Below are 53,837 nucleotides of genomic sequence, written 5' to 3' on the forward strand. Positions count from 1 at the left end.
CGCCGATTTTGGCAGCGGCAGCAACGGTGTTCAGCGTGGCCGGGGCCAGCACTTTGTTGTCCTGCTGGTCGGTTGAATAGTCAGCAATAACCAGGATCGTCATTCAGATCACCTTCGCTTCATTCTTGAGTTTTTCCACCAGTTCAGCCACCGACTTGACCTTGATACCCGCGCTGCGTGCAGCAGGCGCTTCGACTTTCAGGGTCTTGTTGGTGGAGGCGGTGGAAACGCCCAAAGCGTCCGGAGTCAGCGTCTCGAGAGGCTTCTTCTTGGCTTTCATGATGTTTGGCAGGGACGCGTAGCGCGGCTCGTTCAAACGCAGGTCGGTGGTGACGATCGCTGGCAGTTTCAGGGAAACAGTCTGCGCGCCGCCGTCGATTTCGCGAGTCACGGCAACTGTGTCGCCGCTGATTTCGACTTTCGAAGCGAACGTGCCCTGACCGTAGCCGCTCAATGCAGCGAGCATCTGGCCAGTCTGGTTGTTGTCGCTGTCGATCGCTTGCTTGCCAAGGATCACCAGCTGAGGCTGTTCCTTGTCGACAACCGCTTTCAACAGTTTGGCAACAGCCAGGGAAGTCAGATCTTCGGCGGATTCGACGAGGATGGCACGGTCGGCACCCAGAGCCAGCGCGGTGCGCAGTTGCTCCTGAGCGGTGGACGGGCCGACGGAGACGACGACGATTTCAGTCGCAACACCCTTCTCTTTCAGGCGTACGGCTTCTTCCACGGCGATCTCGCAGAATGGGTTCATCGACATCTTGACGTTGGCAAGATCGACGCCGGAATTGTCCGCCTTGACGCGAACTTTCACGTTGTAGTCGACTACTCGCTTCACAGCTACCAGGGTCTTCATTGGACGGTGTTCTCTCAAAAACTTTGATCGTTGCAAGCAGGCCTTTTGTTTTCAGACAAAGGCTAAATCGCCCCGGCTGCACGCATTTGTTCAATACGGTCCGGACCCAGCCCCAGTTCCCTGAGCACCTGCTCGGTGTGCTGGCCGAGACCCGGAACGGCATCCATGCGAGGCTCGAACGCGCTGTTGCTGCCCGGAGGTATCAAGCTCGGGACGATACCGGCGCTGGTTTCGACTTGCCGCCAGCGATCACGGGCCTGAAGTTGCGGATGGTCCCAGACGCCTTGCATATCGTTGACCCGGGCGTTGGCAATTTGCGCATGCTCCAACCGATCCAGTACCGCATCAAAATTGAGTCTGGAGAACGATTCAACAATGATTTCCCGCAGCGTCTGACGGTTCTCGACGCGCTTGAAGTTGGCGCAGAAGCGTTCGTCTTTCGCCAGTTCAGGTGCAATCAGGACTTTGTCGCAGAACAGCTGCCACTCTCGTTCGTTCTGCAACCCCAGCATGACTGTGGTGCCATCACCGATGGGGAAGGGGCCATACGGGTAGATTGTGGCGTGCGCGGCGCCGGCGCGCGGGGGCGGTGCAGCACCGTCGTAGGCGTAATACATCGGGTAGTTCATCCACTCGACCAGGCTTTCCAGCATGGACACATCGAGGTGGCTACCTTCACCAGTGCGTCCACGCAACAGCAAGGCAGACAGAATTCCGGTGTAGGCGTACATGCCGGCCGCGATGTCAGCAATCGAGCAACCAGCCTTGGCCATGTCTTCCTCAGCCGGTCCGCCGGTGACCGACAGGAATCCGCCTTCGCTCTGGATCAACAGGTCATAGGCTTTTTTCTTTTCATAGGGGCCGCCTGCGCCGTAGCCTGAAATATCACAGACAATCAGGCGTGGAAATCGCTGATGCAAAGCCTCAAATGAAAGTCCCATTCGTGCTGCCGCACCCGGCGCCAGGTTCTGCACCAGGACATCAGCAGTGGCCAGCAAACTGTCTAGCACCTCGGTGGCTGAATCTTGTTTGAGATCGAGGGTCAGGCTTTCTTTCGAGCGATTGGTCCAGACGAAGTGCGAGGCGAGGCCGTTGACGCGTTGGTCGTAGCCTCTGGCGAAGTCACCCGTGCCTGGGCGTTCGACTTTGATTACACGTGCGCCGAGATCGGCCAGTTGTCGGGTGCAGAAGGGCGCTGCAATCGCATGCTCAAGGCTGATGACGGTAATGCCATCGAGCGGACGGATGCCTTTGGGTTGGCTCATGATTATTATCTCTCTTGTCATGGCTCCCCAGTCGCGCCTGCTTTAGCTGGCGCACTGGGCTTTACGCTGTTCCTTTAGAAGGAGCGCGGCAGTTCAAGCAAATGCTCGGCGACGTACGAAAGAATCAGGTTGGTAGAGATCGGCGCAACTTGATAAAGACGGGTTTCGCGGAACTTGCGCTCGACGTCGTACTCGCAGGCAAAACCAAAACCGCCGTGGGTCTGCAAGCACGCATTGGCGGCTTCCCAGGAGGCTTTCGCCGCCAGGTACTTGGCCATGTTGGCGCTGGCCCCGGCATTGATGCCGCTGTCGTATTCCTCGCAAGCACGCCAACGCATCAAATCAGCCGCTTCGATTTCAATGTGTGCTTCAGCGATGGGGAACTGAACGCCTTGGTTCTGCCCGATAGGGCGTCCGAACACGACGCGATCACGGGCGTAGGCGCTGGCCTTTTCGATAAACCAACGACCGTCGCCAATGCATTCGGCGGCGATCAGTGTGCGTTCAGCATTCAGGCCATCCAGGATGTACCTGAATCCTTTGCCTTCCTCGCCGATGAGGCTATCGGCAGGAATTTCCAGGTTGTCGAAGAACAGTTCGTTGGTTTCGTGGTTGACCATGTTGGCAATCGGTTGCACGGTCAGGCCGTTACCAATGGCCTCACGTAGGTCGACGAGGAAGATCGACATCCCTTCGGACTTTTTCTTCACGTCGGCCAAAGGAGTAGTACGCGCTAACAGGATCATAAGATCGGAATGCTGGACGCGGGAGATCCAGACCTTCTGCCCGTTAATGACGTACTTGTCACCGCGTTTGATCGCTGTGGTCTTGATCTTTGTGGTGTCGGTACCGGTAGTCGGCTCGGTCACGGCCATCGATTGCAGGCGCAATTCGCCGCTGGCCAGTTTCGGCAGGTAATAGCTCTTCTGCGCCTCGCTACCGTTACGCAGCAGGGTGAACATGTTGTACATCTGCCCGTGAACGGTGCCGGAATTGCCGCCGCAGCGATTCACCTCTTCGAGGATGACCGAGGCCTCGGCCAATCCCAGGCCGGAGCCGCCATACTCGACGGGAATCATCGCTGCCAGCCAACCTGCATCGGTCAGAGCCTTGACGAAGGTTTCCGGGAAGCCTTTTTCTTCGTCGACTTTACGCCAGTAAGCCGCATCGAATTCAGCGCATAGAGCACGTACGCCCTCGCGGATGGCATTGAGTTCGTCAGAGTTGCGGTCAGTCATTATTGTTCTCCTCAACGCGTCACGCACGGCAGCCGCCCTGCGTGACCGGGTACGGGCAAAGATTGGTCAGATCGGATTGAAACCCAGTGCAGCACGAAAGCGATTCTTGATGTAGTGACCGTCTCGCGGTGGCAGCACGCGTGGCGGGTTTTCCGCTTTGATCTTGATCGTTGCGAGCTTGACACCATCGCGCGTTGTGAAACGCTCGCGCAGGTTGTGTACGCCTTCCATGTCACGGATTTCATCGGTCCAACTGAAGCCGCAAGTTTTCGCGACCTGGTCCAGGGAAATACCAAATCCCGCATGGCTGACCTGCATGCCGGTCTCGCCGAAGTGGCCGTTATCCAGTACCGCAATGGTCAGGTTGGCAGGCTTTTGCAGGGCAACCGTAGCCAGGGCGCCGAAGCCCATCAGCAATTCACCATCCCCGGTGACGACGACCACTGATTTGTCAGGTTGCGCATTGGCCAGGCCAAGGCCAACCGTGATGGCACTGCCCATGGCGGCCCACAGGTAATAGTTCAGGTCGTTGTCGCCTGCGGCCATGACGTCGTAGGACGCCGAGCCCAGACCGGTCACGACCAACACGTCTTTGCGGTCGGCCAGGAGGGCTTTAACCACTTCGCGGCGGCACAGAGTGTGGTTTGCGCTTACTTGACCCATTTCTTTTCTCCAATCAGGCGTTGACCGAGCAGCAGGGCGGTGGAGGAATCTCCGTTGAATGCCATCGTCGCGGCACCGTGCAGCAGCGGAGCGACGTCTTCCGGGACGTCCGCGCGCCAGGTCATGACCTTCATCAGGTTCAGAGAGGCTTCGGTTGCCTGACCCATAGGGTTCTGCCACGCGTTGAATTCGGCCCAGTCGCCTCGCATGGTGACGACCATCAGCAGCGGGAAGCCGGCGCAGACTTGAAGAGCGAGGGTGTTGATGCAGTTCCCGACTCCGCTGGACTGCATAAGCAGAGCGCCGCGTTCCCCGCCAAGCCACGCCCCTGCCAGGTAGCCGATGCCTTCTTCTTCGGTGGTGAGGACGACGGCTTTGATGTCCGGGTCCGCATACGACATGCGTATCGCTGCCGAGTGGCCGGCATCCGGTACAAAGACCACGTGTTTGACGTTGTGGGCCTTGAGCACGCGGAACACGTCCTCCTGCCAATCCTGTCCCACGGTTTGTTCAGCTTCTGTTGACATACCCATCTCCCAAGCAGTGCTGCTTTTGTGTTTTCACTCATTCTGGGATGGCTGGAACCGAACTGCGACTACCGTTTTTGTCTTTGAGATATGCCCGATTTTTATAGCTGGTTAGGGGCGCGTGGCGTGTCGGGCAAATGCGATAGCCACGCTTTATAGGACGGGACAATGATTAACGCAGGGAGGTGCAGAATGTACGGATGGCCTCGCAGGCTCGGCGCAATGAAGCATCATCCAGCGCATAGGCAATACGAATGTAAGGACCAAGTCCAAACGCGCTGCCATGCACCACGGCCACATCTGCCTCATCGAGTAGCGCATGTGCAACATCTTCGTCGGTGTGCAGTACCCGGCCACCCGGTGAGGTAAGGCCGATCAACCCGGCGCAGGAAGCGAACGCGTAAAAAGCTCCTGCCGGACTGACACATTCAAGACCTTGCGTGTTATTCAGCAGCGCCACCATCAAGTCGCGACGACCCTGGAAAGCAGCGCGGCTTTCACGGATAAAGTCCTTGGGACCCTCCAGAGCAGCAAGTGCGGCTTGTTGCGAAATCGAGCTGGCGCCAGAGGTTTGCTGACCTTGCAGTTTTTCCATAGCCTCCAGCAGCCAGCGTGGTCCGGTAGCAAAACCGATACGCCAACCGGTCATGGCATAGGCTTTAGATACACCGTTCATGGTCAGTGTTCGCGGTGCCAGCCGCGGTTCGACTTGGGCCAGGGTATGGAAAGTTTGATCGTCGAAGATCAAATGCTCGTAGATGTCATCAGCCAGAATCAGCACGTGAGGATTAGCCAACAACACTTCAGCCAACGCTTGCAGTTCGCCCCGGCTGTACACCGCGCCGGTCGGGTTGGACGGCGAATTGAGGATTAACCAGCGGGTCTGCGGTGTGATCGCCGCGGCCAACGCAGGTGGTGTTAGCTTGAAGCCGGTACCCGCATCGCACGTCACTATCCGGGCTTCACCTCCACACAATTGAACCATCTCCGGGTAACTGACCCAGTACGGCGCCGGCACGATGACCTGATCGCCCTCATTAAGGGTTGCTGCCAAGGCGTTGTAGATCACCTGTTTGCCACCGTTACAGACGAGGGTGTCTTGCCAGGTGACATCCAGGCCATTCTCGCGGCGGAACTTGGCGGCCACTGCTTCTCGCAGTGAACGTTCACCGGCAACTTGTGTGTAGCGGGTATGGCCGTGCTCGATGGCGACAATAGCCGCTTCGCGAACATGCTTGGGCGTATCGAAATCTGGCTCGCCGGCGCATAGCGAAATGATCTTCGCACCTTGTGCCCGGCGTTCCGCTACACGGTCCATGATCCGATAAGTCGCTGATGGTTGTGCGCTGGCCAGGCGTTGATTCAGTCGTTGGATAACGGCGCTCATGCGCGGGTTCTCCACTCAGTCAGGTTCATCAGCTCCAGTGTCGAGCGGCCTTCGGTCAATGCCTGCATCATCTGCACTTCCTTGTGCGCACGCGCCTCGCCTTCGGCCAGCGTGCGTGCCGCATCAGCCTTGGGAATGATAATCACGCCGTCATCGTCGGCCACAACCAGATCGCCCTGAGCCACGAAAGCACCGTTGAAATTAAAGGGTTGTCCAATCGAAGGCGCGCTTACCTTGACGGTGCCTTTCACCGAGATTCCGCGGGCAAAGACCGGAAACTGGCGTTTCTTCATGGCTGCTATATCTCGTACGCCGCCATCGATTACCAGACCGACCACGCCAGCCGCTTCAGCCGCCACTGTGAGCACTTCGCCCCAGTAACCGGCGATGAAGCTACCTGTGCCTACCACCAATACGCTGCCACGAGGCACTCGTTCCATGGCCAAGTGCAGGGCGAGGTTATCGCCCGGCGAACATTCCAGCGGGTAGGCGGGGGCGGCGATGAAGGCGCCGTCCCAAACGGGACGGATCGCACTGTCAACCGCGCAAGGCAAATGGGACGCTTCATACAGCGTCGAGCTGCCTAACACTTTTGCCCGTTCGTGGAAATTCAAGGGGAGGGGGAGCGTGGTCATCAGACTTTCCTCTGCAAGCTGTGGTAACCCAATGCAGCGCGGGCTTCTTCAAGGGTTTTGCCTTTAGCGATCAGGGCGCGAATGTCGGCTTCGACCGATTCGATCTGACGAGCACACGCCGCCACTTCAGCCGCGCGAGCACGGGGGACGATGACCACGCCATTGGCGTCGGCGACCACGATGTCGCGGGAGCAGACTCGGGCTGTGCCGACAGACACTGGCTGGTTCACCGATTGAACTTGTACGCGGTCTTTGCCGGTGCGCATAAAGCGGCCTTTGCTGAAGATCGGATAGCCGTCGCCCAGCGCTTTGTTCACGTCACGGCAAACTCCGTCGATGACCGTTGCAGCGATCTGCCGGTGGCCGGCGTACTGGGTCATGATGTCGCCCCAGACAGTGCAGTCGGTACGGCCGCCATTGTCGATGACCACCACATCACCGGGTGCCACGTCTTCGATGAAATCGCCCACGGTGCCAGGAGGTACGCTGGCCGTGACGTACTGCACGGTGAAGGCCGGTCCGACGATAACCTTGCTGTAGTTGTCCAGCGGTGCCACGCCGAGGCATTGACCGGGCAGGCCTAGCTTGTCCAGGGCATCGGAGACGCCCGGGGTGTCAAGGCCTTCAAATAAGGCGACCAGGGTTTGATCTTCAAGATTCATCAGGCGTGCTCCACGTGGATCGCTTCGAATTGGGTGTCATGCATGACCTCGGCCACCGAACGGCCGCTGCGCACTGCCTCGACCATTGCGTCCTGGCGGCGGGCGATGCGCTCGCCAAGGTCGACCACCTTGTCGATATAGGCTTGTGGGACGAACACAGTTCCGCAGGTATCGGCAATGACATAGTCGTCTTCATTAACGTCGACGCCGGCCACTTTTATGGTCACGGCCGCGTCGATCTGAATGACTCGATTGCGGGCACTGATCATGGTGACCCCGCGTCCGTAAACCGGGTAGCCAATCGATTCGCTGCCATCGATGTCTCGACTGAAACCATCGATCACAGTGCCGCGTACTTTCTTGCGGGCCGACGCGTTGGCCAGGATGTCGCCCCAGCACGAGATGCCCTCGATACCGCCGGCGATCACGAGTACTCGGTCGTCGCTGTCGATCTTTTCAACCACTGGGGTAATCAGATGCACTGTAGGTGCACTGTCAGATTTCGGGGCCAGTTGTACCGTACTGGCGCGGCCTACGATCTTTGGGCAGTTCCACAGGGGACGCAGCCCAATGGTGGCACCCGGCAGGCCAAGGAAGTCGAGCGCATCGGACACCGTGTTGGTGTCCAGCGCTGCCAAGCGATTTAGCAAGCTCTCATGGATCATGGGGTAGCCCCTCTAGTGACGAGGCGCCCAGTGTCGGTGAGGCTATTTGATAGGTATATTACTAATCACAGAACTATTAGATACGTTAAACCTATGGGTTAATCATGATCAACTTTCGTCTGATTCGTCATCTCTGGTTGTTCCTGGCGGTTGCCGAAGAACAGAATTTTGGCCGCGCGGCCAAGCGTTTGGGTATGTCCCAGCCTCCGTTGAGCGAGCAGATTCAGGTGCTGGAGCAGGCGCTCAAGGTCAAGTTGTTTGATCGCTCGCGACGTGGTGCAAAGTTGACGCCGGTGGGGGCGGCGATCCTGCCGGCCGTGCGTAAGTTCGCCGACCAGCTTGAGCGCCTGGAACTTGCCGTGGAGGAGGCAGTGGCGGGGCAGTCGGGGATGTTGACCATTGGAGCGATTTCCACGGCAATGTTCGATGTCTTGCCGAGGTTGATCGAGCAATTGAAGAACGACTATCCGCACCTCACCGTGTCCGTGCGGGAAATCGACAGCGTTGAAGCCGTTCCGGCGCTGGAAGCCGGCGATATCGACTTGGCGTTCGCCCGCCTGGATGGTGATTTGGGGGCCTCGATCAAGTCACTGCCGCTGTTGGAAGATCGACTGGTGGTGGCTTTGCCCAGTGATCATCCCTTGGCTTCACGCACTCGAATCAGTTTGTCCAGTCTGTCCAACGAGCCCTTGGTGATGTTTTCCCGAAAGGTCAGCCCGGTATATTTCGACAATCTGATCGCGACCTGCCGGGCCAGTGGTTTTTCCCCTCGCGTGTTGCATGAAGTGCGCTCTGTTGCCTCGCAAATCGCCTTTGTCAGCTACGGTCAAGGCATTGCGCTGGTACCGGCTTCGCTGAAGAAAATGGCGCCGGCCAATGTGGTATTTCGACCGCTTAGCCAGAAGCTCAATGTCGTGACCACTGCCATGGCCTGGAATGCTGATCGGCCTAATCCGCTGGTGGAGGAAGTGGTTGACCGTTTCCGTACCAAGACCTGAGTCGGCCAATATGCTCGCTCATCGGTTGATAGGTTTGGCGTATGAAAGCGTTCCCCAATTAGGAATTTACAGAACATACGATTCCCTTGAAATTGTATGCCTGATTGCCGGCAAACCTGGCCCGGCGCTACCTTTTCGCTCAAGGAGTCAATAACGTGCCTTCACCAGAAAGCTTCAGTCACGTGCAACTTCCTCTGACGGTGGAGGGTGTTCAGTTGAACGTGGCGGCCATCCATCGCGAGGGCGTCCTGGCGCCAATTGTGTTCCTGCATGGTTTTGGTTCGACCAAAGAAGACTATGCCGACATCGTGCAGCAGTCAGCATTTGCTGGTCACCCCTTCGTCGCTTACGACGCACCGGGTTGCGGTGAAAGCCAGTGCAATGACCTTTCCAAAGTTTCCATACCCTTCCTGATGCAGACGGCATTGCAGGTGTTGGGACATTTTGGCATCGAGCGCTTCCATCTGGTCGGCCACTCCATGGGTGGGCTGACCGCACTGATGTTGGCCCATGAGTTCCCGGAGCGGGTACTCAGCTTCGTCGATATCGAGGGCAACATCGCCCCGGAAGATTGCTTCCTCAGCCGGCAGATTGTCGACTATCCGAGTAACGATCCCGAGTCGTTTTTCGCGGCATTTATCGAACGCGCCCGGCACGCCACGGCCTATGCCAGTGCACTTTATTCCGCGAGCTTGCGGCACAAAGTTCGTGCCGGTGCAGTACGGGGAATTTTCGAGTCGATGGTTGACCTCTCTGATAACGCTGACCTGATGGGTAAGTTCCTTGGGTTGGAATGCCCTCGAATGTTTATGTACGGCGAGCAGAACGCGTCACTGTCCTATCTGCCGTATATCCAGGCTGAAGGTGTACGGCTGGCAGCAATTCCTGAGTGCGGGCATTTCCCGATGTATTCCAACCCTATCGCGATGTGGCAGCAGATCGCCGATTTCCAGGCAAGCAGCCTTACCGGGTAAGCCCTGCCGTTCTGAGGGCTTTCGGATTTTTCGCGGGAGCCCCTCAGGCCACGCAATTGAAATTCACAAAGCTGGTTCAGTCACTTCTGCTGCTCTCGGGCGGCGATGTGTGCAGGCGCATGCGTGCCTGAAATTCGTGTACCTATAACAACAAGAGGTTCGACCCATGCTTGAAGTCATTAACAGTTTTCTTTCCGGCAAGCTTCTGATCGTGCTCATCGTAGGCTTGGGCGGCTACTTCACGGTGCGCTCACGCTTTGTCCAGGTCCGCCATTTTTTGCATATGTTCGGCGCGTTCCGCGATAGCGTGCAAAAGAGTGCTGGCCAGATCAGTTCGTTTCAGGCTCTGATGCTGAGCCTCGCCGGTCGTGTAGGCGCAGGCAATATCGCTGGTGTCGGCTTGGCGGTCACGTTGGGTGGTCCAGGCGCGGTGTTCTGGATGTGGATCACGGCCCTGGTCGGTATGTCCACTAGCTTCTTTGAATGCAGCTTGGGGCAGTTGTACAAACGGTGTGATGCGAATGGGCAGTTCCGAGGCGGGCCGTCGTATTACATCCAGTACGGACTGAAGCAGGCCTGGTTGGGCAAGGTCATGGCCTTGTTGCTGCTGGTGACCTTTGGTTTCGCCTTCAACGGACTGCAATCCCACGCTGTGACTCACTCACTGAATAATGCCTTTGGTTTCTCTACGACGTATTCCGGCATTGCGGTTGCCGTGTTGCTGGGTCTGGTATTCATGGGCGGCATCAAGCGAATCGCTGCCGTCTCGGATCTGCTGGTGCCCGTTAAAACGCTGGCTTACATCGGTGTCACTGTCTACGTGATCGTGCTCCAGTTCGATCATGTCCCTGGCATGCTGATGACCATCTTCAAAAGCGCTTTCGGTCTGGATCAGGCCTTCGCCGGCCTGGTCGGCAGTGCCATTGTGATGGGCGTCAAGCGTGGGGTATTTGCCAACGAGGCGGGACTCGGCAGTGCACCAAACGTGGCAGCGGTGGCGAAAGTGGATCACCCCGCAGCTCAAGGTGTGGTTCAAGCCTTCAGCGTGTTCCTCGATACTTTTGTGATCTGTACCTGCACGGCGCTGTTGATTTTACTCTCAGGCTTTTACACGCCGGGATTCGAAGGTGATGGGCTGGTACTAACCCAGAATGCGCTTGCTGCTGTGGTTGGAGACTGGGGGCGCACTTTTATCAGCGTGGCGTTGGCTCTCTTTGTGTTCACTTCGATCCTCTACAACTACTACCTGGGCGAGAATAATCTGCGCTTTCTGCTGGGGGACAAGCGCGCTGCCGTAATGGTCTATCGTGGACTGGTATTGCTGCTGGTCCTGTGGGGAGCCATCCAGAATCTGGAAACGGTCTTCGCCTTTGCCGATATCACTATGACGCTGCTGGCCTTCGTGAATCTGATTGCCCTGGCGCTGTTGTTCAATGTCGGGATGCGCTTGCTGCGTGACTACGACCAGCAACGCAAGGCTGGCATCAAGACACCGGTCTTTGATTCAAGCCAGTTCAGGGATCTTGATCTTGATTTGCAGGCATGGCCGAATATGGAACAGGTGACCAAGGATATCCACGAACCTTCCACGCAGGTGGCATCCGCTACCCCGTGATGTAAAAAGGGCCCATGGATCATCATGGGCCCTTTTAATTAACCGCAGAAATCGTCAGTGCTTCAGATCCTCGCAGCCTGTGACTTTGTGCAACCCCTCAGTCCGGTGCGTTCTTCGATTTCACCCGAACCGCTGATGTAGCCATAACGGGACAGGTTAGGCATCAGTATCGCGGCGATGAAAGTGATGGCGACAATGGCCGCGACGTAGAAGAAGAAATACTCCTCGATGCCCTGCGAACGCAGCGACAAGGCGACGTATTCGGCGGTGCCGCCGAATGCTGCATTGCCTACCGCATACGGAAAGCCCACGCCTAGCGCACGCACTGCAGGTGGGAAAAGTTCAGCTTTGACGATCCCGGCAATGGGAGTGTAAAGCGATGCGATAGCGAGGCCGCCAAATACCAGCAGGAACGCCGTAAACGGACTGCTGACTGATTGCAGTGAATAGAGCAGAGGGATCACCAACAGCATGGCCAATCCGGAAAACATCAACATGTGAGCCTTGATCCCGATACGGTCGGCGAGTAGACCAAAGAGCGGCTGGCAGAACATAAAGCCAACCAGTGCCGCCGTCATGATGAAGCTCACTGTTTCCGGACTAAACCCTGCAGAGATCACCAGGAATTTCTGCATGTAGGTGGTGAAGGTGTAGAAGTACAGCGAACCGCCAATGGTGAACGCCACCACCAGTGCAACGGCACGTTTGTGTTTGAACATGCCGCGCAGAGACCCGGCATCTTTGCGGTTCATTTCTTTTTTGGTGGCGGTTTCATGCATGGCACGCCGCAGATATACCACCACGATGGAACTCAATGCACCGATAAAGAACGGAATTCTCCAACCCCATTCGCGCAACTCTTCGTTGCTGAGAGTTTGTTGAAGAATGACCACGGTCATCAGCGCCAGGAGTTGGCCCGCAATGATAGTGAAGTACTGGAAAGACCCATAAAAGCAGCGGCGACCAGGAGTTGCGATTTCGCTGATATAGGTGGCACCTGTGCCGTACTCTGCGCCTACAGACAGGCCCTGAATCAATCTGGCGACGACCAGCATGACCGGCGCCGCCACACCGATGGTTTCATAGGTCGGCATCACGGCAATCAGCAGTGAGCCGGCGCACATCATGAACACCGAAATGATCATTGAGACCTTGCGACCACGGGTGTCGGCAATCCAGCCGAAAATCCAGCCACCGAGAGGGCGCATGAAAAAACCGACAGCAAAAACGCCAGCTGTAGCGAGCAGTTGGCTCGTGGTGTCACCTTTGGGGAAAAACGAAGCTGCGAAGTAGATGGCGGTGTAGGCGTAAATGAAAAAGTCGTACCACTCCACAAGATTGCCCGAACAGGCACCCATGATTGCTCTGACACGATTCGGGCTTTTCATCTGATCGGAATTTACAGTGTGGATTGTAGATTCGCTGGTTGATGCGGACATGTTGTTCACCCTTTGTACAAGGCGAGACGATACGAGGCGCACGCTGAGGCGTGTCCGACGTTGTTAGCTCGATGGGTTGATGTGCTTAACGCAGATGCTGTGACCCTTTGACGACCAAGGCACATGAGGAGGGGGGATGTATATGAGAGCTCAGCTGTTCGCTGAGTGTGTAAGACGGGTCGGTCAAGTAACGAGAAAGGTAGTAAATCATGGCGCAAGCCCTCGAATCTTATTCTTGTATTCAGTCGATCGCTCTTGGCGTCGACGTTGAATGCACGCTACCGCAGAGTGACGAGGGTAATAAGCCGTCAGCCAGGCCTAACTGATATACCGAAATTTTATAGCTTGCCTTGCAACCCGTGCGGGCTGGGGGGTACAGCTGGCTCGAAAGTCGCGAGGCCCATGCGGCGCGGGTCCTGTGGCATTCCAAGGAACGCTAATGCGTTTACACTCATACTACTTTCGACGCATTTCGCGCCGAGCCCGACTTTGACTGGCCTGGTAATGGATGTCGTTCAACTCAAGACCCTAATTCATGTGGCCGAGCTTGGCAGTCTCAGCAAGGCCTCCGACCGGCTTCACATCGCACAACCGGCACTCAGCCGACAAATTCGAATGCTGGAAAAAGAACTCGGCACCTACCTGTTCGATCGACATGGACGAGGCATGGAGATTACCGATGCTGGTCGCGAGGTGCTAGCGCATGCCACTCGAATCATGGAAGAAATGGAGTCCATTCGAAGTTCTGTGGTGGGCGGAAAGACCTCTTTCCGGGGAACGGTCGTCATTGGTACGACGCCGACGGTAGCGGAAATCGTCACCGTTCCTCTAGTGCGCAAAATCAAAGAGGCGCATCCGAATCTTGCCGTCAGGTTTTCCTCGGCCTTCAGCGGCTATCTGCTGGATTGGGTTCAGCGTGGCGAATTGGAACTGGCGATTTCTTACGATCCCCAACCCTTGCATACGCTGCGTATCGTGCCGGTGATGATGGAAAATCTGCTGCTGGTCGGCCCCGCCAGCGCCAACCTGCGTCTTGATACACCGGTGTCGTTCGAGTCTTTGGCAGAGCAGCCATTGGTGTTGCCAAGCGCTCGACATAGCCTTCGCGAGATTCTGGATGATTGTGCGCGTGAAGTGGGGATCAAGCTCAAGACCAGTGTCGAAGCGGATTCCTTTGGCGCGATGATTGCCTTGGTCTGCAATGGGTTCGGTTTGACCGCGTTGCCTTTGGCATCGATTTACGCCCAAATCGAAGCTGGCGTGCTCAGCGCCGCCCCCTTGGTTGACCCCATTCCCATGCGCAAACTTGTTCAGGTTTTCCCTGCCGACAGGCGTGTCAGTCCCGCTGCCAAATTCGTCGGAGATGCCTTCATCGAAATTGCTGCCGACCTGGTCCATCGTAAGATTTGGGCAGGGCACATGCTTTGAGCCAACGGATTCGTTGGCTAGGTGAATCGTTCGTTTAAACGTAATTGCTCAGCTACTCACGCTATCCTTCTTTCTCACCACTGATGACATTGTCTTGAATCAACAAACGCGACTGCCTGGCGTATTCGGCATTTTTATTTTGGGGATGCTGCAGGTTCTGGTCTGGGGAGGCTCGTTCTTCCTGATGGCCGTGATGGCCGATCCGATCATGAAAGAAACCGGCTGGGCCAGCCAATGGGTGTATGGCGCACTGTCTCTGAGCATTCTGGTTTCCGCGATGCTAGCACCGTTGACCAGTCGGCTTATTGCCCAATACGGCGGCCGCCTTATTCTGGCCAGTAGCGGTCTGGGCGTCGCCATCGGATTGTTTCTGATGGCCAGTTCGACCTCGTTGCCGATGTTTTTTTTGTCTTGGGCTGTAATTGGTGTCGGTATGGCGCTGGGGTTATATGAAGCGCTATTCGCCGCTTTAGGTTCTCTCTATGGGGAGCGAGCGGGCAGTGCGATTACGGGCATCACCCTTGTGTCCGGGTTTGCTACAACACTGTCATGGCCCGCGGTTGCGCTGGTCATCGAACACGTTGGTTGGCGCACGACGTGCGAGGCTTATGGAGTGTTATTGGTCATTGTCGTGGCGCCGCTTTATCTCTGGGTGCTGGCGCGGGGCACGGGACCACTCATAAAAAGTCAGGCAGTGGGTGGCGAAAGTTTCTCAATCGATCGGCGGATCTACTTGTTGCTTACGCTGATTTTTGCTTTGGGTGCAGTGATCATGACGGCGATGTCGGTCCAGCTGATTTCATTGTTGCAGGGGCAGGGTTACTCGCTTGCAGCCGCCGTCGGACTGAGCGCATTGCTGGGGCCAAGTCAGGTAGGATCACGTGTTCTACAGGTGTTTTCGCGTAAGCGACACCCGATCTGGACGACGTTGATCTCCGTGATATTCGTGGCAATTGGTCTGCTGTTTGTGACCATCGCACCGGCAATGACTGCGCTGGGGCTGGTGATTTATGGCGCGGGTAATGGTTTGCGGGCGATCGTTCGAGGACTGCTGCCGTTGGCCCTCATGTCGCCCACCCATTATGTTTTGCTGATGGGGCGCATGGCTCGGCCATCGCTCATAGGACAAGCCTTGACCCCCCTTGCAGGCGGATACCTGTTGCAGAGCTGGGGCGCTGGCGGTGTGCTTGCGGGACTGAGTGTGCTGGCCGTATTGAACGTGCTCTTGGTATTGCTGCTCATTCGACTGGTATGAAAAGAACAGCGCTGATGGTCATCTTCCCTACGGATTCGGCTGGCATCTTCAGAGGTCAGCGACTCAAGTTCTTTGATGGTGATTTTGGCCATAAAAGTAAGTTACCCTTACTTTTCCCCCCACAAAAACGTCGGCTCTTGATGGACGTTACTGGACTCTCATAGAGCCGAATACCGCTGGATCCTGCAAAACTACCCGGTGATCTCGATGAAGAGCACGTCGTTGTTTCGTGATCATTGACGGAAGAAACGAATCTGCATATACAGTCCGCTCTTTTCAAATTTGCTGCGGTAAGTCATGAGCGAAGAACGAGATATCCCAGAGCCCGAGCACGACCACCTGCTCGATCATGAATTCCATGATGACGAGTCATGGGGTGAAGAGGACGCTCAGGCAATTGTTGACGAAGAAGATGATGACGTTGATTTTCTTGATCAGATAGATCAGGACGACTGAGACGGATTCAATAGCCAGAAGGCCCGTCCATCCGCAAGGGCCTACATTGCATCGAATCAAACCCTGGCAGCCGCCGGGGTTTTTTATTGGCGGGAGTTTTCGCAACTTCGTGGTGACAGGAGCTGGATATAGATACTGACTACCGTTCGTCGGAACCTACGCACGATCAACCGTTTCGCAAGTCATTGAAGTAGCCCAAAAAAAAGACAGGTTTCTATGCGACCACTAATCCTCGATTTGCCGAATGGGCGTGAGCTCGCTAATGAGCTTGATCTCGCGATTTCGCAGATGATGTCCATCCCGGTCGAGCACATCGGTGGCGCTTTGTGGCTGGAAGCTTCCAGCAGGCAGCAGCAAGCTTTCCAGAAGTGGCGTGAGTATCTGCAGCTCATGGCTGATGGGCGGGTGCGTGGCGAAGCGCTTAAAGTCGCTTGAGTCCAAATGCTGAATAGATGAGCCGAACCATGCAGGCGAGGGCGGGGTCGGGTGCTTCGTTTTTGCCATTCGTCCAATGCCGGGCACTCGTCCATGGTGTGACTTTCTTACGTTTAAGCACGGATTAACCGAGCATGAGAGCGGAGAGTCACCATGGAAATCGACGAGAATGCACCCGGCAACAAATCGCAGCAGCGCGAAACACGCACAACGGATAACGAAGCGGGCCATGATCCGAGCTGGAACCAGTATGAAGTGCCGTTACCGCCGGACGATGAATCGCCTGTGGATGAAGATATGGCGGATGTGGATGCAACTAACTCGGTATCGAGTGAGCACCCGCAATCTGGCACCAACAGCCGCGCCGATGATCCTGATGCCGACCCACAGATGAACGAATTGGGCGAAGGCGAAAAAGAGCAGCGCGGCGTGCCGGCAAGTGATCCTGAATCGGGCGCCTGAACAAGTTTGAAGCATTCCGACTGCCCGCTAATCGCGGGCTTTTTTATGGCGCTACATTGGCCAGCCAATCATCCCCAGACACGTATGAAAGATAACGAAAGGAATTTTTTAATGGACCTGGCCATGGGGATTTCAATGAGTTTGTTGATGGCGTAAGACGCACCCAGCATCAAGACGATGGTGCCCCAAAGCAATATGTGTGAGTTCACAGCCGGATAGGCAATGTTGAAGATCATGAATCCGATCATTTGATGCAGCAGGTAAAGCGGGTAGGTCAGCGCGCCCAATGCGGTCCAGTTGTATGTCGCTATGGCTCCCGTTTTGTTGGTTGCGATCAAGATAAACGTGATGAAGAACAGACCGATGACGCTGCATACGATCAGCGGGTTGTATTCGGTTGCGTATTTTGATTCGAGCAATTCGGCCCAGACAATTGCCGTGTAGTTGGCTAATGCCAGCGCACCCGCCAGCAGGAAAACCCGTGTTTTCGTGATGCCCTTGGCCCATATGATGTAGAAGGTTGCGCCTGCTATGAAATAGGCAGCGTAATCAGTAATCAGTATCGAGCGCAGCTTTTCAAAAGCGAGAAGTTCGGCAGTGGCGGATATCAGCAGCCAGAACACGAGGTAGGTCTCTATTTTTTCTATTTTCTTGAAGGCCAACAAGATGGAAATCATTAGATAGAATTGAATCTCTACAAATAGTGACCAGTACACGCCGTCGATTTGTGGAACTCCCATCAGCTCGCTCAGGAATGCCATGTTGATGATGTATTGATAAAAATCAGCGCTATATCTGGGCTGTCCAATGGCAAGGGTGATTGCAAAGGTGATCGTGCAGCACACCCAGAAAGCCGGGCAGAGGCGGACGACGCGGGAGATAAAAAACGCTCTCAGATTATTGCTCGAAGCGGTCATCAGAATGACAAACCCACTGATCATGAAAAACAGTTCAACGCCCAAATAACCGTATTTGGCGGGCTCAGCCAATAGCGGGTAGGGCATGGTAGACATGTCGCCTTTGGCATAACCGCGAAACGCATAGTGAAAAAACACTACAGCGATGGCAGCAAGGAAACGCAGCAAATCCAGTTCGTTTAATCGTCGCTTGATCATGTATATGCGCTCCATACTTGTTAGCGCGAAATGAATACTGACCTCCCTGCCGATTGAAATTTTACCCAGGGCGTACGCTATGGCGGCAGTAGCGCCTCAGGGACTTCAATTGAAGTGGGCACGCAGTTACAACGTGCGGGAAGTGAAGCGGATCCGAAGCAATAAGACCAAGGGCACCTCGGCCTTTGTGTGACGCTATCGATTGCGTTGCCACAGGCGGAAATAGTCGACTTCGAAGGTGGAAGGCAGGTCGGCATCGTCGACTACACCAAACCATTTCCACATGGCTTCGCTGTCGAAGATCACCTCCATCGGGAAGTAAAAATGGGTGTTCTTTGATTCCCTGACCAGTACACCATCGACGTACCAACGCAGGGTGTCGGGCTGCCAGTCGAAACCGTAGACATGGAAGTCGTCCGCCAGGCGCCATGGACTGATCCAGGTGCTGCCGTCGGCCAAGTGCTCCTTGCTTTGCGGTGTAGCCCACACGTGGGCATTCATGTTGTACGAGCGGTCGAGCGCCGCGTTTTTGGTTTTGCCGCCGATTTCGAAAATGTCGATTTCGGTGGCGTTGTCCTCCATACCCGTCCACGCCAGCCAGAATGCGCTGGAACCCGCAGAATTCATGGGTTTGGCGCGGGCTTCATAGTATCCGTAGAAGCCCTTTTCAATGGTTCGGACCATGGCGGAGGTGTAGTCCTTGAAGCCGAGCTGGACGTACTTGTGCGGCAAGGTTTCCTTGCGGAAGACAATGTTCAGGTTGCCGTTGTTGACGGATGCATTGTTCGGCGTGAACAACGCCGGTTTGCGTCCCAGCGACTCGTTGCCGATGGCATTGTTAACATGCCAGCGTTGGCGATCGAGGGTGCTGCCATTGAAGTCGTCGGACAGTTTGCTGTTGAGAACCCACTTACCGGTATTGGCCTGATCGGACAGCGGCAGATTGGCGTTGACCCGTTTCGGCAGTGGGCCCAGTGGTCCGACGCGGGTCCATGTATTAGCTGATTTCGGAATGGCAACCGACCATTTATCCGCCAGGTACTGAAATGCATGCTGGCGTTCTGCGAGGGAGGCAAACGCACGGTCGTACACCAACACTTCCGCGATGTCGCCGCGAAAGTTTTCAGAATTACCAATGGCATTGCGCCCGACGGCATAGGGGCCAATCGGCACATCGTAAAGCTCCAGGACGGATACGGTCGGCGCATACGCCGTGGTCTGTTGCAGGCTGATGGCGAAATTCGGCAACACGTTATCGTTGTCGGTGCTTTGCGGGCGTGAGCTGAACAAGCGTTGCCAGGGATCAACCTCGGCTTGTTCGGCCAATCGGCGGGAAACGATCAATACCGTGACCGGGCCTTTGGCGCTGCGGATGGTTTTTCCCAGAAACCCCGACACGCCACTGAAACGCACCACCGAATGGCCATTGAGAGCGTTTGCCATGCGCTGTGGCTTGGAGGCGGCATCATCGACTGTGGCGTGATGGGATTTTCCGGATTTGTCGTTCCAGCGCTGGACACTGTCCTGCGCGCCCAGGGTCAGCGTGTTCGCATCGGCGCCGTCCAGCCACAGCACCAGCCCGGTGGTGGGGGGCGATTGTGCGGCGGTGCAAGCCAGCGAAACCCACAGCAGTACCAGCAGCAGACAACCCCTGAACATCATTTGACTGCAACCAGCGACGGGGTTTCGAACGAAGATTGATACCCCTGCGGATTACACGACTGCCACCGCCAGGTATCGATGATCATTTGTTCCAGGCCACGTTGCGCGCTCCATCCCAGTTCACGTGCTGCCTTGCTCGGGTCGGCCCACATTTGCGCGATATCACCTTCACGCCGCGGTGCGAAGCGATAAGGAATGCTGATGCCGGTGATGTCTTCGAAACTGTGGATGATCTGCAGCACGCTATAGCCAATGCCAGTGCCCAGGTTCCAGAAATCGATGCCGCGGGTGTGCTGCAATACCTGAAGTGCCTTGAGGTGGCCGATGGCAAGGTCGACCACGTGGATGTAGTCGCGCACGCAGGTGCCATCCACGGTCGGGTAATCGTTGCCGTACACCGTGAGTTCGGGGGTGCGGCCAATCGCGACCTGCGTCAGGCACGGCAACAGGTTATTGGGGCGGCCTCTGGGGTCTTCGCCGATCATCGCGCTTTCGTGAGCGCCAATCGGATTGAAATAGCGCAGCAGGCCGATGCTCCAGCGTGGGTCGGAGTGGCACAGATCGGTGAGCAACTCTTCGATCATGAGCTTGGTACGGCCATAGGGATTGACCGGTTTGCCGGTGCCGAAATCTTCGGCAATTGGTGTGCGTGTGGGCTCGCCATAAACCGTGGCCGAAGAGCTGAACACCAGCTGGAATACGTTATTGCGAGCCATTGCCCGGCACAGTTCAAGCGTGCCGGCGACATTGTTGGCGTAGTAGTCCAGCGGCTTGCGCACGCTTTCTTCTACGGATTTGAGGCTGGCAAAATGCACCACGGCATCAATGTCGTAGCGGTTGAAGATGGTGTCCAGCAGGGCCGTATCACGGATGTCGCCATTGATGAAATCAACCCGGGTCAGGGTCAGTTGCTCAAGGCGCGCAATGCACTCACGGCAGCTGTTGCACAGGTTGTCGAGCACCAGCACTTTGTGTCCGGCATTGATAAGCGCCAAAGCGGTATGAGAGCCGATGTAGCCGGCGCCGCCAGTAATCAACGTAGTTTTGCGCATGGTGAGGTCTTCCTGTCTCAGTGACTGAGTTCAGCGGGTGGTGAAAACCGATTTGAATTCCTGTGGCCAACGCGGGTGCATGACGCTATACGCCACGGCATAGCTCAGCGCACCCACCACAATGTTGCAGACCAGGTGCAGGTAGCCTTGCAAACCCAGCTGCGGTGACACGTACAAGACGGTTGCGGCCATGACGAGTGAGGCAATCACGCTGCGGTAATTGGAGTCGAAGTACCGGCGCCAGCCGTAACCGATGGCTGCGTTGAGTCCACGGATTTGCAACGGTGTGATGATCAACATCCGCGTCAGCAGCGCGAGCGCCGCGGCCATACCGCCATAAAAGGTGCCGAAGCCGTACACCAGCGCCAGCGCCAGTACAGTGGTTGCCACTTCGGCTTTGATCGTGAGGTGGCTGCGGTTGACCGCCACCAGTGCGGTGGTGGCGTACATGGCGGTGTTACCGATGGCCGCCGTGCAGGCCAGCACTTGCAGCAGGGGAATGGCTTCGGCCCACTTGGCACCGAATATCAACAGGATGAGGTCGTTTGCCGTCAGCGCGAGGCCAATGAACAAGGGCGTCAACAGAAAGCCGCTGACGGCGGTTGAGTCACCCAGGATCCCGAGCAATCGCAGGGGTTCTGCGCTGCGCCGGGCGAACGCCGGCAATGCATAGCTCAACAGACCGTTATAAATCGCAGTGCGTGGCAGTTCGATGATGCGCATCGCCATGTTGAACATGCCGACCGCGTTCACGCCGGCCGTCATCCCAAGCACCACGTTGACCCCGCGCTGCAGCGTTTGTGAACTCAGTGCGTTGATGGCAACCGGTGCGCCGGCTTTCAACAGTTCGCGCAAGAAAGGACGGTCAATGTAAAAGGCAATGCGCCGCGGATCTGCGCGCATCAAAACGATGATGGACACGAACTCCATGAGCAGCGCCTGGGCAACGACCGCCCAGGCACCCAGTCCCCAGAGCGCCACAGCGATGCCGCCGACACCGCCTACCACCTTGCCCAGCAACGTGCGCGACGCCAGTGTCTTGAAGTCGCCGCTGCGGCGCATTTGCGCGACATAGACACGCGCCATCATGGTGAAAAGGATTTTCACCGAGGCCACCGCCGTCAACCATCGCAGCAGCGGGTCGGGCGTGTACAGCATCACCGCGACCGAGATGACGACGATCGACACCAGGCTGACGAGGACCGAGGCCCAGAACGCCGTGCTGATGTGTTTGTCTTCCAGCCGTTCGAGCCGTACCAGCGGGTCTTCCAGAACCGACGAATACACCAGCCCGATCAACTCGACGATGGCAATGATGACGGTGCCCACCCCCAACTCTGCGGGCGACAGCAGCCTGGCATAGGCGACAAAGGTAATCATCGACAGGAAGATCAGGCCGAATTTCTCGGTAAAGATCCAGGTCAATGTCACCAGACGATGATTAGCCATGGCGGGTACCGGTTCAATGAGCGGTGGTTGACGCCGTTGCCTTGCGCAAGGTTTTGGCGCGGGCATAGAGGTAGCGCAAGGTCGGTTTGCCGTTGTGGAAGATCAGCGCTTGCCAGGAGCACTCGAGCATTCGTCGGTACACATCGATCACTTCGGCATGCTCGTCGCGTCGGGAAAACGCATTGAGAAAGTCAGTGTGGTTACCCAGCACGAAATCGATCCGTTGCTGTTTGCTGAGCTGCGCGCCATAGCGGGCGAGGTACACCTCGATGAACCTGATCTTGTTCTGGTAGTACTTTTTCGGTTGCGCGGTCATGTTGCCGGCGTTGACCGTGCGCTCCAGCAGAATTTGCGGCACCGTGTGGATCTCCCAATGTTCGGCGATCCGCGTCCACATGTAACGGTCTTCGGAGTAACGCAGGCTGGCATCGAAGCCACCCAGTTGCATGATCACGTCGCGTTTGACCAACGCGGTGGATACGCCATTGACGACGTTGGCGTGGATGAAATCGTAGAAATGCCTGCCGCTCTTGCGCACGTTGTCCAGTTGCCGCCTGCCGTCGCTGTAATTGACCTGCGTGTAGCAGTCGATCAACCCCACCTGCCGACCCTGACGCGTGAGTTCGTCATACAGGGCCAGTTGTAACTCCAGCTTTTGCGGGCGAAATTGATCGTCGGCGTCGAGCATCGCGACAAAGGTTTCCTGAGAGTGGCGCATCCCGTGATTACGAGCACTGGCCTGGCCTTCGTTGGCCTGCTGCAACAGTGTCAGGCGAAACGGCGCGACGAAGTCTCTGACCCGCTGGGGTCCGTCATCCGTAGAACCGTCGTCGACGACGATGACGTGATCGGGCAGCCGGGTTTGCTCGGCCAGCGATGACAGCGTTTGCTCAATGCTTGCGGCGCCGTTGTACATCGGGATCACGACGCACACTGTTTGCGGTGAAGGGGAGGCTTGATTGGGCACGGGTGATTCTCCTTTTGTTACGCCTTGGCTGAATCGCGCGGGAATCCCCGACCAGTCGAATGCTGGCCCAGGGTTGTCGGTGATAATTCGGGGTATGTGACGTGGTGTTGCCGGAAGGACAGGGCCAACGTGCAGAACACCAAAAACTCGGCAGAGCGGTAATTGGGTATCACGTAGGCCACATAGTTGGTGACGATGAACAAGCCGATGATCACCAGGGCGCTGGCGCGAAACCTGGCAGCCTGGTTCGCCGTTACGGCGCGGTACTGTTTAAACAGGGCTTCGCCCAGCAGCAACGCCAGCGCAGTCAACTGAATAGCGCCGCCGTTGAGCAGGGTTTCCATGTAGCCGCTATGGGCGTTGCCGATGTAACCCCAGCGACGGATGAAACCATCGGCGTCGGGGCTGGCCCAGAAGGCGCCGAAGCCGTATCCCTTGAGCCATTGGTCATCGACAAACGGCGCGAGCAGCTCCCAGATCAACGTGCGGTCAGTGAGTGACGGGTCACGACCGGCTAACTCCAGCAGCCACGAAAGGTTGTTGTAGAGAAACAGGCACACCAGCAGGAACGCCAGCGTGCAAAAGAAGAACAGCCACTGCGAGCGGTTGATGTGCAGCCGGATCAGGGTGAGGAAATACCAGTAGCTCAGCGTCCCGGAAAGGATCAGTGCCACGCCCGTTGCCGATTGGGCGAGCAGGATGGCGACCAGTGAAAAAAACGCACAGAAGAGTGCCCAGCGATTGCGTTGGCGGATCATCGGCAGCAACAACAGGATGGCGATTGCGTTGAGCCGCGCCCCGGCGTTCTTTTCGGCGAAAATCCCCTTGAATGCACCGTCACGGATGCCGCCGGACAGGAACGCGACGTCAGGCATGATCACGGCGAGTATCAAACCGATAAACGCCGCCACGCCGATGGCACAGCCCAGCATGAAATTGATTTTTTCAAGCGGGTAGTTATAGGCAATGAAACCGGCAAAGAACACCACGCTGAGCAGCGCGATAAAGCGCTTGAAACTCAGCATCGGGTCGCTGGACCAACTGATCGAGGCAATGACACAGAAGATGAACACCAGCAGAAAGAAGTTGCTGCGGTAAAAGGTTTTGCTCAGGAACACCTTGTTGCGGATGAAGAAATACAACGGCACCAACAGTGTGATGAGGCCGCAGATCTGGTTGGCGACGTTGCCTTCGAGGTCTTTGCTGATATCACCGAAACTGGCTGCGCCACCCAGGCTGAGAACAAACGTGATCACCTGGATGTAAAACAGCACACCGAACAGGGTGAAGGCATCGCGTAGCGTGGAATATCTGATCTCCAGGGTACTCATGGCGATGGTCTCCGCAGTAACGCGGCGAGGTAGGTTTCTACCGCGCAGCCGTTCATGAAGCGCGCAGCGGCATCGATGCGGGACTGGCGCTGTAGATCTCGCGGTGTCGAGAGTTGCAGGGTGATCGCTTGCGCCAGGGCGAGCGGGTCGTCGACCGCCACCAGTGGCGCGACGAGGCCACCGATAAGAATGTCTTGCGGGCCGTGGGGACAGCGGGTCGACACCACCGGTGTGCCGGTGGACAAGGCCTCGACCAGCGCGTTGGGACTGCCCTCGAAACGCGACGACAGCACAAAGCAGTCGGCGGCGGCCACTTCTGCCATGGGATCACTGGCATAGCCCGGCAGATCGACTCGATCCGCCACGCCCAGTGTTCGGGCCAGGTCTTGCAACGAGTCCCTGAGTGCGCCCTCACCAAAAATGATCAGGCGAGTGTTGGCGTCCGGCAACGAGGCGAACGCGTTGATCAAGGTGTCGAAGCCTTTTTGCGGCGCCAGGCGCCCTACGGCGACAATCACCGGCCCGGGCTTGTCCTGGAGCCAACGGTGGCTTGGCCGCGCCGGCCGCTTGTTGCGAAAGTCGTCGTCAAGGACCGGGTTGTCGGCAATGGTCACGTCCTGGCGGCGCGCAATGGTGGTGTTGACCAGATCCTGGGCGACACCTCGCGAGACGCAGATCACCGGGTTGGGAATCAGCCGGTACAACAACGGTGCCACCAGGTATGCCAGCCGCACCATGAAGTCGGGGTTGACGTGTTTGTCATGGGAAAACGCGTTGCGCTCGCTGACATGCAGCCGTGTCAGAGTCCCCGACAGCAATGCGGCGAGGATGGCCACCACGTTGACGTGAGTCAGGGCCGCCAGTTGCGCGTCGAAGCGATTGGCCCGCAGAAACCGCGCGAGCGCCGGCACTGCACGAGCAGTGCGTGGGCTTCGCAATTCGACTTTCTTTACTCGCGGGTCGAGGTGCGCCGCATGCAGGCCGCCACCGGTGAGCATCAGCAAGGTCACGTCATTGCCGGCGTCCACCAATGCACTGGCCAGGCGCGCCATCATTTTTTCCGCCCCGCCAGCGCTGAGGTCGTGCAGGATAATCAGCAATTTTTTCATTGGTTCCATACCTGGTAGTACGTTTTCGCGGCGTACTGGCTGGTGTACGGTTGAATGGCGTCGGCGAGCATTTTTGCGCTTGGCGCAACGCAAGTCGGTGAAACCAGACTGTTGAGCATTCCCTTCGCCAGGGCGGGTACGTCGTTGGCATTGACCAATTGACCCAGCCGGCCGTTGTCCAGCAGTTCCCTGGGCCCGGTCTCGCAATCACATGCCAATACCGGCGTACCCAACGCCAGTGCTTCAATCAGCACAGTCGGCATGCCTTCCTGTACCGAGCTCAGAATGAACAGCCGGGCGTGCCTGAGCAGGGGATAGGGGTTGCTCAGGAATCCGCTGAAATGCACCCGATGTGCGATGCCCAATCGGCTGGCCTGGGTGGTCAGCGCATCGAGCAGGGGACCGTCACCGGCGATCACCAGATCCGGCAGGGCTTCACTGCGCAGCGCCAGCGCATAGGCATCGAGCAACAGATCAAAGCCTTTGGGTTCCACCAGGCGACCCACGCTCAACCAATAGTCGCCGGGTAACCCGACGGGCAACGGCGCCCGTGAGGCTCGCAACAGTTGGTCGGTAACTACGGCGTTGGGGCAATAACGGATGCGTTGCCGACCCCAGGGCATCAGATCGATGAGGGACTGGCGCAGGGCCGTGGAAACCGTGACCACCTTGCCGCTGCCGCAGAGGTACAGCGCGTAGAGCAGACGCAGGCTGGAGGGGCCGGTTTTCTGTTCAGTGCAATCGAGTGCCGCGTGGCGGCTATAGATGACTTTGCAGGGAAGGCCGAGGGTGGCGAACCAGGTGCAGAGGTTGGCTTGCTCCTTGGCCGAAATGAGGTGAGTGATGCCCTCGCGGCGAATCAGCCGGCGCAACAGCACGATGGACTTGAACAGGCCGACAATGCCGTTGCCGCCAGCGGCGTTGAGCGTTTGCGCACCCGCGCTGTCCGGCGTGTCACCGTTCATGACGAAAAAACTCACGCGGTTGCCGTCCTTGAGAAACTGCTCGGACAAGCGTTGCTGGACGCGCTCGATACCGCCGCCCGCTCTGAAATCCTTGAGAATGAACAGAATGTGCATCGGTCATTCCCCCACGCTGATGGCGACTTTGCGCCGAACGAGCAGGGTCAACAGGTGTAAAAAATTGCTCGGATAGTCGATCAGGTAGCGTTTGATCGTATGGGGTTCGCGGTACATCCGGTAGAACGCGCGCAGATGCAGTTGGTCGATCATGGCGGGGTAGTAATTGCGGGTGGCCATGGCTTCCTGGCGAATGAACCCGCCACAGGTAAAGGCGACACCGCGAAAGCCTGCACGCAGCGCATCCTGTTCAAACCGCTCTTGCAGCCCGGCACCCAGGCCGACGATCAGAATGTCCGCTTCGCTGCGGCAGATGTCGGCCTGAATGTCCACAGCCTGGGACGCATCGAAATAGCCGTTGTGATAACCGGCGATGGTCAGTCGCGGATAGAGCGTCCTGATCTTGTCGATGAACAGATCCAGTTCAACCTGCCGGGCACCGACGAAATACACGCGCTTGCCCTGTTGCTCGGCGCTGCCCAGTACCGCGTCGGCAATCGAGGTGAAGTCAAAGCTGACCCGGCCGATTGCGCGGCCGGTCACCCGGGACATGAACAGCGACATCAGCATGCCGTCGCAAAAATAGGCGACGGTGCTTGGTGTTTGCTCGAAAAAACTGCTGATGGATGCAAAGTTGATGAAGGAATACGCCTGGTTGGCGTCCAGTAACCTGGGAGAAAAACGCCGGACTATCTGCAGCTTGATCATGGCGCGCCTCCTGTCAGTTGACCGGCCGGGTTTGCCGGCCCACGGAGACGTAGGTAATGCCGCGCTTGCTCAAACGCTGCGGATCGAACAGGTTGCGTCCGTCGAAAATCAGCGGTTGCTTGAGCTGGCGGATCAGCAAATCGAAGTCCGGTGCCCGGAACGATTGCCACTCGGTGACGATGATCAGTGCATCGGCATTTTTCAGCGCTGCTTCCTTGGTGCCCGCCAGTGTCAGGTCATCGCGCGAGCCATAAATGCGCTGGGCTTCTTCCATGGCCTTGGGGTCGAACGCCTGGACGCTGGCGCCGGCGTGCCACAAGGCCTCCATCAGCACCCGGCTGGGGGCTTCGCGCATGTCGTCGGTGTTGGGTTTGAAACTCAGGCCCCAAAGGGCGAAGGTCTTGCCGCGCAAGGCACCCTCGAAATGATCGAAAACCCTCTTGAACAGGCTGGCTTTCTGCTCATGGTTGCGAGACTCCACGGCCTTGAGCACCCGGGCGTCGATATCGACGCTGGTGGCGGCGTGTATCAGCGCCTGCACATCCTTGGGGAAACACGACCCGCCATAGCCCAGGCCGGGATAGATGAACTGATAGCCGATGCGCGGATCGGACCCGATTCCGTGCCGGACCATCTCGATATCGGCGCCGAGTTTTTCGGCGAGGCAGGCCATTTCGTTCATGAAACTGATCTTGGTCGCCAGCATGCAGTTGGCCGCGTACTTGGTCAGTTCGGCGCTGCGCATGTCCATGACGATGATCTTTTCGCGGTTGCGATTGAACGGTTCGTACAGTTCGCGCATGACCGCTTCGGCGTGTGGGCTGTCGGTGCCGATGATGATGCGGTCCGGGCGCATGCAGTCCTCGACCGCGCAACCTTCCTTCAGAAACTCGGGATTGGAGACGACATCGAAGGTCAGATGGCTGCGATCGTGGTCGGCCAGCACCTGCTCGATGCGTTCGCGCACCCGGTCGCCAGTGCCGACCGGGACGGTGGATTTGTCGACGATGATGTGATGGCGGTCCATGTTCAGCGCGATGGTTTGCGCAACGTCCAGCACGTATTTGAGGTCCGCTGAACCATCTTCATCAGGCGGCGTCCCGACCGCGATCAACAGCACATCACCATGGTGCACCGCACTGGCAAGGTCAGTGCCGAATTGCAGCCGACCACTTTGGTGATTATCACGGACCAGGCTTTTCAGACCCGGCTCATAGAGCGGCAGCGTGCCGTTCTTCAGCGCGTCGACCTTGGCGCTGTCGACGTCCACGCAGAGGACGTTATGGCCGACTTCCGCCAGCGCGGCGCCTTGTACCAGGCCCACATAACCAATACCGAATACGCTCACATTCATGATCTAACCTCGGGGCGTCGTGACGCAGGTTCACGATGGGGCAGGGCGTCAGTAGATGTTTTTGGAGAACAGCGTGAAGGGGGTTTTGATGAGGATCTTGATGTCCAGCCACAGCGACCATTGGTTGATGTAGTTGAGGTCCTGGGCGACGCGCAGCTGCATCTTTTCCACGGTTTCGGTTTCGCCCCGATGCCCGGTGATCTGGGCCAGCCCGGTAATGCCAGGCTTGAGGCGATGACGGGCCATGTAGGCGCGCACTTTGCCGGTGTAGTAAATGTTGTGGGTCACGGCGTGCGGGCGCGGCCCGACCAAGGCCATCTGACCGAACAGCACGTTGAACAGCTGGGGCAATTCGTCGATGGAGCTGCGACGCAGGAAGCGTCCGAGCGGGGTGACGCGATCATCGTCCCGGGTGGCCTGGCGCACGTCGCTGTCGTCGTGGAGGCGCATCGAGCGAAACTTCCAGACTTTGATCACTTCGCCGTTGCAGCCGTGGCGGTTTTGCTTGAACAGCACGGGGCCGGGGGAGGTCAGCTTGACGGCAATCGCCACCCCCAACAGCAACGGGCCAAGGACAATAATGGCCATGGCCGCCAGGCTGCGCTCGAACAGATCCTTGCAAAACAGGCTGGCGGGATGCGAGCTGATCAGGCTCTCGTTGAGATAGATGGCCGGCATTCGCTCTATTTCGGAGATCGAATGGTTGAGCAGCACCATGCTGCCGAAGTCCGGGATCCACACCACATCGACGTTCATGTCCAGCAGATCGATGTACAGCGCTTCGATGGTGGCTGCGTGCGCCATTGTCAGGACGATGTAGACGCGACGCACGTCCAGGCGCGTGATGATTTCGCGGATCGAGTCGACATGTCCCAGCAACGGCAAAATGCTCGGTGCCGGGCCACTGTCATCGGCGGCGGAGATGAAGCCCAGGACCAGCGCGCGGTTCGGTCGCGAGAGTTTTTTCGCCAGTTCGTGAGCGGTCGGGCAGGTGCCGATAATCACCGAGCGACGCTCCCTGCAGATCATCCGCGAATGCAGCCGGGCGAAGGAGTGCAGCGGCAGAAAACTCGCGGCCTGGACCACAAAGCCCAGCACTGCCCAGACCATGATGACCTGGCGAGAGTACGTCGCACTGGTCTGGGTGATGAAGGCAATGCTCGCCAGCACTGCCAGCAGGATCAGCCAGCCGGCCAGTAGACGGCCGAGCCCGACCACCAGGCCATGACGCTTGTGATAAACCTGCATCATGCTGTAGATCGGCACTGAACCGAGCACAGTCAGGATCATCAGGATGCGGTAAGGGCTGGTGAGGCTGCCGACGCGCCAGTACACGAGCAGCATTAACAGCGCGACCACCAGCGTCATTGCGCAAAACCACTGGCCCCAGAACGTCAGGCCTCGGCGGTGTGCCATTTGAGCGGTATAGAGCGGAGTCATGGGCTTGACCTCAAGGCAAAATGAATGCGTCAGCGCTTTAGGAGCGGACACGGCGTGGCTCCCGCAGGCTTTTACGTAGCTCGGCAGAGGTGAAGCGAAGTGTTGTGTTGTGTTGTGTTGGCAGTTAACAGCGCAGTGACAGACCGGCAGGCCGGGCGTTACCGGGGTGCGAAGTCGTAGTTATAAAACGACTTGGAATGGTGGTAGCCGTATTTGCGCGCCTTGCGCAGGTCTACCTGATTGAGCACAGCGCCAAATACCGGCACATGGCTTTGTTGCAACATGGCAATGCCTTTCTGCACTTGGCTGATCGGCGTGCTGTCGGCCTTGACCACATAGATCACAGCGTCCGAATGCTTGGCCAGCAACAGCGCGTCGCTGATCATGTCCGCAGGCGGTGAATCGATGATGATGTGGCGGTAACGCGACTTCAGCGCCTCCAGCATCCGCGCCATGCGCGGTGAACTGAGCAGATCCTGCGGCGGAGGCTGGCGTGACGCGTTAAGCGAATCGGCAGGGGACGGCAACCGCGGTGCGGCGAACAGATCCACCGAAGGCGGCATGACCATCCCGGCCGGCAGCATGTCCAGGTTGCCCACCGAAACGATGCAATCCTCGAGCCTTGCAGTGCCTGCAATCACATTGGCCAGTCCCGGACTGTCGGGCGGAAAGTCAAAGTTCAGCGACAGGGTGGGCTGACGCATGTCGGCATCGATCAGCAGCACGCGCTCCAGTGGAGTGAGCGAGCTGGCCAGGTTGTTGGCAATGGTGCTTTTGCCTTCACCGGCAACCGTCGACGTGACCAGCACCACCTGCGAGGGCATATCGCTGCTTTGCAACATCAGCCAGGTACGCAAGTTGCGAATGGTCTCGGAAAAACGCGGGTTCTCATTGTCTTCGAACAACCGCGCCAGTTGCCGACGGCTTTTCTTCATGACCAGCGGAACGACGCTGAGCAGCGGAATGTTCAGCGTGCTTTCAATCGTCTCGTCAGTTTTGAAGGTGTTGCTCAGTTTGTCCATGAGCAGCGCCAGCGCCATGCCGACCAACGTCGCAACCAATCCGACGATCCCCACGATCAACGTTTTACGAGGCTTGCTCGCTTCGACAGGGACAATGGCCGGGTCGACGATGCGCACTTTGGTGGAGTCCATATCGGCGGTGGCTGCGGTCTCCTTCAAGCGGGTGACGAAGGTTTCATACAGCGCGCGGGTACTGTCGACTTCACGCTGGAACTCGCGCAACTGGAACTCTTTGCGAGCGATGTCCTGGATCTGCGCCTTGTTGCTGTTGAAGGACTGGCGCAGCGAGGCTTCGCTGGCCGTGGCGAGCTGGTATTGCCGTTCGATGCCGGCGACTACCTGCTGCACCTGCAATTGCAGGCTGGTGGTGGCCGCGCGCAATTCGGACTGCGCGGAGATCAGGCTCGGGTGTTTGGGCCCGTAGCGTCCCGCCAACTCATCGACCTTGGCCTGGGCTTTGGCGCGATCCGCCTGGAATTGCTGAACCAGCGGGTTGCTCAAGACTGCCGGCACGCTGGACAGACGGCTCAGATCGCCGTTGCTCAGGGCCTTCGCCTGACGGTATTCACTCTCGGCTTCTGCACGGTTGCGACGGGCGTCGACCATGCGATTACCGGTCATCTCCAGTTCATTGGCGCTGATGGTGGCGACACCGCCGACATCGACCAGCCCTTGCTCTTCGCGGTAGCCCTGGAGCTTTTTCTCGGCGACACGCAGGTTGTCGCGCAGCTTGATCAGTCGAGTGTTCATCCAGGCAGTAGTGGCCTGCGATGACTTCTCGCTGGTGTCCAGTTGGCTGTCGGTAAAGCCTTGGGCCAGCGCGTTGGCCGCTGCTGCTGCCAGAACCGGGTCGGGCAGTTCGACCTCGATTTCCAGCAACTGGCTTTTGCCAACGAACTTGACGCTGGTGTGCTGCATGAGGTTTTGCGTGACCTGGTTAAAGACGTCTTCTTCGCTGGGCACTTTTTTCATCGGTACCCAGGTACTCAGCCCCGGCAGCCATTGGTCAAGCTCAAGCTCCGCCAGCCATTTGCGCGGGGTGAACCAGGGTGTCGGTTGCTGGCGCGGGTCAGTGACCGGGTTGGTGGTCAGGCCGAGTTTTTTCACCGCGCGTTCGGCAAGGTCCCGCGATTGCAGGAGCGCTTGTTGTGTCTGCAAATACTCGGTGGCATTGCTGCCCGAGTCCTTGACCTGTTGGAAGGACATCAGCGGCGGGGTTTTATCGTTGAACAACAAGGTGGTACTGCCGATGTATTGCGGGGTAATGGCTGATACAGCAATGGCGGCCAACGCACAGCAGAACAGGACGAGCCAGGCGATGTTCCATTTGGCGCGCCAGATCACCCTCCAGATTTTGAGCAGGTCAATGGTGTCCTGGTTTTCGCTGTACTGTTGATGTACGTGCGTTGACAGAGGACGTTCGACGTAGGTGCTAGGGCTGTTGTCCATGATTAGAAAAAGCCTTGTGCAATGGAAATGGTATCGCCGGGGCCGATCGTGGTGTTGCGGGTGACTTCATCGGTGAGTGTGGCGCCGCCATCACCGCGCACGATGGTCACGCGTTTGATCGAGGCCCGTTCGGTCAAGCCACCGCCCAGGGCGATGGCTTTCTCCAGGGTGAGCCCGGGTATGAAGGGATAATTGCCGGGTTTTTTCACTTCGCCGTTGATATAGAACGGACGATATTCGATCTGGCTCAGGCTGACTTTCGGGTCGTTCAGATAGCCTTGCTTGAGTCCGTCGACGATGATCTTTTCGACTTGCCCGGGGGTCAGTCCCTTCGCGGAAATTTCCCCCAGGAAAGGGTAGGAAAAGGTCCCGGCATCGCTCAGACGGATTTTTTTCATGCTCAGCTCCGGCTCGCCAAAGACGATGATGCGCAAGACATCGCCGGCGGCGAGTTTGTATTGGGTGCCGGGGTCTGCTGCATACGTATTGGGTAGTACCGCCAGTGCGAACAACAAGGCAACTATGCGTATGTTCATGACGAAACCCTCTTAGAGGCTTACGTTGAAGCTGATCTGAACCACGTTACGGGTAAAACTTTCGTTGTCGGCATCCGAGTCGTTGTCGCGGAAGCGATAGCCGAGCTCGATGTCCAGCCACCGGCGCATCGCATAAATCACCGCCAGGTTGTAGTCCTGTAAATCGTCCGTGCGGCTTTGGCCTTCGTAGACATATCGACCGAATCCGGCCTGTGCCAGGGTGGTGATCCGATCCGTCCAACCATGGCGCCAACCGACCTGGGTAAAGGTCGACTTCACCGCATCGGCGCCATCGTCGCCCTCGGCGAGTGCCTGGCGGGCGACAAAGGTGAATGTTGAATAGGTGCGTGGCTTGTATTGCAGGTCCACTTGCCACGTCGGGTTGTCGAGGTCCTTGGATTCGCTGTTGTCGAAGTCTTTTTTCTCGTAACCGAGGCGGACTTTACCGGTGGTCTTGGCGGTGACGTCCCAGACGGCACCGGCGTATACCGCGTTGGATTGGCTGCTGCGCGTGCTGTTGGTTTCCAGATAGTCGAAATCGGTGTAGTCATACTCCAGCAGGCCACGGGTATTGCTGCCGATGCGGTGATACCAGGTGCTCGTAAGTGCAGTGGTATTGCGTTCCTTGTCCTCGTTGATGCCATCGGAGTTGTCGGTACGCAGTTCGGCGTAGCTGGCGCCAAAATCGATCTGGTTGTCCGCGCTTTTGGCGCCATAGGTGTAAAGACCGCCCACCCGTTTGTTGTTGAACTTGTCGTTTTCACCTTCGACCGCGGTCGATTCGGTGCGCTGCCACTTGCGGTATTCGGCTTCCAGTTTCAGGCGGTGCCTGTCGGTGAACTCCATGATGCTGTCCGCCCGCAGCCGTTGTGCGGTGTAAGAGGCATCCGATTCGTCGTGATAAATGTAGCGGGCAGGCTGCCAGATCAGTCGTGTTGCGCTGTTGCGGTCTTCAGCCTTGAGCTCGAAGTTGGGCACCAGCTTGGTGATCATCGAGGACTGCGTGTTGTTTTCCAGTTCTCGAAAGTTATCGTCATAGCTCTCTGCGACCAGGAAGGTCGGCGTGAAATCGAATCCGTAAACATTGATCGGTGCCGGATCGAGACTCCAGGCCATTCCTGGGTAAAGAGAGACCATCATCAATGCAAAAGGGCAACGTGAACTCAAGGCCATGTCATGGCTCCGTCAGATATTGGGGTGAATCGAGGATAGCTGACGTTCGAGGTCACGGAGTGGCATGCAGATCGTTTGATTCCGGTTCAGAAATTGAAGCAGGATCATGACGCGCTCAGCCCCGTGCGATGTGATGAAAACCCCCTCGAGTGTTGACAGTGGCCCGCGAATTATTTGCAGGTGGTCGCCGGGTGTCAGGGGCGGGTCATCAGGGGTTAACGATGATTCAAAGCAGCGCGCACGCAGGTGCTCGATGACGTTCTCGGGCACCGTCGCAGGACCATGATTGAATTCGACGAAACGACTGACGCCACGGGTAGAGCGAATGGGCGACCAGTTGTCGTTCCCGCCAAGATGGATGAACAGGTACCCGGGAAAGAGGGACTCCCGAACCCGTTGTTGTTTGCCGCGAATGACGCGATCCCTCAAAAGCTGGGGATGAAAAACGGCATAATTCTGTTGAAGCAGATTGAGGTGGGCGCGTTCGTCCTGGTGAGGCTTGCATTGCAACAGGTACCAGTTGGAACGATCGGAGCTAATTGCGGGCATGCTGGTAAACTCCGTCAATATCGAAAGTTTAGGCAGGCAGTGGCTCTACTGAGTCCGAGAAGTTATCAAGTCAGGCAGAGTTGTTGTTTTTATTTGATGTCCATAAGTGTGTTTCAACAATGAACCACAATATGTTTCATCGGTGTAACAGTGCGGCAACTGATTGGGCGTTATATCTGACAGCTTGTTAGGCATAACCATCAAGCAGTTTTCGATAGGCAAAGCTACCGCACGGTCCATACCAAGGATCATTGAAAAACAGAAAAAACTGATGGTGCCCGATCAACAGAAATAAGCGTACAAACTGCACTCGTATTCTGGTTTATCAGACCTGTGTAGTTATTGACCAGTCTCGACAGCATGTCAAACGTTCCTTGTCAAAAAACATGCCTTCTATCCAATAGTTCAATGGGTGTTGCGTAAGTTTTTGTTTTGTAACATGTTTATATTTCGGCCGAACGGATTAAACTTTTTTTGAAGCTTATAGTCGTGTGCTGAATGAAGGGTTCGCAGGCAATTACCCAATAGTGGGGCTGGTTATTGAATCTGGACCTTGAAATGAAGCAAGGCTATAAGTAACGGCCATGGGAATAACGCGCGGGCAGAGATCATGACCATTCTTGTGACTGGCGCTGCAGGCTTCATCGGGTATCACACCGTCAAACGGTTGTGCCGGGACGGTCTTGAAGTTGTCGGTATCGACAACCTCAACGACTATTACAGCGTGGAATTGAAACTCGCCCGACTCAAGCAACTGAGTGAGCTGAGCAATTTCCGTTTTCAGAAGATGGACATTGTCGACAAGTCGGCCTTGATGGCTCTATTTAAATTTAAACAGCACGGTTTTACCGAGGTTGTGCACTTGGCCGCTCAGGCGGGGGTTCGCTACTCACTGGACAATCCGGATGCCTATGCGCAATCGAATCTGGTCGGGTTTCTCAATGTGCTGGAAGCCTGTCGACACTATCGGCCCGCACACCTGATCTACGCGTCGAGCAGTTCTGTGTACGGCGACAACAGCAAGTTGCCATTTAGTGTCGATGACGCGGTCGAGCAGCCGGTTTCCCTGTATGCCGCGACCAAGCGCGCCAATGAGTTGCTCGCCTGCAGCTATTGTCATCTGTACGGTCTGAAGGCCAGCGGGTTGCGTTTTTTTACCGTTTACGGGCCTTGGGGCCGGCCGGACATGGCGCTGTTCAAGTTCACGCAAGCGATCCTCCAGGGTCAGCCGATCGATATTTACAATCATGGCCAGATGGCTCGGGATTTCACCTACATAGACGATATTGTCGAAAGCATTGTCCGCCTGTGTCCGAAGCCGCCGGTGCCGGACAAACAGGGGGAGGGCGTCAACCGGCTTTTCAACATAGGCCGTGGCATGCCAATGGCCCTGCTGGATTTTGTCGATTGCCTGGAAGCGGCACTGGGCATACACGCTCAGCGCAACTTTGTCCCGATGCAGGCCGGCGATGTCGTCAAAACCTGGGCTGATGTTTCGGCGCTGGCAGACTGGGTCGGGTTTTCTCCGCAAGTGGAGGTTGAAGCCGGTGTGGCGCAATTTGTGAGCTGGTATCGCAGCTATTATGGCGTTTGACGCCATACGCAGACGGCTGAGATCGATAGGCAATACGTCTGAAGCCAACTCCATACTCAGCACAGGAGCAGCACGCGTCGCGCCCCCGTGCTCGGAATTGAAATCGGCTTGAGTTAAATCAGATACCCGACAGCCTGGCCAGGGATGTTTTCCTGAGCGCCAGCTATAAGGTGCAGCGGCATCACCGGCTGTTGATGATCCATTGAGGGGATTTCGAAACTGCCTACTATTTGAAGCTGTCGCTCGCCCAAACCGGTCGCCTCCAACTCTTTTGCCTTGGCCATTCTCGCGTGGTTCGCTGCGATTTCATTGAGAGTTGACACGTTACATCTCCGGTGACTGACCAAGCGTTTCGCTGGAGTCCTTAAGCGTTAGTTTGAGGTGCTGCCGTGTCAGAATTATGTCACTCCTGGGCAGCTACGCTCGGCCTGTGCAAGCAGCAAGCCAGTCAGGCTGTGTATTGCGCCCAGCGTTTTGCTTTGCGACGAAAGGTATGCGACACGTCTGATCCGGTGTTATCCGAACATTTTTGATATCGGGAAGACCGTTTTGTTGACGGTAGCAGACAGGCGAGGAGTTGCCAGAAAGCCCAATCTTTCGGATTGGGCTGTTTGCGAATGGGCCATCTTCGAACAGGAAGGCCTGATTACTGGTCCTTTTCGCAGTTGACCATCCACGACACACCAAATTTGTCGATCAACATGCCGAAACGGGCGGCCCAAAAAGTGCTGTCCAGCGGCATCTCGACTTTGCCGCCTGCGGCCAGCGCATTGAACACCCGTTCGGCTTCGGCGACGCTGTCGACATTCAGTGAGATCGAACAACCGCTCATGCCCGGTGTCGGGCGGTCGGGCGTGGTATCGGACGCCATCAGCATCTGATCGCCAACTTTCAGGCAGGTGTGGATGATCAGGTCGTGATGTTCCTTTGGCACATGCTCGGCGGCAGGCGTTTCACCGAAGGTCATCATCGCTTCGATATGGCCTTGCAGGCATTGGGCATAGAAGGTGAAAGCGGCTTTGCAGTCGCCGTTGAAAATGAGGTAGGGATTGATTTTCATGATTCTGCTCCCGGTCAATGAAGGTGCACATCGGATCTGACATCGTTTGGCGCGATGAATTCTGATGAGGCTGACCGGGACAGCAAAGCGCTAAAACGCGGCGGCTGCCTGAACATTGTCAGATTTTTTTTCGATAGAGCGGGTGATGCTTATTGCTTCGCTCGCGCGCCGTGGCGCCAGCAGGCGTTCAATGGCGCCGCTCACCAGGTTCTCCAGCAATTCGTTGTGCTCTTGTTCGTCCAGTGATTGAGTGGTCAGCCAACTGGGGGCGCTGTTGAGCAGCGAGGCGATGGCATGCCCGGCCGCCAATTTTCCCGATTCGCTGAATCGCGAACGGGCGCCGAGCACCACCAGCAAGGTGCGTTCGTACTGCTCGCGCAATTGCCGGACCCGAGCCTGCTGGTCTTCATTCAGGCAGCCGCAGTCGCGTTCGACCAGGCGAAAATGCCAAGGCATCTCGCGGTGCAGATTGAGGTGGGCGCGAATCACATGGTTGAGCCGGTCTCGCTTGGCCGGCGCCTTTTGCTGGATGCGTCCCAGGGTTGCCAGCAACTCTTCGTAAAACTCTTCGATGAGGTCCAGCAACAGGTGCTGTTTGCTCGGGTAATGGTGATACAACGAGCCCGGGGAAAGCCCCAGGCACGTCGCGAGCTCACGCATGCCGACCTGACCGAAACCCTTGCAGGCGAACAGTTCCAGCACCTTGTCCCGGTATTCGGCAAAACGCGAGCAACGCTCAGGCATAGGCATGGAAGCCGCGCCCCGTTTTGCGTCCCAGGTAGCCGGCGGCAACCATTTCCTTGAGCAGTGGCGCCGGACGGTATTTGCTGTCGTTGAAGCCTTCGTAGAACGCTTGCATGATCGCCAGCAGCGTGTCGAGGCCGATCAGGTCGGCCAGCGCCAACGGGCCGATGGGCTGGTTGCAGCCAAGGCGCATCCCGGCGTCGATGTCTTCGGCGCTGGCCAGGCCCTCCTGAAACACCAGGATCGCTTCGTTGATCATCGGCACCAGAATCCGGTTGACCACAAACCCCGGGCGGTTGCCGGCGGTGATCGCGGTTTTGCCCAGGGTCGTCGCCATGTCCAGCGCGAGGGTGTGGGTGGCGTCGCTGGTTTGCAGGCCGCGAATGACTTCGATCAGGCCCATCACCGGCACCGGGTTGAAGAAGTGCAGGCCGATGAAGCGTTCAGGCTGGCTGACGCTGGCGGCGAGCTGGGTGATCGACAGCGACGAGGTGTTGGAAGCGATCACGCAGTCAGCGCTGACCTGTGCGGCGATCTGTTGCAACACCCGCAATTTCAGTTCGAGATTCTCGGTGGCAGCTTCGATCACCAGTTGCGCATTGTGCAGGCTGCTGTAGTCGGTGCTGGTCTGGATCTTGTCGAGGGCCGCGTTTTTTTGCTCGGTGGTCAGGGTGTCCTTGGCGATTTGCCGATCGAGATTTTTACCAACGGTGGCGATGGCTTTTTGCAGAGCGCTTTCGGAAATGTCGAGCAGGGTCACGTTGAAGCCGGCGAGGGCGCAGACTTGCGCAATGCCGTTGCCCATGGTGCCGGCGCCGATCACGCCAATGTTTTGCAGATTCATGTTGCCGTCCTTCCGATAAACCCTGCGATACCTTGGCCGCCGTCGTGGCACAAAGCGTACTATTGCCGCGAGTCTAGAACCGGCAGGGCGGTTGTCCTATGCCGAAACTGTTCAACGGGCCTGATGTTTTTTGCCATTTCGGGTGATCGGGAGAGAAGCGTTCACATGCGGGAAAAGGATTCAGTGGCCGCCTACTTCGTGCAGGCAATGATCCATGGTCTGGCTGACGATTCGCAGCGGGTGCGTGCCGTGCTGGAACAGGCCGGCATCGACCCGACCGTGATGCAGCAGCCATCGGCGCGAGTGCCAGCCAGTGCCTTTGCGGCGTTGTGGCTGATTCAGATCCGCGAGCTCAACGACGAGTTCTTCGGCCTCGATTCCCATGGCATGCCGCCAGGCGCTTTTGCGCTGATTTGCCGGGCGTTGATTCAGGAGCCCGACCTGCACAAGGCCATGCGCCAGTGCCTGGCCAATTTCGCCCTGTTCCTGCGCGACTTTCGCGGCACGCTGACCGTGCGCGGCAAACGGGCGGTAATCAGTCTGGAGACGTATTCGCAGAATGCCGATGCCAATCGTTTCGGCGAAGAAACGTTCCTCGTGCTGATGATCAGTTTGCTGTGCTGGCTGGGAGGCCGGCGCATACCTATCGACCGCGCAGACTTCCGCCATGAACGTTTGTCCCTGAGCGATGACCGGTTGCTCTGGGGCCCCAACCTGACCTTCGGTGCCGAGCGCACCGAAATCGAGTTCGCCAGTCACTACCTGCGGCTACCGGTGGTCCAGGACCTGGCGTCGCTGAAAGTATTTCTGCGCACCGCGCCACAATGGCTGGTGATCCGTTTTCGCAATCAGCATGGTCTGGCGTCGCAAGTGCACCAACGCTTGCGCAGCAGCCATTACAGCCAATGGCCAACCTTGCAGGCCTTTGCCCTGGAACAACACCTGAGCCCCAGCACCTTTCGCCGAAAACTGGAACGCGAAGGGTGTTCCTATCAGGAAATCAAAGACGAAGTGCGCAGGGCGGTGGCGTTCGAACAACTGCGCGAAAGCCGGGCGAGCATCAGCGACATTGCCGAGCAGTTGGGGTTTCAGGAGCCCAGCGCGTTTCACCGGGCGTTCAAGAAGTGGACGGGAGAAAGTCCGGGTCGCTATCGGGCGCGGTTTCAGGGCTAGCTGATCGGGTCAATGCGCTCAGGAATCCTGCGCACCTTGAATCATCGCCGGGCCGGCCATCTGCGGTTTTTCCCGCAGCAAGTTTTCCAGTGCCTTGCGATATTGATTGCCCCCCAGGCTCATGCTGTTGTTGTGCGTGCCGCCGGGAATCAGCAACAGGCTCTTGGGCTGGTTGGCGGCATTGAACAGTTGCTGGCTGAATCGCGACGGCATGAACTGATCGGCCAGGCCATGGACCACCAGCAGCGGCATGTCGATGTCGACGATCTTGTCGATGGAATCGAATTTCTGTGACAGCAACCAGCGCACCGGCAACCAGTTCACCGGCAGGTTGTTGCCGGCGACTTCCGCCACGGCATCGCCAAGCGAGGTGAAGGTGGACTCGATCACCAGGCCCCGGACCGGCACCGAACCATGATTGTTTTTCGCCTGGGCGGCGAGCTCTGCTGCAAGGTCGATGGCCACCGCACCGCCTAGCGAATGGCCGTAGATCAAGCGTTTGCCGGCGTCAGGTTGCATCACCTTGAAACGCTCCCAGGCGGCCCGGGCATCTTCGTAGACACTGGCTTCCGATGGCAGGTCGCCTTTGCTCTGGCCAAACCCGCGGTAGTCGATCGCCAGCACCGAATAACCCATGGCGCGCAACTGCTCGATACGGAACGCCTGTCCGGTCAGGTTCCAGCGCACACCGTGCAAGTAGAGAATTGCCGGTGCATCTTTACGCGCTGCCGGCCACCACCAGGCATGCAGGTTTTGCCCGGCCTTGAAACTTGCTGGCTTGATGTCCAATTCCTGAACGTCCTGCGGCAAGCCGCGATACCAGCCTGCCGTGCCCGGTTCGATGCGAAACAGCAACTCGCGCTCCTTATATTGCAGAGCACTGCAACCCACGGGCAGGCCAACCACCAGCGCGGCCATGCACAGCAGCGGCAGCCAGCGTCGCCGCAGACGAGTGAGAAGAGCAGTGGACATCGGTTGTTCAACCCGCACGGACATGAAGTTCGCGTTTTAGCAGATGCACACGCAGGGCGGGAATAATTTCGACAGCCGTTCAATCCACCCGCAACACAATCTTGCCGATGTGATCGCCGCCCTCCATGCGCCCGTGGGCCTGCGCCGCGTGGGCCAGGGGATAAACCTCATCGATCATTGGCAGGCAACGCCCGGCTGCCAATACAGGCCACATGTGCTCGCGCAACTGTTGCGCAATCGCGGCTTTTTCTTCCCGGGTGCGAGAACGCAACAACGAGCCGGTGACGGTGGCGCGTTTGGCCATGATCGCCAGCAGATCGACTTCCCTGGCTACCGCGCCACCGAGGAAACCGAGCATCACCAGTCGCCCTTCGAGGGCCAGCGCCGCAACGTTACTGTTGAGGTACGAACCGCCCATGATGTCGAGAATCACATCGACGCCGCGCCCCGCGGTTTTTTCAGCAATGACCTGGGTAAAATCCTGTTCGCGATAGTTGATCGCCTCGGCGCCCAGTTCGCGGATCACCGCGCACTTTTCTGCACTGCCCGCCGTGGCAAACGCTTCGATGCCGAACTCACGGCAGAGCATCAACGCGGTGGTGCCGATGCCGCTGGTGCCGCCATGAATCAAGACTCGTTGATCTTTGCGCGCGCCGCCCATCTCGAACAGGTTGGCCCACACGGTGAAGAACGTTTCCGCAATGGCTGCGGCGTGTAGCCAATCCATGCCGGCCGGAATCGGCAGAGCCTGACTGGCGGGGACGACACAATACTGCGCATACCCGCCGCCGTTGGTCAGGGCGCAGACGTTGTCGCCGACCACGAAGTCGCTGACGCCTGCGCCAAGCCCGACCACTTCGCCGGCCACCTCCAGCCCCGGGATCGGATTCATGCCCGGTTTCATCGGGTATTGACCGGCGCGTTGCAGCACATCAGGACGATTGACCCCGGCGGCGTGGACACGGATCAGCAGTTCACCGGCGCCCGCCACGGGTACGGGCACCCGTTTTGGTTGCAGCACTTCTGGGCCACCGGGTGTGGTGATTTCGATTTGGGTCATGGTTTGCGGCAGCGACATGATGAATACCTTTGAGCAATGAAGTCAGTTCGATGACGGTGGGATTGTTATGTTTATGTGATCGTTGCAGCGGCGCAGGTTTTTTCCTTTGGCCCGGTCAGCAAACGCGCCGCCCATTCCAACAACAACGCACCGACAATCGCCCCGGCCGCCACCATGAACATCAATCGGTGATTACCACCGCTGCCGTTGAACAGCGCCGAATAGGCGAAGCCGGAAATGGCCTGGAAAGTGGCGAACGAAACCGTGGCGCGGCTCCAGGCGATCTGTTGTTGATGGTGGCCGGGAATCAGTTCGTGAACCCGGGCCAGCGCCAGGGGCACGATGCCTGGCGGAAACGAGCCGATGATGACCGCGAGTAGCGCCAGAGCCACGAAGGTGTTGGACATCGACAGCAAGCCCACCGCAATCGCCTGCACCAGCAACACCAGGCGTATGCTGCGTTTGGCGCCCAGGCGATCAGCCAGAAAACCGTAACTCACCGGGCCGACAATCGCGCCGAGACCGTACATCACCCAGACCATTGCGCCGACGTGTTGCCCGGCCCCGAGACCCCGGGCGACGTAATCCACCAGGAAGACCATGGCGGGCACGAGTCCGGCTGCCATGAGGGCGTATTGGGCGAACAGCAGGTAAACACCCGCAGGCATCGACGTCGGCGCTGTTTTGACCGCTGCCGGCGCTGGAGCAGGGGAAGGGGAAGATGGCCAGCCAAACCAGCTGACCGCCGTCAGGACCAGCGCCAGCACCCCGAGGCCGAGCCAGGTTTGTTGCAAACCCATACTGAGCAGCGGCGGTACGAGGGTCCCCGAGCCGGCAATCCCCAGGCCCAGGCCGAGGAAGATCGCACCACTGGCCAGACCTCTGCGGGAGGCGGGTACATGGGGCAACACCGTCGTAGCCACCAGCACCATGACCGCGCCACCGGCAACGCCGGACAGCAAACGCCAAGCGAAGAACCAGCTCACCGATAACGGGAAGGCACAGGCAAAAAACGCCAGGGTCACCGTGAGCATCATCAACCGCAGAACGGTTTTGTTGGAAGTACGCTTGGCCAGTGGGTGGCCGAGCAAGGCGCCGATCAGGTAACCCACCAGGTTGGCGGCGCCGAGGAACACCACGTCGCTGGCGGAAAACCACTGGTTTTGGATCAAAGAGGGAATCAACGGCGTATAAGCGAAACGCGCCAGGCCGATGCTCACCAGGCTGGCGCAGAGACCTGCAAGGATCGGCAGCCAGATCGCGCTGCCAGGTTTATCGGGGGTCAGTGAGGTACGGTCCATGAACGTTGTCCTGAGTGTTTTCATGGCGACCAGCATATCGAGGTTCTTTGATGCAATAATGCTGCGATTACACTTTGTAGTGATGCACAGATGCATCACCAGGAGAAACCATGAACTGGGATGACGCACGGGTATTTCTCGCGGTTTGCCGCGAATCCACGTTGCGCGGTGCCGCACGGGTGCTGGGCGTGGATCAAGCCACGGTTGGCCGGCGAATCGCGGCACTGGAAAAGTCCTTGAGCGCGACGTTGTTCCTGCGCACATCCGAAGGCTATGCGCTGACAGCCGTGGGCGAAGCCGCAATGCGCGCCGTGGAAAAAATGGAGCATTCAGCGCACGAGCTGGAGCGACGCATTCAAGGCCTGGACGATCGATTGACCGGTACCGTGCGAGTCACCACCACCGATTCCATGGCTATCGATTTGCTGATCCCGGCCATCGCTCGTTTGCATCGACAGCATCCCGACGTGCGGGTTCAGCTGGACGCTTCGACGCAAATTCTCAGCCTGGCCAAGCGCGAGGCCGACATTGCCGTGCGCAATACCCGGCCGGAAAACCCGGATCTGATTGCCCGCCGACTCGCCCGATGGCCGATCGGTTTGTTTGCTTCGCAAGACTATGTGGACGCCCACGGCATACCGCAGCCGGGTTCGGCGTTCGAGGGGCATGATCTGGTGATCTATCAGCCCTATTTGCAAGGCGACAAGGACGTGACACTGGTTGGTGAACCGATTGGCCGCGGGCGGATTGTCTCGAGCCTGAGTTCCAGTTTGCTGGTGCGCCGATCCATCGCTGCCGGGATCGGAATCGGCGAAGTCCCCGTGTACATGGGCGAACGGGACGGGCTGGTCAGGCTGTGGCCGGAACGTACGAAGCCTGTGCCCTATGACATCTGGCTGGTGACCCACGCCGATTTGCGGCATACGGCCAGGGTGCGGGTGGTGATTGACGAGATCGTCGCGGGTTTTTGCGGAACCGGTGAATGAAAACCTGATACTGCGCTCATTCAGACAGGGCGCGTTATCGTTGACGTCCATCGCGGCCTGACAGCCGACCAATCTCTGCCAGTTGCACTCCATCACCTGTAGGAGCACGGCTTGCCGGCGATGGCGTCCTTGAGATCGCCATCGCGAGCAAGCTTTGCTCCTACAGGGGATCTTCATTGGTCGAAAATCCCGATCACACCGGGATCCTCTGTGGGAGCTGGCTTGCCAGCGATGGCGGCCTGACAGCCGACCAATCTCCTGCGGATGTACCCAAGCCAATGGTAGGAGTGAGCCTGCTCGCGATGGCGGCTTCACATTCAACAGGTGTGTTGACTGATCCACCGCTTTCGCTAGCAGGCTCACTCCTACGAGTTTGATGCCTGTTATGGCATTTCAGGCAGTTCTTGCGCACGCAGATCGAACATCAGGACTTCAGCATCCACGCCGTTGCTCAAGGTCAGCACCTGCTCCTTGCGAACCCGCACGCCGTCGCCCTCCTGCAATGGCATGCCGTTGAGTTCGACGCTGCCCCGTGCCACATGCACGTAGGCATAGCGGTCAGCGGCCAGTTCCAGAGTGGCGCTTTCCTGGCCGTCGATCAGTGCCGCATACACCCGCGCATCCTGGCGCACCTTCAACGAACCCTTGGCGCCGTCGGGGGAGATGATCAATTGCAGGCGACCGCGTTTTTTCTGCGCGCTGAAGTGCTCTTGCTGATAGCGCGGTTTGGCGCCACTGACGTCGGGCACGATCCAGATTTGCAGGAAATGCACGGGACGGGTGGCCGAGTGGTTGTATTCACTGTGGGCCACGCCGCTGCCGGCACTCATCAGTTGCACGTCACCGGGGCGAATCACTGAACCGGTGCCCAGGGTGTCCTTGTGTTCCAGGGCACCTTCGAGCACGTAGGAAAAAATTTCCATGTCGCGGTGCGGGTGCTGGCCGAAACCTTTCCCGGCTGCCACGCGGTCATCGTTGATCACCAGCAGGTCGGAAAACCCCTGTTCTTTCGGGTTACGGTAATTGGCGAAGGAAAAGGTATGGAACGACTTCAACCAGCCATGGTTAGCCATGCCACGATCAGATGCTTTGCGAAGGGTCAACATGATGGAATCTCCTGCGGGGACGTTGATTCGTCCGAGTGAGGAGAAGGTTAATGGTTACTGGTTAGTGCAATAAGTAGATGAAAATTGAAATACTGTCTCTCTCAAGTTGACAGTAACCTGCAAACGATTCGCCATGTTTAAGGCATAATCACGACAAGCAACCCGTAGGAGCGAGCCGGTGTCCGGCAGAATTCCTCTCTTTTATTCCGGTGATTTTCGACCCATGAAAACCGTGGCAATGGTGCTGTTCCCCGACTTCCTCCTGCTCGACATGGCCGGGCCGATGGAGGTGTTTTCCATCGCCAATCGCTATCTGAAACCCGACGATCACTACGTGTTGACCACCATCGGCACGGAGCCCGGCGCGTTGCGGGCCTCCAATGGTGTAAGCGTGCACACGGACCTGTCTATCGACCAGGCCTGTGACGGCTATGACTTGCTGCTGGTGCCCGGTGGCCCCGGCGCCTACAACGAAAAACATCCGCCATTGCTCGACTGGCTCAAGCACAACGTTGGCCGGTCGGCCGGATACGGCTCGATCTGCACCGGTGCGTTCGTGCTCGGGTATGCGGGGTTGCTCGACGGGTATCGGGTGACCACGCATTGGCATTACACCGAACGGCTGATCAAGGCTTTCCCGTCGGCCACCGTCGAAACCGACCAGATCTTCATCCAGGACCGTAACCTGATCACCTCCGGTGGTGTCACTGCCGGCATCGATTTGGCGTTGTCGGTGGTCGCCCGTGACCATGGCAAAAAAGTTGCGCAGGACGTGGCCAAGGTGTTGCTGGTGGTGATGAAGCGCCAGGGTGGGCAAGCGCAGTTCAGCCCGCTGATGGCCGCCGTGGCGCCCCAGGAAACGCCAATCACCCGGGTGCAGAATCATGTGCTCGAACACCTCGATGAGCCGTTCAGCATCGAACGCATGGCCAGTCTGGCGGCCATGAGCCCGCGTCACTTCGCCAGGGTTTTCGCCCGGGAAGTGAACATGACACCCATGGAGTTTCTGCAAAGTGCACGCATCGATTGTGCGAGAAACCTGCTGGAAACCACGGAACTGCCGCTCAAGACCGTAGCCTTCAAGAGCGGCTTCGGCAGCGTGCGGCACATGCGTTTTCTGTTCGGTGAAAAACTCGGACTGACCCCGACCCAGTACCGCGAACAATTCAGCTAGCGCCGTTGGCCGTTGCGCGCACCGTTATGGCCGTGACGCTCCCCCCGTAGCTGTTGTACCGTCACCGAGGCCTGCCAAGATAACGTTGAACTCTTTGCATGGAAGGTACGGAGCCTGGACGGACTCACGTGCCGCTCAGGTTCCCGGTGGTGAAACATGAACAGCCATAGAGATTTACAGGGCGACACGGTACTGCGCTTCGGTCCCTACGCGTTCCACCTCAATCAGCGACTGGTCCTGCACGGCGATCAGCCGCTTCGTTTGGGTGGCCGGGCGTTGGAAATCCTCCAGGTATTGCTCGAACACGCAGGTTCGGTCGTGAGCAAGGAGGCGTTGATCGCTCGAGTCTGGCCGCGATCGGTCGTCGAGGATATCAACCTGCGGGTGCACATTGCCGCGTTGCGCCGGGCCTTTCGCGACGGGCAAAACGGTGACTGCTACATCCTCACCATTCCCCAGCGTGGCTACAGTTTCGTCGCCTCGGTGCAGCAAGCATCGCAGCCAGTATCGATCGAAACCGCGCATCCACCCCGACACAACTTGCCTGCGCGACTGACTCAGGTCATCGGCCGCGATGCGGTGGTTGGCAGTCTGGTGCGACAGCTGCCGCTGCGGCGTCTCATGACCCTGGTCGGACCGTGTGGCATCGGCAAGACCACCGTGGCGTTGCGGGCCGCCGAATTGTTATTGCAACACTACCGCGACGGCGTTTGGCTGGTGGATATGGCGACGATCGACGATCCCGTGCAGGTGGTCGATCATCTGACCCGCACCCTCGGTCTGGGCAGCGGCACAACCCTGGAGACGTTGGGGCGATGGCATGCGCTGTTGATCCTGGATAACTGTGAACATTTGCAGGACAGTTGCCGGACCCTGGTCGAAGCGTTGCTGTGCTCGGCCCCCCGCCTGTCGCTGCTGGTCACCAGTCGCGAACCGTTGTTGGCCACGGGGGAAGTGCTTCTGCCATTGCCGCCTCTGGCGGTGCCACCCGTATCGGCGTTACGCAGTGTCGATGCGTTCATGGGCTATTCGGCGGTGCAGTTGTTCGTCAGTCGTGCCCGGGCTCGCCAGCAAGGTTTTGCTCTGCGAGAGCAGGATCTCAAGCGCGTGCGAGAAATCTGTCGACGGCTCGATGGCTTGCCTCTGGCGATTGAATTGGCTGCTGCGCAGATCGATGCGCTGGCACTGGTGGGATTGCAGGCGCAATTGGACAACTGTTTTCAACTGCTTACCCAGGGACGTCGCACCGCCGTGCCGCGGCACCAGACCCTCAAGGCCGCCCTCGACTGGAGTTACGAACGCCTGAGCCCGCAGGAGCAGACCGTGTTGCAGCGTCTGTCGGTATTCAAAACGGCGTTTACCCTGGAGGCGGCCAAAGGGGTGGTCAGCTGCGCCAGTGTGCAACCGGCGAGGCTGACACGCGTCATGGAAAACCTGGCGCTCAAATCGTTGTTGTCGCAGGAACAGGCCAAAGGCGTTTGTCGCTACCGCTTGCTCAATACCACCCGCCGTTATGCCCTGGAAAAACTCGAAGACAGCGGTGCATTGCAATCATTCGAAATGCGCTATGCCGGTTACCTCAGTCACGCGCAGTCCTCAAATCGGCAGATGGCCCTGTAGTTCGTCGAGCAAGCGCCGGGCGGCCTTCACGTCCGGCGTGGCATGACCTTCGCTGAAGCGCTGGTAGATCGGCGTCAGTAATGCCTGGGCTTGCCGGTAGCGACCCTGACGCTGCCAAAGCCGCGCCAGCGTGCTGGCGCTGCGCAGCTCCCAAGCCAGGGCACCCTGGGATTTCGCCACGTTTATCGCCTTGATCAGTACGGTTTCGGCGCTGCAGTTTTTCACCGGGCAATCGGCGGCAAGCAACGCATCGGCGCGGGCTCGCAAGATTTCCGCCGTGCTCCAGCCTGCGGCACCTGTGTCGGCGCGTTGCAGCAACTCGTCATCGACCAACGCGGTGTCCAGCGTGACCATGATTTCCTTGATCAGGCCGGTTGCTGCCCGGGGTGACGGCGCCGCCTCTGCGCTGACGATCACCTGCGCATAGTGTTGCGCCCAGGTGTAGAACAGCTGCACCGAATGCTTCTGCGCTTGCTCCAGTAGCAGGCGCAGTAACTCGCCGGCGGCGCGGGTATTGCCGTTGTAATGGGCGATCAGGCAGCCGGAGAGGGCGAGGGTGTAGCAGATCGAGGTACCGTGGTTGATCTGCAACGCAATGTCCAGTGCCTGCCGCGCCGTGCGCCAGGCCTGTTCCGGTTGCCCCTGCAACCAGAGGATGCGTGCCAGGATAGTCAGGGCGGCGACACTCTGGTCGTATTGCACGCCAAAGCCATGGGTGAAACGGTTGAGATGGCCGCTGTGGGCCATACGCTGGAGCACTTGCTCGGCATTCATTCGCGCCCGTTGCTGGTCCCCGGCGAAGTGCAGGGCCAGGACACGCAAGCGATGCGTACTCAGCGACAGCAGCGGATCGCCGTCCAGTCCCAGTCGATCGAATTGCTGACTCTGTTGCAGCGCCATTTGATAGTTGCCACAACTGAGATTGACCGCCAGATGACCGGAAACGGCGCGCAACTCTCCCACCACGTCATTGCACTGTCTGGCCAGGGTGCGGGCGGTGACGAATGCGCCAATGGTTTCTGCACTGCCACCCTGGGCGTGATAGCAGGCGCTGCCGAGGGCCAGTTTCAGCGACATTTTCAGCGCCAGACAGGGCTCGGCTGCGGCGTCGAGCAAGGCCAGGGCCTTGCGCACGTAGCCGCCGTGTTCCTTGAGCAGCGACAGCTCCTGCCATAGGGGGGTGGAGGCGGCGGTCAAGCGGATCGCCAGCGCCGCGGGGCCACGCGCATTCAGGCCCCAATCGAGCGCTGCGCGGATGTCTTGCAGGCCACGGGCATAGCGCTCGATCCACACGGCTGTCGGAACGCGCTCCCAATCAGTCTGCGCCTGTTGCATCAAGGCCAGGCAGCGTACTGCGTGGCGTTCCCGGGTTGCAGGCAGCTCGCCGGCCTGTTCGAGTTTTTCCAGGGCGTAGCGGCGTGTGGTGTCGAGCAGGCGGTAGAACACCTCCTCGTCGCCGACGTCCACACTCAGCAGAGACTTGGCCACCAGTTGCGTGATCGAGGCAAACACTTCGCGTGGTTCGATCTGTTCGCCGACGATCACCGCTGCGGCCGATGCCAGGGTAAAACCACCTCGGAACACACCCAATCGGCGCAGGCAAGTCTGTTCGCAGATGTTAAGCAACTGGAAGCTCCAGTCCAGCGTCGCGTGCAGCGTCTGGTGCCGGGCCAGCGTCGCCTGGCTGCTGTGGGTCAGCAGGCGAAAACTGTCTTGCAGTTGCGTCAGCAAACCGTCGAGGCCGAGGCTGGCGACCTGTGCTGCCGCCAGTTCCAGGGCCAATGGAATACCGTCGAGGCGCCGGCAGATGTCGATCACCAGCGGCAACTCGGCATCGCTCAGTTCGAAGCTGTCATGGCTGGCCATGGCGCGTTCGACGAACAGCTGCAACGCAGAAAAGGTCAGCGCCTGGGCGCGGTCCGGCTTGGCGACGGCAGGAGGGCAGTCCAGCGACTCCAGGCGCTGCACGTATTCGCCCTCGGCCCGCAGGCTCTCGCGGCTGGTCGTCAGAATATGTACCCGTGGTGCGCCGCGCAGCAGGCTTTCACAGAGCAGCGCCACGCTGTCGATCAGGTGTTCGCAGTTGTCGATCACCAGCAACATTTGCCGCTCGCGCAGGAAGTTCGCGAGACCGCTCAGGGGTTCGTTGTCGTGCAGGGACAGGTCGAGCAGTGCCGCCAGATGCCCGGCAATCAACCGCGGATCGTTGATGGGAGCCAGGTCGAGCAAACGAATGCCATCGCAGTAATGGCCGATCAATTGTTCGGCGACGCGCAGGGCCACGGTGGTCTTGCCGATGCCACCGGGGCCCACCAGCGTGATGAAGCGTTGCCGCGGCAGATGCGCCACCAGACTGTCGACCAACGCCTGGCGGCCTATCAGGCGGGTGCGACGCAAAGGCAGGTTATGGCCGTTCGATGGCGTGGCAGGGTTGGCCGGATGCAGCTCGGCCTGTTCCAGCGAGTAGGGCGCGACAAAACTGTACCCGCGTTGGGCCACGGTAACGATGTAGCGCTGTCCGGCCTGACCGTCGCCGAGGGCTTTGCGCAGGGCCGCCATGTGCACGCGCAGGTTGATGTCTTCAACCACGCTGTTGGGCCAGACATCGGCGATCAGTTGCTGCTTGCTGACCACGTTTCCCGCGTGCTTCAACAGGATCAGCAGAATGTCCATGGCCCGTCTACCCAGGCGCAGGGGTTGGTCAGCCTCCATCACCAGACGCTGCGCGGGATAGATTCTGTAGGGGCCGAAATGCACAGCCCGCTCGTGGGAAAAGCTCAACGACTCACTCCTGCCTGCATCCGTCTAGTTCGCGGTTTGCGAGCATGTTCCCAGATTTTTCAATCTGCGCAATGTGTGGTCGTCTGACTGCACGAGAATTTCAGGTGAATGTCGGGGCGTTACCGCTGGGCGGCATGACCGCGCATGACCCGACACCGCCAGGCAAAGGGATTGATCCCTTCGCTGCGGGTAAACATGTGACAGAAATGCGCCTGGTCGCAGAATCCGCATTCCAGGCTGATTTGCGTGAGGCTCAGGTCGGTATGTTGAATCAACCACTTGGCGCGGGCGATGCGTTGCTGGCGAATCCAGTCCTGGGGCGAGTAACCGATGCTGGATTTGAAGGCGCGGGAAAAATGGCTGCGTGACAATCCACAGGCCTGGGCCAGTTCGGTCACCTCGAGGGGTTCATCGAGGCGTTCGAGGATCAGTTGTCTGACCAACTGTTGGCGTTGAGGGCTGAGGCCACCGGCGTTTTTCTTTGGCGCTTCAGTGGCTGTCGCGCGGGCGGCGTTTTGCTGCAAGTGAGCCATGAACAATGTCCGTGTCGGTAGGCTTCATTCTTTGATCCCAGGGCTCTGGCTTGCGAGTTAATCGTTGTTAATTCCTTCTGTGCAGTGGGAAGTCTTGAGTAAAGTCAGACACAATCGTCACACTTGCGCCTGACTGAACTCACAAGGAACCCGTGTCTATGAACCGAAACGATCTGCGCCGCGTCGACATGAACCTGTTGGTGATTTTCGAAGCGCTGATGTTCGAAAAGAACCTGACCCGCGTTGCAGAAAAGCTGTTCATGGGCCAACCCGCGGTGAGTGCTGCCCTTGGCCGGTTGCGCGATCTGTTCGACGATCCATTGCTGTTGCGCAACGGTCGCGCCATGGAGCCCACCGCGCGGGCGCTGGTGATTCTCAAGGAGCTGCAACCGGCGATGGACGTGATTTCCGGAGCGGTCAGCCGGGCCAAGGAATTCGATCCGGCAACCAGTTGCGATGTGTTTCGCATCGGGCTGTCGGACGATGCCGAGTTCGGATTGTTTCCACCGTTGTTGCGTCAGTTGCAGGCAGAGGCACCGGGCATTGTCGTGGTGGTGCGGCGAGCCAATTACCTGCTGATGCCGGCGTTGCTGGCGTCTGGGGAGATTTCCGTCGGAGTCAGTTACACCACCGAACTGCCGGCCAATGCCAAGCGCAAGAAGTTGCGTGATATTCCTTGCAAAGTGCTGCGCGGAGACGACCGGCCTGGTCCTTTGACGCTTGACGAGTACTGCGCGCGGCCGCATGCAATGGTGTCGTTTTCCGGTGACCTGAGCGGCAATATCGATCTGGATCTGGCCAAAATCGGACGGTGCCGCAAGGTGGTGCTCGGGGTTCCGCAATTCAGCGGGTTGCGGGCATTGCTGGCGGGCACCGAGATGATAGCCACCGTGCCTGATTATGCAGCCTGCGCGCTGGTCGAAGGTTGCGGCTTGCGGGCAGAAGACCCGCCGTTCGAGATCGAGGCCGCCCAGTTGTCGATGGCCTGGAGCGGAGTGCATGACAATGATCCGGCGGAGCGCTGGCTGCGTTCGCGCATTAGCCAGTTCATGTCGGTGTCGTTGAACTCTCATTGACCTCGCGCAGGCATATCCGTCGCGGCAACAACGGATATGCCCGCAATGCAGTCATCGCAGCATTGCCCCTCGCACAACCTGAACCCCACCCAATCTAAATAACCTCAGCGCCGCGCATCGCCAGCAACTCGCGCAACACCGACCGATGACAATGCGCTTCTTCCTCGCAATAGCAGCCAACGGCCAGTGAAGTGTGATGAGAAAGCGCCGCCAGCAGATCTAGCAACTGGCTGGCAGCAGGCTGGTTCATTTCGGCTTTGAACTTGCGCTTGAAGGCTTGCCAGGCTTTTTCATCTTCGGCGGTCTGGGCTTGGTGCACCAGCGCCTGGCTGGGTGACAGCAATGGCTGCCATACATCGTAGAAATCCCGGCTGGCAAACTCGGCTTTTGGCACACCCCGGGGCGGGCGGCGCACAGTGCCCGGGCGCAGGCCTTCGCCGGGGCGGCGGGGTGAGCCAAGTCGAACGATATGGACCGGCATGGGTTATTTGAGCCGCGATCCGTCGAACCACTCCAGCGCCGTGCGCCAGAAGCAGATCCCCAGAAAATACGCCGACATCAGCAGCCACAGGCCCATCACCAACGGGTTGATCACCGGATGATTGATGACCAGTGACAAACTGCACAGCAACCAGATTGCAGTCACGGCAATGTTGATCGGCATGAAGCGCCGCACCCGGAATGGATGCAGGAATTTCATCCGGGTCAGTGTCAACAGGGCCAGGCCAATCACCGTGAGGAAGGTGATCCAGGGCGAAGGCGCGATGATGTACAGGCACAGGGCGACCACGTTCCACGCGGCGGGAAAGCCCTGGAAGTAGTTGTCTTTGCTTTTCATGTTGACGTTGCAGAAGCAGAACA

Annotated in this window: 50 protein-coding genes and 2 pseudogenes; 13 read left to right on the plus strand and 39 right to left on the minus strand. The window is 58.2% G+C overall.

Going from position 1 to position 53,837, the window contains the following annotated elements:
- From D8U18_RS28960 to D8U18_RS04030, 10 genes and pseudogenes are all read right to left on the minus strand, one after another.
- Positions 1-103, minus strand: a pseudogene (locus tag D8U18_RS28960) (electron transfer flavoprotein subunit alpha/FixB family protein); the annotation flags it as partial.
- Entirely contained in the window at positions 104-853 is a 750-nt protein-coding gene (locus D8U18_RS03990; RefSeq protein ID WP_131107061.1) for an electron transfer flavoprotein subunit beta/FixA family protein, read from the minus strand. It lies immediately after the preceding pseudogene.
- Between the two features lie 62 nt (positions 854-915).
- The gene (locus D8U18_RS03995) at positions 916-2,118 is read right to left on the minus strand and encodes a CaiB/BaiF CoA-transferase family protein (protein WP_177434983.1); all 1,203 of its coding nucleotides are present in this window, start codon (positions 2,116-2,118) and stop codon (positions 916-918) included.
- Positions 2,119-2,192: 74 nt separating this feature from the next.
- Positions 2,193-3,356 carry an acyl-CoA dehydrogenase family protein gene (locus D8U18_RS04000; protein WP_056854422.1) on the minus strand — a complete coding sequence of 388 codons (1,164 nt, stop codon included), beginning with the start codon at positions 3,354-3,356 and terminating at the stop codon, positions 2,193-2,195.
- Between the two features lie 66 nt (positions 3,357-3,422).
- Positions 3,423-4,019, minus strand: a complete 597-nt coding sequence (locus D8U18_RS04005) for a thiamine pyrophosphate-dependent enzyme (protein WP_056854421.1) — start codon at positions 4,017-4,019, stop codon at positions 3,423-3,425.
- Positions 4,007-4,546: a thiamine pyrophosphate-binding protein gene (locus D8U18_RS04010; RefSeq protein ID WP_019579805.1), complete on the minus strand. Its 540-nt coding sequence runs from the start codon at positions 4,544-4,546 to the stop codon at positions 4,007-4,009. Before D8U18_RS04010 ends, D8U18_RS04005 begins: the two co-directional genes overlap by 13 nt.
- Before the next feature lie 172 nt (positions 4,547-4,718).
- A complete protein-coding gene (locus D8U18_RS04015) occupies positions 4,719-5,933 on the minus strand; it encodes a pyridoxal phosphate-dependent aminotransferase (RefSeq protein ID WP_131107063.1) in 1,215 nt (404 codons plus the stop codon).
- A complete protein-coding gene (locus D8U18_RS04020; protein WP_131107064.1) occupies positions 5,930-6,568 on the minus strand; it encodes a dimethylmenaquinone methyltransferase in 639 nt (212 codons plus the stop codon). The genes D8U18_RS04015 and D8U18_RS04020 overlap by 4 nt, the downstream gene beginning before the upstream one ends.
- Positions 6,568-7,230 carry an RraA family protein gene (locus D8U18_RS04025; protein WP_131107065.1) on the minus strand — a complete coding sequence of 221 codons (663 nt, stop codon included), beginning with the start codon at positions 7,228-7,230 and terminating at the stop codon, positions 6,568-6,570. Before D8U18_RS04025 ends, D8U18_RS04020 begins: the two co-directional genes overlap by 1 nt.
- Positions 7,230-7,895, minus strand: coding sequence for an RraA family protein (locus D8U18_RS04030; protein ID WP_056854417.1), 666 nt, complete (start codon positions 7,893-7,895; stop codon positions 7,230-7,232). The genes D8U18_RS04025 and D8U18_RS04030 overlap by 1 nt, the downstream gene beginning before the upstream one ends.
- Before the next feature lie 104 nt (positions 7,896-7,999).
- Between D8U18_RS04030 and D8U18_RS04035 the strand changes: the two genes are divergently transcribed.
- From D8U18_RS04035 to D8U18_RS04045, 3 genes are all read left to right on the plus strand, one after another.
- The gene (locus D8U18_RS04035) at positions 8,000-8,893 is read left to right on the plus strand and encodes a LysR family transcriptional regulator (protein WP_131107066.1); all 894 of its coding nucleotides are present in this window, start codon (positions 8,000-8,002) and stop codon (positions 8,891-8,893) included.
- Between the two features lie 155 nt (positions 8,894-9,048).
- Positions 9,049-9,867, plus strand: a complete 819-nt coding sequence (locus D8U18_RS04040) for an alpha/beta hydrolase (RefSeq protein WP_056854415.1) — start codon at positions 9,049-9,051, stop codon at positions 9,865-9,867.
- Between the two features lie 166 nt (positions 9,868-10,033).
- A complete protein-coding gene (locus tag D8U18_RS04045; protein WP_131107067.1) occupies positions 10,034-11,482 on the plus strand; it encodes an alanine/glycine:cation symporter family protein in 1,449 nt (482 codons plus the stop codon).
- Positions 11,483-11,544: 62 nt separating this feature from the next.
- Here the strand turns inward: D8U18_RS04045 and D8U18_RS04050 are convergent, their stop codons facing one another.
- The gene (locus D8U18_RS04050) at positions 11,545-12,921 is read right to left on the minus strand and encodes an MFS family transporter (protein ID WP_131107068.1); all 1,377 of its coding nucleotides are present in this window, start codon (positions 12,919-12,921) and stop codon (positions 11,545-11,547) included.
- 504 nt (positions 12,922-13,425) lie between these two features.
- Here D8U18_RS04050 and D8U18_RS04055 point away from each other — a divergent pair.
- From D8U18_RS04055 to D8U18_RS28690, 3 genes are all read left to right on the plus strand, one after another.
- A complete protein-coding gene (locus tag D8U18_RS04055; RefSeq protein ID WP_056854412.1) occupies positions 13,426-14,349 on the plus strand; it encodes a LysR substrate-binding domain-containing protein in 924 nt (307 codons plus the stop codon).
- Between the two features lie 145 nt (positions 14,350-14,494).
- Positions 14,495-15,604, plus strand: a complete 1,110-nt coding sequence (locus D8U18_RS04060; protein ID WP_131107085.1) for an MFS transporter — start codon at positions 14,495-14,497, stop codon at positions 15,602-15,604.
- A 297-nt stretch (positions 15,605-15,901) separates the two neighbouring features.
- Entirely contained in the window at positions 15,902-16,060 is a 159-nt protein-coding gene (locus D8U18_RS28690) for a hypothetical protein (RefSeq protein ID WP_177434454.1), read from the plus strand.
- 225 nt (positions 16,061-16,285) lie between these two features.
- Here D8U18_RS28690 and D8U18_RS28855 read toward each other — a convergent pair whose 3' ends face one another.
- Positions 16,286-16,564 carry a hypothetical protein gene (locus D8U18_RS28855; RefSeq protein WP_177434453.1) on the minus strand — a complete coding sequence of 93 codons (279 nt, stop codon included), beginning with the start codon at positions 16,562-16,564 and terminating at the stop codon, positions 16,286-16,288.
- An 84-nt stretch (positions 16,565-16,648) separates the two neighbouring features.
- Between D8U18_RS28855 and D8U18_RS04070 the strand changes: the two genes are divergently transcribed.
- Complete coding sequence (locus D8U18_RS04070) at positions 16,649-16,957, plus strand: hypothetical protein (protein ID WP_056854409.1); 309 nt, start codon at positions 16,649-16,651, stop codon at positions 16,955-16,957.
- Positions 16,958-17,025: 68 nt separating this feature from the next.
- On the opposite strand, the gene D8U18_RS04075 is transcribed toward D8U18_RS04070, so the two are convergent.
- The 15 genes from D8U18_RS04075 to rfaH form a co-directional block, all read right to left on the minus strand.
- Positions 17,026-18,072 (minus strand): acyltransferase, encoded by a 1,047-nt coding sequence (locus D8U18_RS04075; RefSeq protein ID WP_131107069.1) that lies wholly within the window; start codon positions 18,070-18,072, stop codon positions 17,026-17,028.
- Positions 18,073-18,267: 195 nt separating this feature from the next.
- Positions 18,268-19,734 (minus strand): family 16 glycosylhydrolase, encoded by a 1,467-nt coding sequence (locus tag D8U18_RS04080; RefSeq protein WP_241664288.1) that lies wholly within the window; start codon positions 19,732-19,734, stop codon positions 18,268-18,270.
- Complete coding sequence (galE, locus tag D8U18_RS04085) at positions 19,731-20,786, minus strand: UDP-glucose 4-epimerase GalE (RefSeq protein WP_056854407.1); 1,056 nt, start codon at positions 20,784-20,786, stop codon at positions 19,731-19,733. The genes D8U18_RS04080 and galE overlap by 4 nt, the downstream gene beginning before the upstream one ends.
- Before the next feature lie 30 nt (positions 20,787-20,816).
- Positions 20,817-22,235, minus strand: a complete 1,419-nt coding sequence (locus D8U18_RS04090; protein ID WP_056854406.1) for an oligosaccharide flippase family protein — start codon at positions 22,233-22,235, stop codon at positions 20,817-20,819.
- A gap of 13 nt (positions 22,236-22,248) precedes the next feature.
- Positions 22,249-23,202, minus strand: a complete 954-nt coding sequence (locus tag D8U18_RS04095) for a glycosyltransferase family A protein (protein ID WP_056854405.1) — start codon at positions 23,200-23,202, stop codon at positions 22,249-22,251.
- Between the two features lie 17 nt (positions 23,203-23,219).
- Positions 23,220-24,533, minus strand: coding sequence for an O-antigen ligase family protein (locus D8U18_RS04100; protein WP_131107070.1), 1,314 nt, complete (start codon positions 24,531-24,533; stop codon positions 23,220-23,222).
- On the minus strand, positions 24,530-25,642 hold the full coding sequence (locus D8U18_RS04105; RefSeq protein WP_056854403.1) for a glycosyltransferase: 1,113 nt from the start codon (positions 25,640-25,642) through the stop codon (positions 24,530-24,532). Before D8U18_RS04105 ends, D8U18_RS04100 begins: the two co-directional genes overlap by 4 nt.
- Positions 25,639-26,721, minus strand: a complete 1,083-nt coding sequence (locus D8U18_RS04110; RefSeq protein WP_131107071.1) for a glycosyltransferase — start codon at positions 26,719-26,721, stop codon at positions 25,639-25,641. The genes D8U18_RS04105 and D8U18_RS04110 overlap by 4 nt, the downstream gene beginning before the upstream one ends.
- Before the next feature lie 3 nt (positions 26,722-26,724).
- Positions 26,725-27,429, minus strand: coding sequence for a WecB/TagA/CpsF family glycosyltransferase (locus D8U18_RS04115; RefSeq protein WP_130904940.1), 705 nt, complete (start codon positions 27,427-27,429; stop codon positions 26,725-26,727).
- Positions 27,430-27,442: 13 nt separating this feature from the next.
- Positions 27,443-28,783: a UDP-glucose/GDP-mannose dehydrogenase family protein gene (locus D8U18_RS04120; protein ID WP_130908262.1), complete on the minus strand. Its 1,341-nt coding sequence runs from the start codon at positions 28,781-28,783 to the stop codon at positions 27,443-27,445.
- A gap of 48 nt (positions 28,784-28,831) precedes the next feature.
- Complete coding sequence (locus D8U18_RS04125) at positions 28,832-30,223, minus strand: undecaprenyl-phosphate glucose phosphotransferase (RefSeq protein ID WP_056854399.1); 1,392 nt, start codon at positions 30,221-30,223, stop codon at positions 28,832-28,834.
- 158 nt (positions 30,224-30,381) lie between these two features.
- Positions 30,382-32,694: a GNVR domain-containing protein gene (locus D8U18_RS04130; protein ID WP_056854398.1), complete on the minus strand. Its 2,313-nt coding sequence runs from the start codon at positions 32,692-32,694 to the stop codon at positions 30,382-30,384.
- 2 nt (positions 32,695-32,696) lie between these two features.
- Positions 32,697-33,230 carry a polysaccharide biosynthesis/export family protein gene (locus tag D8U18_RS04135; protein WP_056854397.1) on the minus strand — a complete coding sequence of 178 codons (534 nt, stop codon included), beginning with the start codon at positions 33,228-33,230 and terminating at the stop codon, positions 32,697-32,699.
- Positions 33,231-33,242: 12 nt separating this feature from the next.
- On the minus strand, positions 33,243-34,403 hold the full coding sequence (locus tag D8U18_RS04140) for an outer membrane beta-barrel protein (protein WP_056854396.1): 1,161 nt from the start codon (positions 34,401-34,403) through the stop codon (positions 33,243-33,245).
- A gap of 12 nt (positions 34,404-34,415) precedes the next feature.
- Positions 34,416-34,952 carry a transcription/translation regulatory transformer protein RfaH gene (rfaH, locus tag D8U18_RS04145; RefSeq protein ID WP_056854395.1) on the minus strand — a complete coding sequence of 179 codons (537 nt, stop codon included), beginning with the start codon at positions 34,950-34,952 and terminating at the stop codon, positions 34,416-34,418.
- Between the two features lie 610 nt (positions 34,953-35,562).
- Here rfaH and D8U18_RS04150 point away from each other — a divergent pair.
- Complete coding sequence (locus D8U18_RS04150) at positions 35,563-36,546, plus strand: SDR family NAD(P)-dependent oxidoreductase (RefSeq protein WP_131107072.1); 984 nt, start codon at positions 35,563-35,565, stop codon at positions 36,544-36,546.
- Between the two features lie 113 nt (positions 36,547-36,659).
- On the opposite strand, the gene D8U18_RS04155 is transcribed toward D8U18_RS04150, so the two are convergent.
- The 4 genes from D8U18_RS04155 to D8U18_RS04170 form a co-directional block, all read right to left on the minus strand.
- A complete protein-coding gene (locus D8U18_RS04155; protein ID WP_131107073.1) occupies positions 36,660-36,869 on the minus strand; it encodes a hypothetical protein in 210 nt (69 codons plus the stop codon).
- A gap of 323 nt (positions 36,870-37,192) precedes the next feature.
- The gene (locus D8U18_RS04160; RefSeq protein ID WP_056854389.1) at positions 37,193-37,606 is read right to left on the minus strand and encodes a VOC family protein; all 414 of its coding nucleotides are present in this window, start codon (positions 37,604-37,606) and stop codon (positions 37,193-37,195) included.
- Positions 37,607-37,696: 90 nt separating this feature from the next.
- The gene (locus D8U18_RS04165) at positions 37,697-38,356 is read right to left on the minus strand and encodes a TetR/AcrR family transcriptional regulator (RefSeq protein WP_056854388.1); all 660 of its coding nucleotides are present in this window, start codon (positions 38,354-38,356) and stop codon (positions 37,697-37,699) included.
- The gene (locus D8U18_RS04170) at positions 38,343-39,194 is read right to left on the minus strand and encodes a 3-hydroxybutyryl-CoA dehydrogenase (protein ID WP_131107074.1); all 852 of its coding nucleotides are present in this window, start codon (positions 39,192-39,194) and stop codon (positions 38,343-38,345) included. The genes D8U18_RS04165 and D8U18_RS04170 overlap by 14 nt, the downstream gene beginning before the upstream one ends.
- A gap of 165 nt (positions 39,195-39,359) precedes the next feature.
- Between D8U18_RS04170 and D8U18_RS04175 the strand changes: the two genes are divergently transcribed.
- Positions 39,360-40,367 (plus strand): AraC family transcriptional regulator, encoded by a 1,008-nt coding sequence (locus D8U18_RS04175; protein ID WP_130931550.1) that lies wholly within the window; start codon positions 39,360-39,362, stop codon positions 40,365-40,367.
- Positions 40,368-40,385: 18 nt separating this feature from the next.
- Here D8U18_RS04175 and D8U18_RS04180 read toward each other — a convergent pair whose 3' ends face one another.
- The 3 genes from D8U18_RS04180 to D8U18_RS04190 form a co-directional block, all read right to left on the minus strand.
- Entirely contained in the window at positions 40,386-41,339 is a 954-nt protein-coding gene (locus D8U18_RS04180; RefSeq protein ID WP_131107075.1) for an alpha/beta hydrolase, read from the minus strand.
- 79 nt (positions 41,340-41,418) lie between these two features.
- Complete coding sequence (locus tag D8U18_RS04185) at positions 41,419-42,417, minus strand: NAD(P)H-quinone oxidoreductase (RefSeq protein ID WP_131107076.1); 999 nt, start codon at positions 42,415-42,417, stop codon at positions 41,419-41,421.
- A 53-nt stretch (positions 42,418-42,470) separates the two neighbouring features.
- On the minus strand, positions 42,471-43,700 hold the full coding sequence (locus D8U18_RS04190) for a YbfB/YjiJ family MFS transporter (RefSeq protein ID WP_131107077.1): 1,230 nt from the start codon (positions 43,698-43,700) through the stop codon (positions 42,471-42,473).
- Positions 43,701-43,810: 110 nt separating this feature from the next.
- On the opposite strand from D8U18_RS04190, the gene D8U18_RS04195 reads away from it, so the two are divergent.
- The gene (locus tag D8U18_RS04195) at positions 43,811-44,686 is read left to right on the plus strand and encodes a LysR family transcriptional regulator (RefSeq protein WP_131107078.1); all 876 of its coding nucleotides are present in this window, start codon (positions 43,811-43,813) and stop codon (positions 44,684-44,686) included.
- A gap of 383 nt (positions 44,687-45,069) precedes the next feature.
- Here D8U18_RS04195 and D8U18_RS04200 read toward each other — a convergent pair whose 3' ends face one another.
- Positions 45,070-45,792 carry a pirin family protein gene (locus D8U18_RS04200; RefSeq protein WP_131107079.1) on the minus strand — a complete coding sequence of 241 codons (723 nt, stop codon included), beginning with the start codon at positions 45,790-45,792 and terminating at the stop codon, positions 45,070-45,072.
- 223 nt (positions 45,793-46,015) lie between these two features.
- Here D8U18_RS04200 and D8U18_RS04205 point away from each other — a divergent pair, with 223 nt between their 5' ends.
- Together D8U18_RS04205 and D8U18_RS04210 are read left to right on the plus strand one after the other, a co-directional pair.
- Entirely contained in the window at positions 46,016-46,966 is a 951-nt protein-coding gene (locus tag D8U18_RS04205; protein WP_131107080.1) for a GlxA family transcriptional regulator, read from the plus strand.
- Between the two features lie 156 nt (positions 46,967-47,122).
- The gene (locus D8U18_RS04210; RefSeq protein WP_131107081.1) at positions 47,123-48,586 is read left to right on the plus strand and encodes a winged helix-turn-helix domain-containing protein; all 1,464 of its coding nucleotides are present in this window, start codon (positions 47,123-47,125) and stop codon (positions 48,584-48,586) included.
- Here the strand turns inward: D8U18_RS04210 and D8U18_RS04215 are convergent.
- Together D8U18_RS04215 and D8U18_RS04220 are read right to left on the minus strand one after the other, a co-directional pair.
- On the minus strand, positions 48,563-51,367 hold the full coding sequence (locus D8U18_RS04215) for a winged helix-turn-helix domain-containing protein (protein WP_131107082.1): 2,805 nt from the start codon (positions 51,365-51,367) through the stop codon (positions 48,563-48,565). The two genes, D8U18_RS04210 and D8U18_RS04215, sit on opposite strands and share 24 nt — an antisense overlap.
- A gap of 119 nt (positions 51,368-51,486) precedes the next feature.
- A complete protein-coding gene (locus tag D8U18_RS04220) occupies positions 51,487-51,900 on the minus strand; it encodes an AraC family transcriptional regulator (RefSeq protein WP_131107083.1) in 414 nt (137 codons plus the stop codon).
- A gap of 158 nt (positions 51,901-52,058) precedes the next feature.
- On the opposite strand from D8U18_RS04220, the gene D8U18_RS04225 reads away from it, so the two are divergent.
- Positions 52,059-52,976 carry a LysR family transcriptional regulator gene (locus tag D8U18_RS04225; protein ID WP_130903706.1) on the plus strand — a complete coding sequence of 306 codons (918 nt, stop codon included), beginning with the start codon at positions 52,059-52,061 and terminating at the stop codon, positions 52,974-52,976.
- Positions 52,977-53,070: 94 nt separating this feature from the next.
- Here the strand turns inward: D8U18_RS04225 and D8U18_RS04230 are convergent, their stop codons facing one another.
- Both D8U18_RS04230 and D8U18_RS04235 read right to left on the minus strand, forming a co-directional pair.
- A complete protein-coding gene (locus tag D8U18_RS04230) occupies positions 53,071-53,457 on the minus strand; it encodes a DUF488 family protein (RefSeq protein WP_131107084.1) in 387 nt (128 codons plus the stop codon).
- Positions 53,458-53,460: 3 nt separating this feature from the next.
- Positions 53,461-53,837: pseudogene (locus D8U18_RS04235) on the minus strand (phosphatidylcholine/phosphatidylserine synthase); the annotation flags it as partial.

Source organism: Pseudomonas sp. Sample_10, assembly GCF_004321495.1.
Lineage (GTDB): Bacteria > Pseudomonadota > Gammaproteobacteria > Pseudomonadales > Pseudomonadaceae > Aquipseudomonas.

What these genes read in the sequence shown, in the direction of transcription:
- D8U18_RS04185 (WP_131107076.1), bottom strand. Translation starts at nt 42,417, where the DNA reads ATGTCGCTGCCGCAAACCATGACCCAAATCGAAATCACCACACCCGGT.
- D8U18_RS04200 (WP_131107079.1), bottom strand. Translation starts at nt 45,792, where the DNA reads ATGTTGACCCTTCGCAAAGCATCTGATCGTGGCATGGCTAACCATGGC.
- D8U18_RS04195 (WP_131107078.1), top strand. Translation starts at nt 43,811, where the DNA reads ATGAACTGGGATGACGCACGGGTATTTCTCGCGGTTTGCCGCGAATCC.
- D8U18_RS04135 (WP_056854397.1), bottom strand. Translation starts at nt 33,230, where the DNA reads ATGAACATACGCATAGTTGCCTTGTTGTTCGCACTGGCGGTACTACCC.
- D8U18_RS04120 (WP_130908262.1), bottom strand. Translation starts at nt 28,783, where the DNA reads ATGAATGTGAGCGTATTCGGTATTGGTTATGTGGGCCTGGTACAAGGC.
- D8U18_RS04225 (WP_130903706.1), top strand. Translation starts at nt 52,059, where the DNA reads ATGAACCGAAACGATCTGCGCCGCGTCGACATGAACCTGTTGGTGATT.
- D8U18_RS04170 (WP_131107074.1), bottom strand. Translation starts at nt 39,194, where the DNA reads ATGAATCTGCAAAACATTGGCGTGATCGGCGCCGGCACCATGGGCAAC.
- rfaH (WP_056854395.1), bottom strand. Translation starts at nt 34,952, where the DNA reads ATGCCCGCAATTAGCTCCGATCGTTCCAACTGGTACCTGTTGCAATGC.
- D8U18_RS04115 (WP_130904940.1), bottom strand. Translation starts at nt 27,429, where the DNA reads ATGATCAAGCTGCAGATAGTCCGGCGTTTTTCTCCCAGGTTACTGGAC.
- D8U18_RS04130 (WP_056854398.1), bottom strand. Translation starts at nt 32,694, where the DNA reads ATGGACAACAGCCCTAGCACCTACGTCGAACGTCCTCTGTCAACGCAC.
- D8U18_RS04025 (WP_131107065.1), bottom strand. Translation starts at nt 7,230, where the DNA reads ATGAATCTTGAAGATCAAACCCTGGTCGCCTTATTTGAAGGCCTTGAC.
- D8U18_RS04070 (WP_056854409.1), top strand. Translation starts at nt 16,649, where the DNA reads ATGGAAATCGACGAGAATGCACCCGGCAACAAATCGCAGCAGCGCGAA.
- D8U18_RS04080 (WP_241664288.1), bottom strand. Translation starts at nt 19,734, where the DNA reads ATGATGTTCAGGGGTTGTCTGCTGCTGGTACTGCTGTGGGTTTCGCTG.
- D8U18_RS28855 (WP_177434453.1), bottom strand. Translation starts at nt 16,564, where the DNA reads ATGGCAAAAACGAAGCACCCGACCCCGCCCTCGCCTGCATGGTTCGGC.
- D8U18_RS04205 (WP_131107080.1), top strand. Translation starts at nt 46,016, where the DNA reads ATGAAAACCGTGGCAATGGTGCTGTTCCCCGACTTCCTCCTGCTCGAC.
- D8U18_RS04125 (WP_056854399.1), bottom strand. Translation starts at nt 30,223, where the DNA reads ATGACTCCGCTCTATACCGCTCAAATGGCACACCGCCGAGGCCTGACG.
- D8U18_RS04175 (WP_130931550.1), top strand. Translation starts at nt 39,360, where the DNA reads ATGCGGGAAAAGGATTCAGTGGCCGCCTACTTCGTGCAGGCAATGATC.
- D8U18_RS04035 (WP_131107066.1), top strand. Translation starts at nt 8,000, where the DNA reads ATGATCAACTTTCGTCTGATTCGTCATCTCTGGTTGTTCCTGGCGGTT.
- D8U18_RS04030 (WP_056854417.1), bottom strand. Translation starts at nt 7,895, where the DNA reads ATGATCCATGAGAGCTTGCTAAATCGCTTGGCAGCGCTGGACACCAAC.
- D8U18_RS04010 (WP_019579805.1), bottom strand. Translation starts at nt 4,546, where the DNA reads ATGTCAACAGAAGCTGAACAAACCGTGGGACAGGATTGGCAGGAGGAC.
- D8U18_RS04060 (WP_131107085.1), top strand. Translation starts at nt 14,495, where the DNA reads ATGCTGCAGGTTCTGGTCTGGGGAGGCTCGTTCTTCCTGATGGCCGTG.
- D8U18_RS04005 (WP_056854421.1), bottom strand. Translation starts at nt 4,019, where the DNA reads ATGGGTCAAGTAAGCGCAAACCACACTCTGTGCCGCCGCGAAGTGGTT.
- D8U18_RS04190 (WP_131107077.1), bottom strand. Translation starts at nt 43,700, where the DNA reads ATGGACCGTACCTCACTGACCCCCGATAAACCTGGCAGCGCGATCTGG.
- D8U18_RS04045 (WP_131107067.1), top strand. Translation starts at nt 10,034, where the DNA reads ATGCTTGAAGTCATTAACAGTTTTCTTTCCGGCAAGCTTCTGATCGTG.
- D8U18_RS04020 (WP_131107064.1), bottom strand. Translation starts at nt 6,568, where the DNA reads ATGACCACGCTCCCCCTCCCCTTGAATTTCCACGAACGGGCAAAAGTG.
- D8U18_RS04110 (WP_131107071.1), bottom strand. Translation starts at nt 26,721, where the DNA reads ATGCACATTCTGTTCATTCTCAAGGATTTCAGAGCGGGCGGCGGTATC.
- D8U18_RS28690 (WP_177434454.1), top strand. Translation starts at nt 15,902, where the DNA reads ATGAGCGAAGAACGAGATATCCCAGAGCCCGAGCACGACCACCTGCTC.
- D8U18_RS04100 (WP_131107070.1), bottom strand. Translation starts at nt 24,533, where the DNA reads ATGAGTACCCTGGAGATCAGATATTCCACGCTACGCGATGCCTTCACC.
- galE (WP_056854407.1), bottom strand. Translation starts at nt 20,786, where the DNA reads ATGCGCAAAACTACGTTGATTACTGGCGGCGCCGGCTACATCGGCTCT.
- D8U18_RS04090 (WP_056854406.1), bottom strand. Translation starts at nt 22,235, where the DNA reads ATGGCTAATCATCGTCTGGTGACATTGACCTGGATCTTTACCGAGAAA.
- D8U18_RS04055 (WP_056854412.1), top strand. Translation starts at nt 13,426, where the DNA reads ATGGATGTCGTTCAACTCAAGACCCTAATTCATGTGGCCGAGCTTGGC.
- D8U18_RS03990 (WP_131107061.1), bottom strand. Translation starts at nt 853, where the DNA reads ATGAAGACCCTGGTAGCTGTGAAGCGAGTAGTCGACTACAACGTGAAA.
- D8U18_RS03995 (WP_177434983.1), bottom strand. Translation starts at nt 2,118, where the DNA reads ATGAGCCAACCCAAAGGCATCCGTCCGCTCGATGGCATTACCGTCATC.
- D8U18_RS04210 (WP_131107081.1), top strand. Translation starts at nt 47,123, where the DNA reads ATGAACAGCCATAGAGATTTACAGGGCGACACGGTACTGCGCTTCGGT.
- D8U18_RS04150 (WP_131107072.1), top strand. Translation starts at nt 35,563, where the DNA reads ATGACCATTCTTGTGACTGGCGCTGCAGGCTTCATCGGGTATCACACC.
- D8U18_RS04230 (WP_131107084.1), bottom strand. Translation starts at nt 53,457, where the DNA reads ATGCCGGTCCATATCGTTCGACTTGGCTCACCCCGCCGCCCCGGCGAA.
- D8U18_RS04160 (WP_056854389.1), bottom strand. Translation starts at nt 37,606, where the DNA reads ATGAAAATCAATCCCTACCTCATTTTCAACGGCGACTGCAAAGCCGCT.
- D8U18_RS04050 (WP_131107068.1), bottom strand. Translation starts at nt 12,921, where the DNA reads ATGTCCGCATCAACCAGCGAATCTACAATCCACACTGTAAATTCCGAT.
- D8U18_RS04220 (WP_131107083.1), bottom strand. Translation starts at nt 51,900, where the DNA reads ATGGCTCACTTGCAGCAAAACGCCGCCCGCGCGACAGCCACTGAAGCG.
- D8U18_RS04180 (WP_131107075.1), bottom strand. Translation starts at nt 41,339, where the DNA reads ATGTCCACTGCTCTTCTCACTCGTCTGCGGCGACGCTGGCTGCCGCTG.
- D8U18_RS04140 (WP_056854396.1), bottom strand. Translation starts at nt 34,403, where the DNA reads ATGGCCTTGAGTTCACGTTGCCCTTTTGCATTGATGATGGTCTCTCTT.
- D8U18_RS04165 (WP_056854388.1), bottom strand. Translation starts at nt 38,356, where the DNA reads ATGCCTATGCCTGAGCGTTGCTCGCGTTTTGCCGAATACCGGGACAAG.
- D8U18_RS04075 (WP_131107069.1), bottom strand. Translation starts at nt 18,072, where the DNA reads ATGATCAAGCGACGATTAAACGAACTGGATTTGCTGCGTTTCCTTGCT.
- D8U18_RS04105 (WP_056854403.1), bottom strand. Translation starts at nt 25,642, where the DNA reads ATGAAAAAATTGCTGATTATCCTGCACGACCTCAGCGCTGGCGGGGCG.
- D8U18_RS04000 (WP_056854422.1), bottom strand. Translation starts at nt 3,356, where the DNA reads ATGACTGACCGCAACTCTGACGAACTCAATGCCATCCGCGAGGGCGTA.
- D8U18_RS04015 (WP_131107063.1), bottom strand. Translation starts at nt 5,933, where the DNA reads ATGAGCGCCGTTATCCAACGACTGAATCAACGCCTGGCCAGCGCACAA.